Annotated in this window: 57 protein-coding genes (1 of these 57 only partly in view); 27 read left to right on the top strand and 30 right to left on the bottom strand. The window is 67.7% G+C overall.

The window, feature by feature from the left end; genetic code table 11:
- Nucleotides 1-1,141, bottom strand: a 1,141-nt coding sequence (locus ABZ004_RS14265; protein ID WP_355680259.1) for an FAD-dependent monooxygenase, incomplete at its 3' end; no start/stop codon positions are given.
- 114 nt (nucleotides 1,142-1,255) lie between these two features.
- On the opposite strand from ABZ004_RS14265, the gene ABZ004_RS14260 reads away from it, so the two are divergent.
- Nucleotides 1,256-1,939 carry a helix-turn-helix domain-containing protein gene (locus tag ABZ004_RS14260; protein WP_355680258.1) on the top strand — a complete coding sequence of 228 codons (684 nt, stop codon included), beginning with the start codon at nucleotides 1,256-1,258 and terminating at the stop codon, nucleotides 1,937-1,939.
- 60 nt (nucleotides 1,940-1,999) lie between these two features.
- Here the strand turns inward: ABZ004_RS14260 and ABZ004_RS14255 are convergent, their stop codons facing one another.
- From ABZ004_RS14255 to ABZ004_RS14240, 4 genes are read right to left on the bottom strand one after another with little or no spacing between them, the layout of a single operon-like run.
- Entirely contained in the window at nucleotides 2,000-2,746 is a 747-nt protein-coding gene (locus ABZ004_RS14255) for a phosphoglyceromutase (protein WP_355680257.1), read from the bottom strand.
- 10 nt (nucleotides 2,747-2,756) lie between these two features.
- Nucleotides 2,757-3,245 (bottom strand): YbjN domain-containing protein, encoded by a 489-nt coding sequence (locus ABZ004_RS14250; protein WP_355680256.1) that lies wholly within the window; start codon nucleotides 3,243-3,245, stop codon nucleotides 2,757-2,759.
- Entirely contained in the window at nucleotides 3,242-4,492 is a 1,251-nt protein-coding gene (gene mshA / locus ABZ004_RS14245) for a D-inositol-3-phosphate glycosyltransferase (protein WP_355680266.1), read from the bottom strand. The genes ABZ004_RS14250 and mshA overlap by 4 nt, the downstream gene beginning before the upstream one ends.
- A 46-nt stretch (nucleotides 4,493-4,538) precedes the next feature.
- Nucleotides 4,539-5,417 carry a helix-turn-helix transcriptional regulator gene (locus tag ABZ004_RS14240; RefSeq protein ID WP_355680255.1) on the bottom strand — a complete coding sequence of 293 codons (879 nt, stop codon included), beginning with the start codon at nucleotides 5,415-5,417 and terminating at the stop codon, nucleotides 4,539-4,541.
- A gap of 148 nt (nucleotides 5,418-5,565) precedes the next feature.
- On the opposite strand from ABZ004_RS14240, the gene ABZ004_RS14235 reads away from it, so the two are divergent.
- The 4 genes from ABZ004_RS14235 to ABZ004_RS14220 all read left to right on the top strand — a co-directional run bounded on the left by ABZ004_RS14235 (nucleotide 5,566) and on the right by ABZ004_RS14220 (nucleotide 9,944).
- Complete coding sequence (locus ABZ004_RS14235) at nucleotides 5,566-6,333, top strand: SDR family oxidoreductase (protein WP_355680254.1); 768 nt, start codon at nucleotides 5,566-5,568, stop codon at nucleotides 6,331-6,333.
- A gap of 70 nt (nucleotides 6,334-6,403) precedes the next feature.
- Nucleotides 6,404-7,153 carry an SDR family oxidoreductase gene (locus ABZ004_RS14230; RefSeq protein ID WP_355680253.1) on the top strand — a complete coding sequence of 250 codons (750 nt, stop codon included), beginning with the start codon at nucleotides 6,404-6,406 and terminating at the stop codon, nucleotides 7,151-7,153.
- A gap of 171 nt (nucleotides 7,154-7,324) precedes the next feature.
- On the top strand, nucleotides 7,325-9,187 hold the full coding sequence (gene typA / locus ABZ004_RS14225; protein WP_355680252.1) for a translational GTPase TypA: 1,863 nt from the start codon (nucleotides 7,325-7,327) through the stop codon (nucleotides 9,185-9,187).
- Between the two features lie 178 nt (nucleotides 9,188-9,365).
- Entirely contained in the window at nucleotides 9,366-9,944 is a 579-nt protein-coding gene (locus ABZ004_RS14220; RefSeq protein ID WP_355680251.1) for a L,D-transpeptidase, read from the top strand.
- 30 nt (nucleotides 9,945-9,974) lie between these two features.
- On the opposite strand, the gene ABZ004_RS14215 is transcribed toward ABZ004_RS14220, so the two are convergent.
- Nucleotides 9,975-10,490 (bottom strand): O-acetyl-ADP-ribose deacetylase, encoded by a 516-nt coding sequence (locus ABZ004_RS14215; protein WP_355680250.1) that lies wholly within the window; start codon nucleotides 10,488-10,490, stop codon nucleotides 9,975-9,977.
- Between the two features lie 101 nt (nucleotides 10,491-10,591).
- Here ABZ004_RS14215 and ABZ004_RS14210 point away from each other — a divergent pair, with 101 nt between their 5' ends.
- Nucleotides 10,592-11,395, top strand: coding sequence for a L,D-transpeptidase family protein (locus ABZ004_RS14210; protein ID WP_355680249.1), 804 nt, complete (start codon nucleotides 10,592-10,594; stop codon nucleotides 11,393-11,395).
- Nucleotides 11,396-11,400: 5 nt separating this feature from the next.
- Here ABZ004_RS14210 and ABZ004_RS14205 read toward each other — a convergent pair whose 3' ends face one another.
- The 3 genes from ABZ004_RS14205 to ABZ004_RS14195 are packed head-to-tail and all read right to left on the bottom strand — an operon-like array spanning nucleotide 11,401 to nucleotide 14,489.
- Nucleotides 11,401-12,327 (bottom strand): GNAT family N-acetyltransferase, encoded by a 927-nt coding sequence (locus ABZ004_RS14205; RefSeq protein ID WP_355680248.1) that lies wholly within the window; start codon nucleotides 12,325-12,327, stop codon nucleotides 11,401-11,403.
- Nucleotides 12,328-12,372: 45 nt separating this feature from the next.
- Complete coding sequence (locus ABZ004_RS14200; protein WP_355680247.1) at nucleotides 12,373-13,902, bottom strand: MFS transporter; 1,530 nt, start codon at nucleotides 13,900-13,902, stop codon at nucleotides 12,373-12,375.
- Complete coding sequence (locus ABZ004_RS14195) at nucleotides 13,899-14,489, bottom strand: class I SAM-dependent methyltransferase (protein WP_355680246.1); 591 nt, start codon at nucleotides 14,487-14,489, stop codon at nucleotides 13,899-13,901. Before ABZ004_RS14195 ends, ABZ004_RS14200 begins: the two co-directional genes overlap by 4 nt.
- Before the next feature lie 86 nt (nucleotides 14,490-14,575).
- Between ABZ004_RS14195 and ABZ004_RS14190 the strand changes: the two genes are divergently transcribed.
- On the top strand, nucleotides 14,576-15,160 hold the full coding sequence (locus tag ABZ004_RS14190) for an XRE family transcriptional regulator (RefSeq protein WP_355680245.1): 585 nt from the start codon (nucleotides 14,576-14,578) through the stop codon (nucleotides 15,158-15,160).
- A gap of 3 nt (nucleotides 15,161-15,163) precedes the next feature.
- Here ABZ004_RS14190 and ABZ004_RS14185 read toward each other — a convergent pair whose 3' ends face one another.
- From ABZ004_RS14185 to ABZ004_RS14165, 5 genes are all read right to left on the bottom strand, one after another.
- A complete protein-coding gene (locus ABZ004_RS14185; protein WP_355680244.1) occupies nucleotides 15,164-15,514 on the bottom strand; it encodes a DUF2516 family protein in 351 nt (116 codons plus the stop codon).
- Between the two features lie 103 nt (nucleotides 15,515-15,617).
- On the bottom strand, nucleotides 15,618-16,172 hold the full coding sequence (locus ABZ004_RS14180) for a hypothetical protein (RefSeq protein WP_355680243.1): 555 nt from the start codon (nucleotides 16,170-16,172) through the stop codon (nucleotides 15,618-15,620).
- Nucleotides 16,173-16,253: 81 nt separating this feature from the next.
- The gene (locus tag ABZ004_RS14175) at nucleotides 16,254-16,763 is read right to left on the bottom strand and encodes a helix-turn-helix transcriptional regulator (RefSeq protein WP_355680242.1); all 510 of its coding nucleotides are present in this window, start codon (nucleotides 16,761-16,763) and stop codon (nucleotides 16,254-16,256) included.
- Nucleotides 16,764-16,840: 77 nt separating this feature from the next.
- The gene (locus ABZ004_RS14170) at nucleotides 16,841-17,842 is read right to left on the bottom strand and encodes an asparaginase (RefSeq protein WP_355680241.1); all 1,002 of its coding nucleotides are present in this window, start codon (nucleotides 17,840-17,842) and stop codon (nucleotides 16,841-16,843) included.
- A 58-nt stretch (nucleotides 17,843-17,900) separates the two neighbouring features.
- Nucleotides 17,901-18,908 (bottom strand): glycine cleavage T C-terminal barrel domain-containing protein, encoded by a 1,008-nt coding sequence (locus tag ABZ004_RS14165; RefSeq protein WP_355680240.1) that lies wholly within the window; start codon nucleotides 18,906-18,908, stop codon nucleotides 17,901-17,903.
- Between the two features lie 109 nt (nucleotides 18,909-19,017).
- Here ABZ004_RS14165 and ABZ004_RS14160 point away from each other — a divergent pair, with 109 nt between their 5' ends.
- Nucleotides 19,018-19,842 (top strand): LLM class flavin-dependent oxidoreductase, encoded by an 825-nt coding sequence (locus ABZ004_RS14160; protein ID WP_355680239.1) that lies wholly within the window; start codon nucleotides 19,018-19,020, stop codon nucleotides 19,840-19,842.
- An 89-nt stretch (nucleotides 19,843-19,931) separates the two neighbouring features.
- On the opposite strand, the gene ABZ004_RS14155 is transcribed toward ABZ004_RS14160, so the two are convergent.
- Complete coding sequence (locus ABZ004_RS14155; RefSeq protein WP_355680238.1) at nucleotides 19,932-21,305, bottom strand: cation:dicarboxylase symporter family transporter; 1,374 nt, start codon at nucleotides 21,303-21,305, stop codon at nucleotides 19,932-19,934.
- A 182-nt stretch (nucleotides 21,306-21,487) separates the two neighbouring features.
- Here ABZ004_RS14155 and ABZ004_RS14150 point away from each other — a divergent pair, with 182 nt between their 5' ends.
- Nucleotides 21,488-22,744 carry an ATP-binding protein gene (locus tag ABZ004_RS14150; protein ID WP_355680237.1) on the top strand — a complete coding sequence of 419 codons (1,257 nt, stop codon included), beginning with the start codon at nucleotides 21,488-21,490 and terminating at the stop codon, nucleotides 22,742-22,744.
- A complete protein-coding gene (locus tag ABZ004_RS14145; RefSeq protein WP_355680236.1) occupies nucleotides 22,737-23,417 on the top strand; it encodes a response regulator in 681 nt (226 codons plus the stop codon). The genes ABZ004_RS14150 and ABZ004_RS14145 overlap by 8 nt, the downstream gene beginning before the upstream one ends.
- A gap of 18 nt (nucleotides 23,418-23,435) precedes the next feature.
- Here ABZ004_RS14145 and ABZ004_RS14140 read toward each other — a convergent pair whose 3' ends face one another.
- A complete protein-coding gene (locus tag ABZ004_RS14140; RefSeq protein ID WP_355680235.1) occupies nucleotides 23,436-23,930 on the bottom strand; it encodes an FABP family protein in 495 nt (164 codons plus the stop codon).
- 162 nt (nucleotides 23,931-24,092) lie between these two features.
- Between ABZ004_RS14140 and ABZ004_RS14135 the strand changes: the two genes are divergently transcribed.
- The 3 genes from ABZ004_RS14135 to ABZ004_RS14125 all read left to right on the top strand — a co-directional run bounded on the left by ABZ004_RS14135 (nucleotide 24,093) and on the right by ABZ004_RS14125 (nucleotide 26,216).
- The gene (locus ABZ004_RS14135; RefSeq protein ID WP_355680234.1) at nucleotides 24,093-24,455 is read left to right on the top strand and encodes a DsrE family protein; all 363 of its coding nucleotides are present in this window, start codon (nucleotides 24,093-24,095) and stop codon (nucleotides 24,453-24,455) included.
- A gap of 133 nt (nucleotides 24,456-24,588) precedes the next feature.
- Nucleotides 24,589-25,749 (top strand): molybdopterin-dependent oxidoreductase, encoded by a 1,161-nt coding sequence (locus ABZ004_RS14130; RefSeq protein WP_355680233.1) that lies wholly within the window; start codon nucleotides 24,589-24,591, stop codon nucleotides 25,747-25,749.
- Nucleotides 25,746-26,216: a hypothetical protein gene (locus ABZ004_RS14125; protein ID WP_355680232.1), complete on the top strand. Its 471-nt coding sequence runs from the start codon at nucleotides 25,746-25,748 to the stop codon at nucleotides 26,214-26,216. Before ABZ004_RS14130 ends, ABZ004_RS14125 begins: the two co-directional genes overlap by 4 nt.
- Here ABZ004_RS14125 and ABZ004_RS14120 read toward each other — a convergent pair.
- Nucleotides 26,153-26,983, bottom strand: coding sequence for a 3-keto-5-aminohexanoate cleavage protein (locus tag ABZ004_RS14120; RefSeq protein WP_355680231.1), 831 nt, complete (start codon nucleotides 26,981-26,983; stop codon nucleotides 26,153-26,155). The genes ABZ004_RS14125 and ABZ004_RS14120 overlap by 64 nt on opposite strands.
- Nucleotides 26,984-27,078: 95 nt before the next feature.
- On the opposite strand from ABZ004_RS14120, the gene dtd reads away from it, so the two are divergent.
- The gene (gene dtd / locus ABZ004_RS14115; protein WP_355680230.1) at nucleotides 27,079-27,504 is read left to right on the top strand and encodes a D-aminoacyl-tRNA deacylase; all 426 of its coding nucleotides are present in this window, start codon (nucleotides 27,079-27,081) and stop codon (nucleotides 27,502-27,504) included.
- Nucleotides 27,505-27,669: 165 nt separating this feature from the next.
- Here the strand turns inward: dtd and ABZ004_RS14110 are convergent, their stop codons facing one another.
- The 7 genes from ABZ004_RS14110 to ABZ004_RS14080 form a co-directional block, all read right to left on the bottom strand.
- Nucleotides 27,670-28,896: a choice-of-anchor P family protein gene (locus ABZ004_RS14110; protein WP_355680229.1), complete on the bottom strand. Its 1,227-nt coding sequence runs from the start codon at nucleotides 28,894-28,896 to the stop codon at nucleotides 27,670-27,672.
- Nucleotides 28,897-29,167: 271 nt separating this feature from the next.
- Nucleotides 29,168-29,464, bottom strand: a complete 297-nt coding sequence (locus tag ABZ004_RS14105) for a DUF1416 domain-containing protein (protein ID WP_132189096.1) — start codon at nucleotides 29,462-29,464, stop codon at nucleotides 29,168-29,170.
- Nucleotide 29,465: 1 nt separating this feature from the next.
- Nucleotides 29,466-30,314, bottom strand: a complete 849-nt coding sequence (locus ABZ004_RS14100; protein ID WP_355680228.1) for a sulfurtransferase — start codon at nucleotides 30,312-30,314, stop codon at nucleotides 29,466-29,468.
- Nucleotides 30,315-30,344: 30 nt separating this feature from the next.
- On the bottom strand, nucleotides 30,345-30,797 hold the full coding sequence (locus ABZ004_RS14095; RefSeq protein WP_355680227.1) for a DUF4395 domain-containing protein: 453 nt from the start codon (nucleotides 30,795-30,797) through the stop codon (nucleotides 30,345-30,347).
- A 300-nt stretch (nucleotides 30,798-31,097) separates the two neighbouring features.
- Nucleotides 31,098-31,934 carry an RDD family protein gene (locus ABZ004_RS14090; RefSeq protein WP_355680226.1) on the bottom strand — a complete coding sequence of 279 codons (837 nt, stop codon included), beginning with the start codon at nucleotides 31,932-31,934 and terminating at the stop codon, nucleotides 31,098-31,100.
- Between the two features lie 37 nt (nucleotides 31,935-31,971).
- Complete coding sequence (locus ABZ004_RS14085) at nucleotides 31,972-32,442, bottom strand: thioredoxin family protein (protein WP_355680225.1); 471 nt, start codon at nucleotides 32,440-32,442, stop codon at nucleotides 31,972-31,974.
- A 44-nt stretch (nucleotides 32,443-32,486) separates the two neighbouring features.
- Nucleotides 32,487-32,975, bottom strand: a complete 489-nt coding sequence (locus tag ABZ004_RS14080; RefSeq protein ID WP_355680224.1) for a cupin domain-containing protein — start codon at nucleotides 32,973-32,975, stop codon at nucleotides 32,487-32,489.
- 104 nt (nucleotides 32,976-33,079) lie between these two features.
- Between ABZ004_RS14080 and ABZ004_RS14075 the strand changes: the two genes are divergently transcribed.
- Nucleotides 33,080-33,685: a TetR family transcriptional regulator gene (locus ABZ004_RS14075; RefSeq protein ID WP_355680223.1), complete on the top strand. Its 606-nt coding sequence runs from the start codon at nucleotides 33,080-33,082 to the stop codon at nucleotides 33,683-33,685.
- Here the strand turns inward: ABZ004_RS14075 and ABZ004_RS14070 are convergent, their stop codons facing one another.
- The gene (locus tag ABZ004_RS14070) at nucleotides 33,686-34,795 is read right to left on the bottom strand and encodes an OmpA family protein (protein ID WP_355680222.1); all 1,110 of its coding nucleotides are present in this window, start codon (nucleotides 34,793-34,795) and stop codon (nucleotides 33,686-33,688) included.
- A gap of 224 nt (nucleotides 34,796-35,019) precedes the next feature.
- Here ABZ004_RS14070 and ABZ004_RS14065 point away from each other — a divergent pair, with 224 nt between their 5' ends.
- The 8 genes from ABZ004_RS14065 (at nucleotide 35,020) to ABZ004_RS14030 (ending at nucleotide 43,384) form a co-directional block, all read left to right on the top strand.
- Nucleotides 35,020-36,369 (top strand): glycosyltransferase, encoded by a 1,350-nt coding sequence (locus tag ABZ004_RS14065; protein WP_355680221.1) that lies wholly within the window; start codon nucleotides 35,020-35,022, stop codon nucleotides 36,367-36,369.
- Nucleotides 36,366-38,363 carry a right-handed parallel beta-helix repeat-containing protein gene (locus ABZ004_RS14060; RefSeq protein WP_355680220.1) on the top strand — a complete coding sequence of 666 codons (1,998 nt, stop codon included), beginning with the start codon at nucleotides 36,366-36,368 and terminating at the stop codon, nucleotides 38,361-38,363. Before ABZ004_RS14065 ends, ABZ004_RS14060 begins: the two co-directional genes overlap by 4 nt.
- Nucleotides 38,360-39,538 carry a hypothetical protein gene (locus ABZ004_RS14055; protein WP_355680219.1) on the top strand — a complete coding sequence of 393 codons (1,179 nt, stop codon included), beginning with the start codon at nucleotides 38,360-38,362 and terminating at the stop codon, nucleotides 39,536-39,538. Before ABZ004_RS14060 ends, ABZ004_RS14055 begins: the two co-directional genes overlap by 4 nt.
- Before the next feature lie 39 nt (nucleotides 39,539-39,577).
- Nucleotides 39,578-40,903 carry a UDP-glucose/GDP-mannose dehydrogenase family protein gene (locus ABZ004_RS14050; RefSeq protein ID WP_355680218.1) on the top strand — a complete coding sequence of 442 codons (1,326 nt, stop codon included), beginning with the start codon at nucleotides 39,578-39,580 and terminating at the stop codon, nucleotides 40,901-40,903.
- A gap of 171 nt (nucleotides 40,904-41,074) precedes the next feature.
- Entirely contained in the window at nucleotides 41,075-41,500 is a 426-nt protein-coding gene (gene arfB / locus ABZ004_RS14045) for an alternative ribosome rescue aminoacyl-tRNA hydrolase ArfB (RefSeq protein WP_355680217.1), read from the top strand.
- Between the two features lie 146 nt (nucleotides 41,501-41,646).
- Entirely contained in the window at nucleotides 41,647-42,195 is a 549-nt protein-coding gene (locus ABZ004_RS14040) for a hypothetical protein (protein WP_355680216.1), read from the top strand.
- Nucleotides 42,192-42,773 carry a hypothetical protein gene (locus tag ABZ004_RS14035; protein WP_355680215.1) on the top strand — a complete coding sequence of 194 codons (582 nt, stop codon included), beginning with the start codon at nucleotides 42,192-42,194 and terminating at the stop codon, nucleotides 42,771-42,773. Before ABZ004_RS14040 ends, ABZ004_RS14035 begins: the two co-directional genes overlap by 4 nt.
- Nucleotides 42,770-43,384, top strand: coding sequence for a hypothetical protein (locus ABZ004_RS14030; protein WP_355680214.1), 615 nt, complete (start codon nucleotides 42,770-42,772; stop codon nucleotides 43,382-43,384). Before ABZ004_RS14035 ends, ABZ004_RS14030 begins: the two co-directional genes overlap by 4 nt.
- Here the strand turns inward: ABZ004_RS14030 and ABZ004_RS14025 are convergent.
- Both ABZ004_RS14025 and ABZ004_RS14020 read right to left on the bottom strand, forming a co-directional pair.
- Nucleotides 43,347-44,726, bottom strand: a complete 1,380-nt coding sequence (locus ABZ004_RS14025) for a hypothetical protein (RefSeq protein WP_355680213.1) — start codon at nucleotides 44,724-44,726, stop codon at nucleotides 43,347-43,349. The two genes, ABZ004_RS14030 and ABZ004_RS14025, sit on opposite strands and share 38 nt — an antisense overlap.
- 116 nt (nucleotides 44,727-44,842) lie before the next feature.
- Nucleotides 44,843-45,082: a MoaD/ThiS family protein gene (locus tag ABZ004_RS14020; protein WP_355680212.1), complete on the bottom strand. Its 240-nt coding sequence runs from the start codon at nucleotides 45,080-45,082 to the stop codon at nucleotides 44,843-44,845.
- A gap of 160 nt (nucleotides 45,083-45,242) precedes the next feature.
- Here ABZ004_RS14020 and ABZ004_RS14015 point away from each other — a divergent pair, with 160 nt between their 5' ends.
- Nucleotides 45,243-45,953: a response regulator transcription factor gene (locus tag ABZ004_RS14015; RefSeq protein ID WP_355680211.1), complete on the top strand. Its 711-nt coding sequence runs from the start codon at nucleotides 45,243-45,245 to the stop codon at nucleotides 45,951-45,953.
- A 275-nt stretch (nucleotides 45,954-46,228) separates the two neighbouring features.
- On the top strand, nucleotides 46,229-46,540 hold the full coding sequence (locus tag ABZ004_RS14010; protein WP_355680210.1) for a hypothetical protein: 312 nt from the start codon (nucleotides 46,229-46,231) through the stop codon (nucleotides 46,538-46,540).
- Nucleotides 46,541-46,585: 45 nt separating this feature from the next.
- Here the strand turns inward: ABZ004_RS14010 and ABZ004_RS14005 are convergent, their stop codons facing one another.
- Both ABZ004_RS14005 and ABZ004_RS14000 read right to left on the bottom strand, forming a co-directional pair.
- On the bottom strand, nucleotides 46,586-47,008 hold the full coding sequence (locus tag ABZ004_RS14005; protein WP_355680209.1) for a hypothetical protein: 423 nt from the start codon (nucleotides 47,006-47,008) through the stop codon (nucleotides 46,586-46,588).
- 161 nt (nucleotides 47,009-47,169) lie between these two features.
- A complete protein-coding gene (locus ABZ004_RS14000; protein WP_355680208.1) occupies nucleotides 47,170-48,936 on the bottom strand; it encodes a bifunctional metallophosphatase/5'-nucleotidase in 1,767 nt (588 codons plus the stop codon).
- A 119-nt stretch (nucleotides 48,937-49,055) separates the two neighbouring features.
- Here ABZ004_RS14000 and mshD point away from each other — a divergent pair, with 119 nt between their 5' ends.
- Nucleotides 49,056-49,991 (top strand): mycothiol synthase, encoded by a 936-nt coding sequence (gene mshD / locus ABZ004_RS13995; protein WP_355680207.1) that lies wholly within the window; start codon nucleotides 49,056-49,058, stop codon nucleotides 49,989-49,991.
- 87 nt (nucleotides 49,992-50,078) lie between these two features.
- Here the strand turns inward: mshD and ABZ004_RS13990 are convergent, their stop codons facing one another.
- Nucleotides 50,079-51,137 (bottom strand): alpha/beta hydrolase, encoded by a 1,059-nt coding sequence (locus ABZ004_RS13990; RefSeq protein ID WP_355680206.1) that lies wholly within the window; start codon nucleotides 51,135-51,137, stop codon nucleotides 50,079-50,081.
- A gap of 67 nt (nucleotides 51,138-51,204) precedes the next feature.
- Here ABZ004_RS13990 and ABZ004_RS13985 point away from each other — a divergent pair, with 67 nt between their 5' ends.
- Nucleotides 51,205-52,687 carry the 5' portion of an RNA degradosome polyphosphate kinase gene (locus ABZ004_RS13985; RefSeq protein WP_355680205.1) on the top strand. 677 nt of this gene lie beyond the right edge of the window, so 1,483 of the gene's 2,160 nt are visible here — the first part of the coding sequence; it begins with the start codon at nucleotides 51,205-51,207; its stop codon lies beyond the right edge, outside the window.

Below are 52,687 nucleotides of genomic sequence, written 5' to 3'. Positions count from 1 at the left end.
GCCAGCCGCCGGCCGCGGCGGCGGGCCACAGGCGGGTCGCCAGGTTGCGGGCAGCGATCCCGCCCCGGCTCGCCGGGACCATGATCGCGGCGGCCGTCGCGACCGCTCCCTGCTTGGGATCGACCAGCTTGCGGTGCCCGGCCTCGTAGCGTGCGAAGGCGGACCGGTGATCCGCCGGCGTCGCGGCCAGCTCCTGGGCCAGAGTGGCCGCACCCGCGATGGCCAGCGTCGACCCGTCCCCGAACAAGGACACCGACGAGGCCGCGTCGCCGAGCAGCGCGACCCGGCCGTTCGCCCAGCTGTCGATCCGCACCTGGCTGACCGAATCGAGCCAGAGATCGTCGGCGGTGCGGACCTTGTCCAGCAGGTCCGGGACCCGCCAGCCGTCACCGGCGTACGCGTTCGTCACGATCTCCTTGTGCTGCGCGAGGTCGCGGTAGTCGAATCCGGCCACCTCGGGGCTGCGGAAGATGAAGGCCGCCAGGGCTCTGCCCCTCACCGGGTGAATCGAGACCATCCGGCCCGGGGTGTTGTGCATGAGGACGTCCCGCTGGTTGTCGGCCGGACCGCCCAGCTGCATCGTGGCGACGTAGAGACCCATGTGACGGACGAAGTCGGACTCCGGCCCGAACGCCAGCCGCCGGGTCATCGAGTGCAGTCCGTCGGTCCCGATCACGAGATCGAACCGGCGCGGCGGCGCGTGCTGGAAGGTGACGTCCACGCCGTCCTCGTCCTGGCTCAGCGAGGTCATCGAGTCGCCGAACAGGAACTCGGCCGACTCCCGGCCGGCGTCGTACAGGATGGCGGCCAGGTCCGTGCGGGTCACCTCGAGCTCGCGGCTTCCGGTCGCCCGCTGGACCGCGCGGAGGTTGACCCGGCCGACCTCGCGGCCGCCGCCGTTGACGAAGCTCAGCGCGGATACGTCGGTGGCCGCCTCCTTGAGCCGGCCGAGCAGGCCCATCCGCTCGACCACCTCGACGGCCGGCCCGCGGACGTCCACCGGGTTGCCGCTGGAGCGGAGACCGGCGGACCGCTCGACCACGGTGACGCGGAATCCGCGCTCGGCCAGCCAGTACGCCAGCGTGCTGCCGCCGATTCCGGCGCCGGAGATCAGCACTGTCTGGTTCGTCTTCGTCGTCATGGTTCCGCTCCTGTCATGGGGTGATCTGTGTTCAACGATATGACCAAATTTGAAATCTGGTCAACTAACTTCGTGCAATTGACCAAAACTGACATCTGGTCATATCGTGGCTCTGTGGCGACGACTGAGCGGTTGAAGAGCTCCGGGCAACGCGCAGAGCGGGCCGAGCGGATCCTCGACGTAGCGGCCGACCTACTGCTGCGGCACGGATACCGACGGGTGACCATCGACGATGTGGCGGCCGGCGCCGGGATCGGCAAGGGGACGATCTACCTGCACTGGAAGACCCGCGAGCAACTCTTCAGCGCGGTCTTCGCCCGCGAGGTGCTGTCCGCGATCGGCGAGCTGCGCGACAGCCTGGAGAAGGATCCACAGGTCTGCCTGCTGCATCGCTTCGCGCAGACCTACTTCCTGGCGATCACCGGCCGCCCGCTGCTGCGCGGATTCCTGCTGGCAGACCCCGAATTACTGGGCAAGCTGACGACTGGGCGCGACAGTGCCCGCGATGACCGGCACGCCGAGCTCGGCCGGGGCTACTTCACCCTGCTGGCGGACCACGGTCAGCTGCGTTCCGACCTGGACCTGGAAGACCTCGGGTATGCCTATCAGGCGACCTTCGAAGGCTTCCTGCGCGCTGAGGACACGGCCGGCCGGAGCTTGGAGCACCAGGCAGATCTACTTGCGCGGACCATTGAGCGGGCGTTTGAAATCGGCCAGCCCTTGGCTGAGGAAGCTCTGCAGGAGCTGGCTTCCGCGGTTGCTGCCTTACTCAGCGAGCTGATCTCCGCCGACAGCTGAACCTTGCACAAAAAAAGTGGCCCTCGGCAACAAGATGAGTTGCCGAGGGCCACTTGTTGTTCAGCGGCCCTGGTTCTTGACGGCTTCGATGGCGGCGGCGGCCGCCTCGGGGTCGAGGTACTCGCCGCCCTTGGTGACGGGCTTGAGGTTGTCGTCGAGCTCGTAGTACAGCGGGACGCCGGTCGGGATGTTGAGGCCGACGATCGTCTGCTCGTCGAGGTCGTCCAGGTGCTTCACCAGCGCGCGCAGGGAGTTGCCGTGCGCGGTGACCAGGACAGTCTTGCCCGAACGCAGGTCGGGGACGATCGCGTCGTACCAGTACGGGAGCATCCGCTCGACGACGTCCTTCAGGCATTCGGTGGCCGGCAGCAACTCGGGCGGCAGGCCGGCGTACCGGGGGTCGCCTGCCTGGTCGAACTCCGAGCCGCGCTCGATCGGCGGCGGCGGGGTGTCGTAGGAGCGGCGGAACAGCATGAACTGCTCCTCGCCGAGCTCCTCCAGGGTCTGCTTCTTGTCCTTGCCCTGCAGGCCGCCGTAGTGGCGCTCGTTCAGCCGCCAGGACCGGCGGACGTCGATCCACTGCCGGCCGGCCTCTTCGAGGGCGATGTTGGCGGTGCGGATGGCCCGGCGCAGGACCGAGGTGTGCAGGACGTCCGGGAGCAGGTCGCGCTCGAGCAGCAGCTGGCCGCCGCGGTGTGCCTCCTCGACGCCCTGGGCGTTCAGGTCGACGTCCACCCAGCCGGTGAACAGGTTCTTGGCGTTCCAGTCGCTGTGGCCGTGGCGGAGCAGGATCAGGCGATAGGTCATGTCCCTGAGCTTATCGGGGCTCCAGCCAGCCCTTGAACGCGTCCAGATTCCGGGTGGATTCGCCGCGTGAGATGCGCCAGTCGTACTCCTTGCGGATGGACGAGGCGAAGCCCAGCTCGAGGATCGTGTTGAACGACGAGTCGGCGTACTCGAGGACCGCACCCAGCAGCCGGTCCACCTCGACCGGGGTGATCGCGTGCAGCGGCACCCGGCCGTCCAGGTGGATGTCGCCGTGATGGTCCACCGCGAACGCCACGCCGTACATCTTCAGGTTCCGCTCCAGCAGCCAGCGGTAGACCACCTCGTGGTTCTCGTCCGGCCGGCGGGCCACGAACGCGTGCACCTGGACCGCCTGGCTACCTACGGTCAGCATCACCGTGGTCTTCAGCTTCCGCTCGCCGGGCAGATCCGCGGCGAACGCGCCGGGGGTCGTCTCGGTGAACTCCAGGTCGTTCTCGGTCAGCACCTGCCGGATCACGTCCGCGGCCGACACCCTCATCCAGTCACCTCCGCGGCCAGTTCCGCCGCCATCGTCTCCTGGGCCGTCCGGTACGCCGCCAGGGTCTTCTCCGCGGTCAGTTCCCAGCCGAATCCCCGGGCATGCTTCACCGCCGCCTGGCTCATGCTCTCGCGGGTGACCGGATCCGTCGCGATCCGGTGCAGCGCGTCGGCGAAGTCACCGACATCGTGCCCGGGCACCAGCAGCCCGGTCGATCCGTCGCTCACCGCGGTCGTCAGGCCACCGACGGCCGCCGCGACCACCGGCGTACCGCAGGCCTGGGCCTCCAGCGCGACCAGGCCGAAGGATTCGGAGTACGACGGTACGCAGACCACCGAGGCCGCCCGGTACCACTCGGCCAGCCCCGCTCCCGCGATCGGCTTCACGAACCGGGTGACGTCGTCGACCTTCAGTGCGCGAGCAAGTTCCGCGTGCGCCTCGGGATGCTCCATCCCGTTGCCCGACGGCCCGCCGATGATCGCGACGACCAGCCGGTCCCGCAGCGACGGGTCCTTCTCGAGCATCCGGGCCGCCGCCTTGATCAGGATGTCCGGCGCCTTGAGCGGCTGGATCCGCCCGACGAAGGCGAGCAGCAGCGCATCGTCGCGGATACCGACCGAGCGTCTCGCCTGCGCCTGGTCACCGGGGCTGAACACCTCGAGATCGACACCAGGGTTGACGACGCCGACCTTGGCCGGCTGCGCGCCGTACAGGGTGATCAGTTCGCGCGCCTCGTCCTCGGTGTTCGCGAGCAGCCGGTCGGCGGCCTCGACCACCTGCTCCTCGCCGATCAGGCGGGCCGGCGGTTCCGGTACGTCGTCCTCGGCGAGGCTGGCGTTCTTCACCTTCGCCATCGTGTGCATGGTGTGCACCAGCGGCACGGCCCAGCGGTCCCGGGCGAGCAGGCCGACCTGGCCGGACAACCAGTAGTGCGAGTGGATCACGTCGTAGTACCCGGGCTCGCGGATCGCTTCGGCCCGGAGTACCGCACGGGCGAAGGTGCACAGCTGGGCGGGGAGTTCGTTCTTGGACAGGCCTTCGTACGGTCCCGCGGCCACGTTGCGAACGGTGACGCCGGGCATCAGCTCGACCTTGGCCGGCAGCGCCGACGAGGTCGCCCGGGTGAAGACGTCGACCTCGATCCCCAGGCCCGCAAGGCGTTTCGACAACTCCACCACGTAGACGTTCATCCCGCCGGCGTCGCCGATCCCGGGCTGGTCCAGCGGGGACGTGTGCAGGCTGATCATCGCGACCCGCTTCAACTGGCGGTCGGCGGCGGGGGAAGTCACCTGGTCAGGGTAACTCCGCAGCTTGCTCCGCGATCTGGGGCTGGACGGTCGGCGCGGTCCAGCTGGCGAGCAGCTTCAGTGCGGACTCGGACGGCGTACCGGCTTCGGCCGAGTAGGTGACGAGCATCTGGTCCGGATCGCCCGGCATCACCAGCGTCTCGTACTGCAGGGTGAGCTCGCCGACGAGGGGATGCACCATCCGCTTCACCCCGAAGCTCTTGTCCCGCACGTCGTGGCGCGCCCACTGGGTGCGGAACTCCTCGCTGTGGATCGACAGCTCCCCGATCAGCTCGGCCAGCTCGGGATCGTCGGGATTGCGTCCGGCGTACATCCGCAGGTACTCGACCGTCTCGCCCGCGACTGCTTCCCACTGCGGATAGAAGTCCCTGCTGGAGTCGTCCAGGAAGACCAGCCTCGGCATGTTCCGCTCCTTGGTGGACAACGCCCCGAAGTCGACGATCAACGCCGCTGCCAACGGGTTCCAGGCCAAGACGTCCATCCGGCGGCCGAGGACGAATGCCGGTACGCCGTCCAGCGCGGCGAGCAACTGCTGCATCGCGGGCCGGACCCGTTGCACCGTACGCCGTTGCTTCGGCCGGCGAACCGGTTTCGCAAGCCGCTGCAGGTGAGCTCGTTCGTCGTCGTTCAGACCGAGTACGCCGGCGACGGCATCCAGGATCTCCTGCGAGACGTTGTCGGTCCGGCCCTGTTCGAGCCGCACGTAGTAGTCCGCGCTCACCCCGGCGGCCTGGGCCAGCTCCTCGCGCCGCAGCCCCGGCACCCGGCGCCGGCCGTTCCCGAACACCTTCAGCCCGAGGTCCTCCGGACGGATCCGGGCCCTTCTGGTCTTCAGGAATTCGGTCAGCTCCTCGCGGCGGTCCATGTCCACCAGTATTCCTGGGCGGCAGGTTTCGAGGGTGGTTCTGTCAGAACCAGGCTTGGCATACCCCAGGCTCAGGAGAGGTCTGGGTAGGCGGTTGCGATCCGACGAGGCTGAGGTCATCAACCAGATCGTCTTGCAGGAGCAAATGATGACCGTCCTTCGCAATCTCCCCCTCGCCGGCCGGAACGCCGTCGTCACCGGTGCCGCCAGCGGAATCGGTGCCGCGATCGCCGAGCGACTCGCTGCCGACGGCGCCTCGGTCGCGCTGCTGTCCCGGCGGGTCGACCGGCTCGACGACCTCGGCACCCGGATCACCGCGGCCGGCGGTACGGCGTACAGCGTCGGTCTGGATGTCACTTCGCAGGAGTCGGTGGACCGGGGCGTCAAGGTGATCGCGGAGCGGCTCGGCCGGGTCGACCTGGTCGTGAACGCGGCCGGCGTGATGCTCGCGGCGCCGATCCAGCAGGGCCGGGCCGACGACTGGACCCAGATGATCGACACCAACCTCACCGGCGTACTGCGGCTGATCCGCGCGTTCACCCCGGATCTGATCGCGGCCGCGGCCGACGGCGGGACGGCCGACCTGGTGAACATCTCCTCGATCGGCTCACACCTCGTCTTCCCGGGCTACAGCGTGTACGGCGCGACCAAGGCCGCGCTGACCCAGCTCTCGAACGCGCTCCGCGCCGACCTGTCGCCGCTGGACGTCCGGGTCACCAACATCGAGCCCGGCCTGACCGAATCGGAACTCGGCTCCCACATGCTGGAAGAGCAGCAGACGATGCTGGCCGGAATGGTCGAGACGATCGGCCCACTGACGTCGGAGGACATCGCCGACGTGGTCGCCTTCGCCGTCTCCCGGCGCCGGGAACTCAACCTGCGCCAGATCATCGCTCTCCCCACTCGCCAGGCCTGAGCCCGGCGGATCGGCGTACCGGGATGAGACGGGTGGGCAGGGCCGGGCGGGGGTTTGTCAGACTCGGGGCATGACTTCTTCGCCGCGTCCAGTCGCTGTCGTCACCGGAGCCAGTAGTGGAATCGGGGCCGCGTCGGCCCGTCGTCTCGCCCAGGAAGGGTTCGAGGTGATCTGCGCGGCCCGCCGGCTGGAGCGGATCGAGGCGCTGGCCAAGGAGATCGACGGGCGCGCGGTCCAGTGCGACGTCACCTCGGCCGCCGACGTCGCTGCGCTGACCGAGGCGGTTGGGGACCGGTTGGACCTGCTGCTGAACAACGCCGGCGGTGCGTTCGGCGCCGAGCCGGTGGCAGAGGCCGACCTGGATGCGTGGCGGCGGATGTTCGAGGTGAACGTGATCGGCGTCGCCGCCGTCACCAAGTCGTTGCTTCCGGCATTGATCGCCGCCGAGGGGCAGATCATCGTGATGGGCTCGACCGCCGGCCAGGTCGCCTACGAGGGCGGCGGCGGGTATGTCGCCGCGAAGCATGGCGCGAAGGCGGTCGTCGACACGCTGCGACTGGAGCTGTTCGACCAGCCGGTCCGGGTCTGCGAGATCGCCCCCGGGATGGTGAAGAGCGAGGGCTTCGCGCTGACCCGCTTCGAGGGCGACCAGGCCAAGGCGGACGCCGTGTACGCCGGTGTCGCCGAACCCCTCACCTCCGACGACATCGCCGACATCGTCGCCTGGGTCGCCACCCGCCCCGCCCACGTCAACATCGACCGCCTGACCGTCCGCCCCCGCGCCCAGGCCGCCCAACACAAGGTCCACCGGGTGCTGTAACTACTCGGAGTAACCGCCTGCTCCCTTCGGTTTCGTGGACACCGTCTGTCACCGGTAGGATGGGGTGGCTGCGCCCTGCCTGTCGAGTGGCACGGAGAACCCTCGTAGCCACCGCCTGACACCCATCTGGCCGACGTTCCACTGGCCGACGAATGCTTGGAGCGCTTCCGCATGCCCCTCCGTAATGATCTGCGCAACGTGGCCATCGTGGCCCACGTCGACCATGGGAAGACCACCCTCGTCGACGCGATGCTGTGGCAGTCCGGCGCGTTCGGAGCCCACCAGCACGTCGACGAGCGCGCGATGGACTCCGGCGACCTGGAGCGTGAGAAGGGCATCACGATCCTCGCCAAGAACACCGCGGTCCGGCACAAGATGGCCAACGGCGAGCAGATGACGCTGAACATCATCGACACCCCCGGCCACGCCGACTTCGGTGGTGAGGTCGAGCGCGGCCTGTCGATGGTGGACGCGATCGTCCTGCTGGTGGACGCCTCCGAGGGCCCGCTGCCGCAGACCCGGTTCGTGCTGCGCAAGGCGCTGGCCCGGAACATGCCGGTCATCCTGGTCGTGAACAAGGTGGACCGGCCGGACGCCCGGATCTCCGAGGTCGTCGACGAGACCTACGAGCTGTTCCTGGACCTGCTGGACCACGACGCCGACCAGAGCGCCCTCGACTTCCCGGTCGTCTACGCCTCGGCCCGCGCCGGTCGCGCCTCGCTGACCCAGCCGGCCGACGGCGGGATGCCGGACTCGGAGGACCTCGAGCCGCTGTTCGAGACGATCCTGGCGAACGTACCCGCCCCGTCGTACACCGAAGGCGCCCCGCTGCAGGCGCACGTCACCAACCTGGACGCGTCCCCGTTCCTCGGCCGGCTCGCGCTGGTCCGGGTGCACGAAGGCACCCTGAAGAAGGGTGCCCAGGTCGCGTGGTGCAAGCACGACGGCACCATCCAGAAGGTCAAGATCACCGAACTGCTGATTACCGAGGCGCTCGAGCGGGTGCCCGGCGAGTCGGCCGGCCCCGGTGACATCGTCGCGATCGCCGGCATCCCGGAGATCATGATCGGCGACACCCTGGCCGACCCGGAGAACCCGAAGGCACTGCCGTTCATCACCGTGGACGAGCCGGCCATCTCGATGACCATCGGGACCAACAGCTCGCCGCTGGCCGGCCGGGTCAAGGGCACCAAGGTCACCGCCCGGCTGGTCAAGGACCGCCTCGACCGCGAACTGGTCGGCAACGTGTCGCTGAAGGTGCTGCCGACCGAGCGTCCGGACACCTGGGAGGTGCAGGGCCGTGGCGAGCTGGCGCTGGCCATCCTGGTCGAGCAGATGCGCCGCGAGGGGTACGAGCTGACCGTCGGCAAGCCGCAGGTGGTCGCCAAGGAGATCAACGGCAAGCGGCACGAGCCGGTCGAGCGGCTGACCATCGACTGCCCGGAGGAGTATCTCGGGACCGTCACCCAGCTGCTCGCGGTCCGCAAGGGCCGGATGGAGCAGATGACCAACCACGGCACCGGCTGGGTCCGGATGGAGTTCCTGGTGCCGGCCCGTGGCCTGATCGGGTTCCGCACCGAGTTCCTCACCGACACCCGTGGTACCGGGATCGCGCACCACGTCTTCGAGGGTTACGAGCCGTGGTTCGGTGAGCTACGCACGCGTCCGTCCGGCTCGCTGGTGTCGGACCGCACCGGTGTCACCACGTCGTACGCGATGGTCAACCTGCAGGAGCGCGGGACGATGTTCTGCGAGCCGGGCACGGATGTCTACGAGGGCATGGTGGTCGGCGAGAACTCGCGCGCCGACGACATGGACGTGAACATCACCCGTGAGAAGAAGATGACCAACGTCCGGTCGAACGCGGACGAGTTCGAGAAGCTCGTTCCGGCCCGCAAGCTGTCGCTCGAGCAGTCGCTGGAGTTCTGCCGCGAGGACGAGTGCGTCGAGGTCACCCCGGACGCGATCCGGATCCGCAAGGTCGCGCTGACCCAGATCGAGCGCGCGAAGCTGGGCCGCAAGAGCAAGGCCTGATCGTTATCGGTGTCAGGCCGAAATTGTCCGAGGGGCTCAGTAGGCTGAGCCCCTGCGGTGGTCGATGACCTGGTTTCCGGTCCGACGGGGAGAAAGTTTCGGATCGTTACCAACCAGGCGGGCCGCCGCGTCGTCTGTCTTGTTGTAAGTCACTCAGTTGGGGGAAGGAAAAAGGGACATGGGCATTCTGCGTAAGCTCGGCGCCACGACGACGGCAGTCGCGATGATGGGTGTGGGCGTCCTCACGGCCGCCACGACGGCGGACGCCGTCGCACCGGCCGCTCAGACGGCGGTAGCGCCGAAGGTTGCGCCCAAGGCGGTTGTCGCGCCGAAGGTCGCCACGAAGTCGACGGCCGCGACCACCTTGGTACCGGGCAAGTTGCGACTCGACAAGCGCTGTATGACCGGGCGGATCCTCTGCTCGAACAAGAAGACCCGCAAGCTCGTCTTCATGGTCAACGGCAAGCTCCAGGCCGTCGTCGACGCCCGCTACGGCGCGCCGCGGACGCCGACCCGGAACGGTATGTTCAAGGTCTACCGCAAGGACAAGAACCACGTCTCGACGCTGTACCACTCGCCGATGCCTGACTCGATGTTCTTCAGCGGCGGCCAGGCTGTGCACTACTCGTCCGACTTCAAGGCGCGCGGCTACAACGGCGCCTCGCACGGTTGCCTGAACGTCCGCGACCGCAAGAAGCTGGACTGGATCTTCGCCCGCGTTCCGGTGGGCACCAAGGTCCTGATCTACAGCGCCTGATCTGTTCGACTAGCACGCGGCGGCCGGTTCTCACCGGCCGCCGCGTTCTGCTTTCTCCAGTGCTTTCCCGAACGCCTTGTACAACCGCGGTTCGACCAGACAGAAGATCGCCTCAGCCACACCTGTCGTCGTACCAAGCAACGTCCGTACTGCGATGTCGGCAGCCTCTTGCGCCGGCCAGCCGTAGATCCCCGCCGAGACGGCCGGCAATGCGATACGCCGTACGGACAATTCATCCGCAATTCTCAAGGCGTTGCGATAACCGGATTCCAGCAGGGCCGGATCTCGTTGCCCCGCTGTGTAATTCGGCCCCACCACGTGAATCACGTACTGCGCGGGTAGGTTTCCCGCTGTCGTCCAGCCGGCCTGGCCGGTCGGGATTCCGTGTGGGTAGCGCTCGATGCAGTCGGCGAGGATCGCCGGGCCGCCCGCGCGATGGATCGCGCCGTCAACGCCGCCACCGCCTCGGAGCGCGTGATGGGCCGCGTTCACGATCGCATCCACCGCGACCGTGGTGATGTCATCGGTGCTGAGCGTGATCTCCATCGGTTCTCCTGCTGTGGGGCTGGTCACGAGGTGCTCACGGGTGGTGGTCCGGTTGTGTTCTGCAACTTACGCTGGACCTTTATCCACCATGAAGGGTTCCGATGCGCATCTTCGGCAAGACGTCAGCGATCCGGAATGTGCTGGCTGCTGTCGTCGTGACCGGCGCGATCGCAGGGTTGGCGGGGGCCGGGCTGACTGCGAGCGCCGCGACCACGGACCTCAAGACGGTGCCGTTCGAGGTCTCGGGTGAGCTGCCGATCTACCCGAAAGCCCTGTGGCGCAACGGTTCCAGCGGCGCCGACGTACGCAAGGTGGAAGCGCGTCTCGTCCAGCTGAAGCTGCTCGGCAAGCAGTACCAGGACGACTCGTTCGGGACGATGACCCGCGCGGCGGTGAAGAAGTTCCAGACCGCCAACGGGATCCCGCCGATCGGGTACGTCGACGAGAACACCTGGACCAAGCTCAAGGCCGCCACCCACGAGCCGACGCAGACCGAACTGTTCCCGCCGGCACCCGTCGTCGACGGCAAGAAGCTCGACCAGCGGTGTGCGACCGGCGTCGCGTTGTGCATCGACAAGACCACCCGCAAACTCCGGTACGTCGTCGACGGCGTCGTGAAGATGCAGATGGACGTCCGCTTCGGCGCGGTCAAGACCGCCACCCGCGAAGGCAGCTTCACGGTCGGCTGGAAGAGCATCAACCACGTCTCGAAGCTCTACGACTCCAAGATGCCGTACGCGATGTTCTTCAGCGGCGGCCAGGCCGTGCACTACTCCTCCGACTTCGCCGCCCGCGGCTATGCCGGCGCCTCGCACGGCTGCGTCAACGTCCGCGACCTCGCCAAGATCAAGTCCCTCTTCGCCCAGGTCCACGTCGGCGACAAGGTCATCGTCTACCGCTCGTAGCCCGATCAGAAGTTGATGCGGACGACGGCTCGGCGGTTGCCGGGACGGTTGACCTCGGTGAAGCCGGCCTCGGTGAAGGTGGCGAGGGTGCCGACCGATCCGCCGTCGACGAGGTCCGGGTAGCCCTCGATGGCGCCGGCGCCGCGGTCCCGGGCGAAACCGACGGCTGCGCGGGCCAGTGCACGGCTGATTCCTCGGCGGCGGTAGCCGACGCGGGTGACGAAGCAGGTCACCGCCCAGACAGTGGTGTCGGTCTTGTCCTCGTTGCGCCCCAGCCAGGGAACGCGGTAGTCGCGGAGCAGCCTCGGATGGTCGACCCTTGGCGCGACGGCGCACCAGCCGACGGGCTCGCCTTCGAGATAGGCGACCAGCCCACTCGTCTGTTCTCCACAGGCGGCCTGATCCCGAAGCCGCGCGGCAAGCTCCTCCGGACCTTCGGAGGCCCAGGACTCCTTCGGCAGCATCCGGAACCGCTGACACCAGCACCTGGCCGTATCGCCCGACGGCCCGAAGATCGCCTGCAGATCCTGCCAAGCCGCCTCGTTCGCCGGAACAATCGTCAACTGCTCCGCGGTGACCGGCTCCCGCGAACCGTTCGGCCGGGGAACCTGCACCCGCTTGGCCGGCGCCTTCGTCGGACGAGGCCGCGCGTCGAAGCTGAGCCGCACCTCCACCGCGTCCCCGCCACTCAGCTTCAACGGCTTCCGCACGGCATCCTTCAACGGCAGCAGATACCCGCCGTCCTTGGGCCACAGCGAGGTCTTCCACTCAACGCTCCCGATCCGCGCCCGGATCGGCAACATCCCCCACCCGTAACTCGCCGCCAGGGCCGCAGCCCGCAGGTCGGCACCTTCCCGCTCGGGCACAGCAAGGAAGTAATACGGCGCCGGCCCACGCCACTCGAAAACCTCGCCACCGATGTCCCACTCCATCCGCCCACGCTAACCCGTGTTCCAGACGAACCCCTTCCGAATTCTCTAGTTTGGAACCGAGATCTCCTGCTGGGGTGCTGTGGAGGAAGCCTTGCGGGCCGGGCCGCGCAGGAGGACGTAGACGAACAAGAGGGCTGTGATGGCGACGCCTGCCCACATAGCCTGTTGCCAGCCGGCGACGAAGGATTCTTGGGCAGCGCGGATCAAAGGCTGAGAGCCATCGGCGGCAGCTAGAGCATTGGAGATACCTTCGCGCGCAGTACCGGCTGTTGCCGGTGGGATTCCGTCGAGGCGGGACTCGATGGCGGCGCGGTAGCCGGCGGAGAGGATTGCGCCGAGGAGGGCGACGCCCAACGCAGTACCGAATTCCCGGGTGACGTCGTTGAGCGCGGAGGCAACGCCTTGGCGTGCGGGCGGTAGGGCGCTCGTGATGGCCTCGGTGGCGGGCGTCATCGTCAGGCCCATGCCGAGTCCCATCGCGAGCATGCCCGGCAGGACGGACAGGTAGCCGCCGTCGACCGAGACGAAGGTCGCCATCAGGACCAGGCCGGCGCCCGCGAGCAGGATCCCCGACGCCATCGTCGACCGGGCTCCGATCCGTGCGGCCGCCCGCGGGGCGAGACCGGAGGCGAGCATCATCACCACCGCCATCGGCATCATCCCGAGCGTGGCCCGCAGACCCGACCAGCCCAGGACAGCTTGGAAATAGGGGAAGAGGACGACAAAGATTCCAGCCTGTACGCCGAACACCGTCAGCAGCGAAACCGAGCCGCTCGCCGGCCCCCGTTCGCGGAACAGCCGGAGATCGAGCAATGGCGCTGCTTGCCGCAATTCCCAAGTCACAAAGGCGATCGCGGCAACAACGCCGACAACCAAACTCGTCAATGTCACCCCTGCGGTCCAGCCGGCCGACGGCCCTTCGTGCAGAACGAAGATGAGCCCGACCACAGCAATCACCGACAAGAGCGCGCCGACCCCATCGAAGCGACGTTCTTCGATCGAATTCGGAATGGACCTCAGCGCAACACCCATCGCCACCACAACCAGCGCGACCGGCAGCACGAAGAGCCAACGCCAACTGGCGAAATCCACCAGTACGGCGGACAAGTACATTCCCAGCAACCCGCCGCCACCGGCGACGCCGGTCCACACCCCGATCGCCTTCGACCGTTCCTCAGCAGGGAATGTCGACGTGATAACCGCCAGAGTGACCGGCATGATCATCGCCGCGCCGACCCCGCTCAGGAACCGCGCGACCACCATTACCTCGATCGATGGCGCGAGCCCGGCCGCAGCGCTGGCAACGCCGAACACCACGAGACCGGCGAGCAGCATCGGCTTGCGACCCCACCGATCGCCGAGGGCACCGAGCGGCAACAGCAACGCAGCAAGGCTGATCGTGTAGATGTTGATGATCCACAGAACCGTGCTCTGCGAAGCACCGAACTCCAATGAGAGCTGCGGCTGGGCGACATTCAGCCCCGATACCGAGGCGATCACCGCCATCAGCGCGATACACACTCCGAGCAGAATCGCGCGCCGCTGCCGCGGATCCTGGATCGTCGCGCCAGTCATCGAACAGCCTGTACGACGACGTCGTGCAACTCGTGCCCGCCATGCATTCGAGTCTTCTCCTCAGCCCTGACGATCTCCCACGGGTCGCCCAGCACGCCCGAGATCTCGGCGACCGAAACCTCGGTCACCGAATGATGCAGATGCCCGACGATGAACAAAGTCCCGCCCGGCGCAACCCACCGGGAGATGCGTTCGTAGAAGGCCAATTGCGGAATCGACGGATGTGCGTAATGGGTCGTCACCAGCCCGTACTGCGTGCTTGGACTCCACTCGGTCAGGTCCGCCTCGACCCATGCCACCCTCTCGGCCACCCCACTCCCGGCTGCCCGCCGCGAGGCTCGCCCGAGTGCATCCGCCGAGATATCCACCCCGGTCACCTGCCACCCCTGCGAAGCAAGCCACATCGCCTCGGTTCCGGCCCCACAGCCTGCCTCCAGCGCCAGCCCGCTCTCCGTCCCGCCTCCCCTGCCCGGCGTCAGACCACTGACCGCCTCAACCAAGTAGGGGTTCACCGGGTTCCGCTCCATCGCACCGGCACCCTGCTGCCAATGCCCCTCCCAGTAGTTCTTGTCGAACTCGTGCGTCATCGAATCTCTTCTCTCGTCCACAGCTCGAGAGTGCCGACGCCTCGCCGTTCTGGCAAACCTTGTTGCCGAATGGCAAACTGGAAGGCATGAGCGAAGCCATCGACCGCACCCTCAACGCCGTCGGGCCGCGGCTGAAGCAGCTGCGGCTCCGCCGGGAGATCACCCTCGCCGACCTGTCCGAGGTCACCGGGATCTCGGTCAGCACGCTGTCCCGACTGGAGGCGGGGCTTCGCCGGCCGACGCTGGAGCAGCTACTGCCACTGGCGAGCGCGTACGGCGCGACGCTCGACGAACTCGTCGATGCGCCACCGACCGGCGACCCGCGGATCAACCTGCGACCGATCACCTGCACCGACGGGACGACCGTCCTGCCGCTCACCCGCCGGGCCGGCGGCATCCAGGCCTACAAGTTCATCCTGCCGACCGGCAAGGACGATCAGGAGCCCGACCTCCGCACCCACGAGGGCTTCGACTGGGCCTACGTCCTCAACGGCCGGCTTCGCGTAGTACTCGGCGAGCACGACATGATCCTCAACCCCGGCGAGGCGGTGGAGTTCGACACCCGTACGCCGCACTGGTTCGGCGCCACCAGCGCCGGACCAGCCGAATACCTCAGCCTGGTAGGCAAACAAGGCGAACGAGCCCACATCCGAGCCACCACCTCCGACTAACTGTTACAGCGGGCGGGGGCCTCTTCTGCGGCGGATGCCCCAGCCGCCTCGGCCTCGGCCGGCGGCGGCTCGGAGGGCGGGGCGGGCGTCGACCAGGTAGATGCCCGCGGCGGCGATGCCGATCAGGCCGAAGAAGCTGAGCCAGCTCTGGAAGATCTGGCTGAGGGTGAAGGTGACCAGGATCAGCACCCAGCCGGGCTTGGTCAGCTTGTCGGCCGCGACGAACACGGCGCGCGGCCGGAAGGCGGCATCCAGTAGCGCGACCAGCTTGAGACCGATCATCACCCACCAGATGACGTCGAGCGCGTTCGTGAACCCTGGGAACAGGGTCGGGAACGTGGCTAGTGCAAGCATGCGTACGAGCCTAACGTAGCAATGGGTGGCCCACCTCTGCTCAACCGCAGAACTGGACCACCCATGCAGGTGGTGTCACGACCTGACGGTCGCGGAACTACTCTCAGTCGCCGACCTTCTCGGCGGCGTCCGCGACGGCCTTGGTGGCGCTCTTCGCGGTCTTGCGGGCGCTGGTGGCGGTCGCCTTCACGTTGCGCTCGGCGGTCTGAGCCGTCTTGCGAACGGTGGTGCGGGTGGCCTTGGCCTTGCTCACCGTGGTCTTGGCGGCCGCCTCGAGGTCCTCGGTGGCCTTCTGGTTGCGGATCCGGCCGACGATCTCCTGGCCGCGGACGGCGAGGTCGTCGTAGACCTCTTCGGCCTGGCCGAGGACGGTGGTGAGACCGGCCTGCGCGACGGCGGGCAGCTCACGGAGCTTCGCCGGGACCGTCTTGGCGTCGGCGGCGAGCGCCTCGAAGCGCTTGGCCAGCTCGGCCTGACGCTTGGCCAGCTCGGCCTGGCGCTTGCTCAGCTCGGTCTGCAGGGTGGTCTGAACCGTCTTCTGGTCCAGCTTGGCGAAGCGGCTCGTCACGTCGCCGCTGACCGCGCGGAACTTCTCGACGGCCAGGTCGCCGGCACCGGCGATGAAGTACAGGGGCGTGACGGAGGTACGGGTTGCCATCAGGCATCTCCTCGGAGCATTGGTTGTCAGCGGGGTCTTGTACTGCGTACTGCGTGCAGCCGGATTGGTGAGGCGATTCGGCTAGCGTTTTCTTGCAGGGGTCTTCTTGGCGGCCGGCTTCTTCGCGGGCTTCGTTGCCCCGGCGGCCGGCTCGGGCGCGGCAGCAACCTGCTCGGCGGCGGCCTCGGTGGCCGCTGCCTGGGCCGGGGTCGCGACCGCGGTGTCGGGCGTGTTCTCACGGACGAAGGAGCCGTACACGTCCAGCAGGACGCGCTTCTGCCGCTCGTTCAGCGCGGGGTCCAGCAGGATGGCGTCGACCACCCCGGAGGCCCGGCGAGCACCGTCGGAGCTGTCGTCCGGATCGAGGATGCCGGCCCGGACGTACAGGGTCTCGGCGGAGATCCGCAAGGCCTTCGCGAGCTGCTGCAGCACATCGGCCGACGGTTTCCGCAGGCCACGCTCGATCTGGCTGAGGTACGGGTTCGACACACCGGCGAGGTCGGACAGCTGCCGCAACGACAGCTGCGCGTGCCGGCGCTGCTCGGCGAGGTACTCCCCCACCGAACCGACCCGATCACCCAATCTCGCCATGCCCCCAGTCTGCTAGCACCTGCTTGCAATTGCAAGCACCCTGGCCGTGAGCCGAGTCACCCCGTACCACGAGGGGTCTACTGGAAGAGCGAAGGAGACGGGTGGACCGAGCCGACCTCTACGCCGCCGCCCAGCAAGGGAAAGCGGGTCTGGGAGTCGATGACCTCGTTGTCGATGCCGAGGTGCTGCAGGACCGCTGCCATGACGACTGCGCGGGCGCGCGGCTGACCGTCTTCGACCTTGACCGCGATGCCACGACCATCGGCGAGACCAACGGCGTACACGCTCTCCGCGCCCGCCTTGCACATCAGGCCGGGCACGGCCTTCATCAGAGCGGACTCGTCGCGCCTACTCCCGCTGGCGTAGTCGGAGTGCTCCCGGAACGCGTTCGCGATGCGCCCCTCGAGCGTCTCCGGCGCCGCCGCAGCGAAGAGGCCGAAGGAGCGAGCCAGGCCGGCCAGGCTGATCGCCAGCAAGGGCGCACCACAGCCGTCGACCGCGACGTACGAGACCTTCTCGCCGGCCGAATCCTCGATCGCCGTCCGGATCGCCTGCTGGACAGGGTGTTCGGGCGACCGGTAATCGTCGCGGCCCCAGACGCCGTCGGGGCTCTTGGCACGGGCGTCGTCGTGGATCGGCCAGCCGTTCGCGACGCAGGTGGCGATCATCGCGGCGTGCTTGCCGGAGCAGTTCATCGTGATCGGCTCGACGGCGTGCCCGCTGCGCACCCACTCGTCGCGCGCCTGCTCGTCGATCGGGTACGCGGGCGGCGTACGCAGCGCCGACTCGTCCAAGCCGGCACCGGCCAGAATCCGCCGTACGCCGGCCAGGTGGAACTCCTCGCCGGAATGCGAAGCGCCGGCGAGTGCGAGCAGTTCGCCGTCGAGCTCCAGTCCGCTGCGGAGCATGCCGAGCGCCTGCATCGGCTTGTTCGACGAGCGCGGGAACATCGGCCGGTCGACGACGCCGACGGACCACTCCACGGAGCCGTCCGCGGCCGTCACCACGACGGAGCCACGGTGATGGCCCTCCACGAATCCGCTGCGGACGACGTCGGCCAGGATCACAGGTTCACTCACGGCTGCACTGTACGGCTCAACCGTCAGGAGCAAAAACCCAGATAGACAATGATCCCAGTCACAGCCGGGCGCGCACGTGCAGCCCGACCTCGGGGTCCACCAGCAACTCCTGCGTCGCCGTGACCGTCGGCTGGCCCTCGGCGACGACCTCCAGCACGGCCTCCACGTCGACCGACCGCTTGATCAGCGCGAGCGCGATCGGCCCGTACTCGTGGTGCCGGGCAGCCGACCCGACGAACCCGATCTGCTTCTCACCCACCCGTACGGCGTATCCGTGGCCCGGCAGATGATCCACCGAGCCGTCCAGGTGCAACCGCACCAGCCGGCGCGGCGGACGACCCAGGTTGTGCACCCGCGCGACTGTCTCCTGCCCGCGATAGCAGCCCTTGTCGAGGTGTACGCCGACGCCCAGCCAGCCGACCTCGTTCGGGATCGTGCGCTCGTCGGTGTCCAGCCCGAGCCGCGGCGCGCCCGCCTCGATCCGGAGCGCCTCGTAGGCCCAGACACCAGCAGGCTGCCCCGCCGACGCGACGTACGCCGCCAGCTCCGCGCGCGGCACGAAAACCTCATACCCACCGAGCGAATCGGCGCCGGAACGCACCACCAGCGCGTTGTCGGCCGCAGGCGTTCCTGGTCGCCAGACGATGGCGTAGTCCTCGGTCACGTCCTTGATCTCGACGCGGGACATGAACACCATCTTCTGCAGCCACTCGACCAGCGGCGCCGCGGCGCCCGGCTCGGTGTGCAGCCAGAACGTCTCGCCGTCGTCGAAGCCGTACATCGCGTGCTCGATGTGCCCGGTCGGCGACAACAGCAGCGCCGTCGTCGAGCTTCCCGGTCGCAAACCTTCGAAGTACTGCGTGGTCAACGCGTGCAGCCAGGTCAGCCGGTCGGGGCCGGTGATCGTCACGACGTCGCGATGCGAGAGGTCGACGAAGCCCTGCCCGGCCGCCAGCGCCCGTTGCTCGCGCAGATCCGACCCGTAATGGGCCGCGACGCCGGCATCGAGCCCGTCGGCCTCGACCGCGCCGGGCAGATCCAGCAAGGGGCTGCTCTTCGTTGACATATCACCAGAGTACGTCCCCCGGCGTACGCCGAACGCCTCCCGTCGTGGGATGTGGACAACCCCTCGCTACGCCAGGCTGGGAAGCACAAACCAGCGAGAGGAGACGACGATGACGAGCAAGCGATTCCGGTTCGGTGTGGTGGCGAGTCCCGACGGCGGCGCCGAGGCATGGCAGTCGACCGTACGCCGGGCGGCCGGCCTCGGGTACAACACGATCCTGATGCCCGACGGGTTGCAACTCTTGTCGCCGTTCCCATCGCTGGCGATCGCCGCTGCCACCGCCGACATTCGCGTCGGGACCTTCGTCGCCGCGGCACCGATGCGTCCGCCGCGAGCAGCCGCGTGGGATGCGCACACGCTGACCGTGCTGACGGATGGCCGGTTCGACTTCGGTATCGGCACCGGGCGTCCGGCGGCGGAACAGTTCGCGGCTGAGCTGGGGTTGCCTTGGGGAACGGCTCAGGAGCGTCGCGAGCAGCTCATCGAGACGCTGGACCACCTGACCAAGCTGGATGGCGAACGGCGTACGCCGATCATGCTCGCCGCTGCCGGACCCAAGTCGCTGGCGCTGGCGGCGGAGCGCGCGGACATCGTCTCGATCGCGAAGCCGGCCACGGCGCCGCGCGAAGAGGTCGCCACGCTCGCCCGGGAACTGCGGGAGCTGGCAGGGTCGCGGGCGGACGACATAGAGCTGGCGATGAACCTGTTCGCGGCCGGCAACGGCGAGTTGCCGGTCTGGACGAAGCAGGCGACCGGGATCGACGCGGAGGAGCTGGCGAAGAGCGATTCGCTGATGCTGCTGCCGGGAACGCCGCAGGAGATGGCCGACGAGCTACTGCGCCGCCGCGACGAATTCGGCGCCACCTACATCAGCGTCAACGCCACCTACCTAGAGGAACTGGCACCGGTCATCGAGTTGCTAGCAGACAAGTAGCCCGTACTACGGCCGGAAGACGCGCTACCCGCTGGCTCTCGGCGGAAGGAGAGAGCCAACGGGTAGCGCTGAGGGGTGGGACAGATGGTCTAGAGGTCGGACCTTGTTTCGCCTACGGTGACGGGTTCCGGTACGTCGCCGGCGTGCGTGTCACCGGCGGCGAAGGCTTCTTCGTCGAACGGATCGTCGCCGGCGAAGACCTGCCGGGCCTGCTCCCGGTCGAACGCGCCGACCCAGTTGCCGACCAGGACGGTCGCGACCGCGTTGCCGGCGAAGTTCGTCAGCGCGCGGGCCTCGGACATGAACCGGTCGATGCCGACGATCAGGCCGACGCCGTCGAGCAGCTCCGGCCGGTGCGACTGCAGCCCGCCGGCCAGCGTCGCCAGGCCCGCACCGGTGACCCCGGCGGCACCCTTCGAGGCGACGATCATGAACACCAGCAGGGAGATCTGCTGACCGATCGAGAACGGCTGGTCCATCGCCTCGGCGATGAACAGCGACGCCATCGTCAGGTAGATCGCGGTGCCGTCCAGGTTGAAGGAGTAGCCGGTCGGGACGGTGATCCCGACGACCTCCTTGCTGACCCCGAGGTGTTCCATCTTGCCGATCAGCCGCGGCAGCGCGGTCTCCGACGACGAGGTCGACACGATCAGCAGGAACTCGCGGCCGAGGTACTTCAGCAGCTGGAAGATCGACACCCCGGCGAACACCCGGAGAATGGTGCCGAGGACAACGACCACGAAGAGGCCACAGGTGATGTAGAACGCGATCATGATCATCGCGAGGCTGCGCAGCGCCTGACCACCGGCCGCGCCGACGACGGTCGCGATCGCACCGAAGGCGCCGACCGGGGCGGCCCACATGATCATCGACAGCACCTTGAACAGCAGCCGCTGGATGTGGCCGATGCCGTTCAGGATCGGGGTGCCCTTGCTGCCCATCGCCTGCAGCGCGAAGCCGACCAGCAGAGCGACGAAGACCGCCTGCAGGACCTCGCCCTCGGTCAGTGAGGACAGCACGGTCTTCGGGATGATGCCGAGCAGGAAGTCGGTGGTGCCCTCGTGCGCCTTGGGCGCCTGCGACTGACCGGTCTTGCGGAGCGCGTCGGTGAGGTTCAGGCCGCTGCCCGGCTTCACCAGGTTGCCGACCACCAGGCCGATGGCGAGCGCGGCGGTCGACATCACCAGGAAGTAACCGAGCGCGAGACCGCCGACCTTGCCGACACTGGCCGCCTTGCGGACCGAGCCGATGCCGAGGACGAGGGTGCAGAAGATGATCGGGCTGATCATCATCTTGATCAGGTTCACGAATCCGGTGCCGAGCGGTTTCAGCTCGACCGCGAAGTCCGGGAACAACAGGCCGACGCCGATCCCCAGGGCGACGGCGACGATGACGGCGATGTACAGGAAATGGGTCCGGTCGTTACGCACCGGTGTCGGTCGGGGTGGGGTCGGGCTCGACATAGCGACTCCTGCTCTTGCGGGGACTCAGCGGGCGGCTGGCTTGTGAGTAACTGTGACGTGACGCACAGAAAAACCCAGCATTTCGTTCATATCGTTCGCAGCCCGCTCCCCAGCCACCCTGCCGCGAGCCGACGCCGAACTGTGATGCGACCAGTTCCATCACTGGAATGCACAATGTCGGGGTGAACCGCCGACCGTCTGAACTGCGTCGCCAGGTGCTCTGGCTGCAGTCCGCCACGGTCGGAGTACTGATTGTGATGGTCTGGATCACTCTGCTCAGCCGCGCCCGCTCGCAGGCCGGCCGCGAATCCGCGGCCACCGGCAGCATCCCGCCGACCTGGTGGGACCTGATCGAGCACGAACTCCGCGCCATGCTCGGGATCGCCTGCCTGATGCTCGGCGTCGCGATCGCCGGCAACGCGCTCGTCACCTGGCGCGTCCGCCGCGCCACCCGCGGCATGGGCACCCAGTCCCTCGCCTGGATGCTCGACTTCTACGAGGGCGTCCTGCGCGCCGCCCGCGAAGGCCTCGTCCTGGTCGACGCCGAGCACAAGGTCCAGCTCGTGAACGCGGAAGCCCGTCACCTGCTCGGCCTGCGCGATGTCCCACCCGGCACCGCGATCGACGACCTCCATCTCCCGGCAGCTCTTGCCGAACTGCTGACCGCCGGCAGAACGGCGTACGACGAACTGCATCTCGGCGCGAACGGAGTCGTCGTCGTCAACCAGCAACCCGCGCGCTCCGGCCGGATCGTCACGCTGCGGGACCACACCCAGTTGCAGGCGCTCCTCGGCGAACTGGACGCCGTACGGAGTCTCGCCGAATCCCTCCAGGCCCAGAACCACGAGGCGTCGAACCGCCTGCACACCGTCGTCAGCCTGATCGAGATCGGCCGCCCGGAGCGGGCCCGTGAGTTCGCCGTCTCCGAGCTCCAGTTCGCCCAGGCGATGACCGACCGCGTGGTCGGCACGGTCGGCGACCCGGTCCTCGCGTCGCTGCTGCTTGCCAAACTCGCCCAGGCGCAGGAACGCGGCGTACTCCTCACCCTCGAGCTCGGTTCCGAAGCCCTCAACACCCGTCTCCCCGCCCAGGACGTGGTCACCGTCGTCGGCAACCTGCTCGACAACGCGATCGAGGCGGCCCGCGGCGGACCCGCCCCACGCCGCGTCGAACTGAAGGCCGGTACGACGCCCGACGCGATCGACCTCGCCGTCACGAACACCGGTGCCGAGCTCGGCGCCACCGAACTGGCCCGCATGTTCGAGCGCGGCTGGACCACGAAGGCCGAGCCGGGTCACGGGCTCGGCCTGGTGCTGGTTCGCAGTACGGTCGAGCGCTGGCAAGGAACCTTGATGGTCGACCCCGACTCCGAACTCGACGAGGTCCCCGCCCTGACCGTCCGCGTCCGGCTCCCGCGAGCGGTGAGCGCCAGTGCCTGACGTAGTCCGCGTCCTCGTCGTCGAGGACGACCCGGTCGCGGCCGAGGCCCACCGCACGTACGTCGACCGCCTGCCGGGCTTCGTGTGTCTGGGAATCGCCGGTACTGCGGCCCGCGCGCTCCAGGTCCTCAGCCGGCAACAGGTCGACCTGGTGCTCCTCGACATGAACCTGCCGGACGGCAACGGCCTGGACGTCGTACGCCGCATGCGTGCTGCGGGCAACCAAACCGACGTCGTGATGGTGACCGCGGCCCGGGAAGTCGCCGCTGTCCAGGCCGCCGCTCGAATCGGCGTCGTCCAGTATGTCCTGAAGCCGTTTGCCTTTGAAACGTTGAGAGATCGCCTCAGCGCCTACGCCCGGCAACGCCGCGCCTCGGAGTCGGGTCAGGTGGTCGCCGACCAGGACGAGGTCGACCGCTTGTTGCATCCAGCAACGGTCTCGTCGGTGCCGAAGGGCCTGGCCGGCTCCGTCCTGGATCGCGTGGTCACCCTCCTCGGCAACCGCGAAGGCTGGACCGCCGAGGAGGTCGCCACCTCCCTCGGCACTTCCCGCATCACCGCCCGCCGCTACCTCGAACACCTCGCCGACCAGGGCCAGGCACTCCGAACCCAACGCTACGACGGCCGCAGCGGCCGCCCCAAAGTCGAATACTCCTGGGTCTCCGAAAGCTGACCCGGTTCGCGGTTCGGGTCAGGCGCGGATGAGGGTGGCCCAGAGGTGGGGCTGGAGGGGCTGGCCCTCGGCGGCCATGTCGTAGGCCCACATGAGTTCGCCGTTGACCAGGCCGTAGAGGCGGTGGCCGGCGGCGACCTCCTTGGCGGTGGCGGTGCGGGCGACGACGTCGGTGCGCATCTCGATCTTGGCGCCGTCGATCTCGCCGTACCAGATCTCCGCGAAGCCGGTCGGGTGCGCCAGCACGACCTCGATCTTGCCGTCCGGCTTCGGCCGCCAGAACCCGGTCTCGACCGCGAGCGGGCGCTCCTTCGTGCCGTCCTCGCCGACCACGTAGGTCTGGCTGACGTAGTGCAGGTACGGCTTGCCGTTGTGGCTGAAGTCGATCTGCTGACCGAACTCGAACTTCTCGATCGTCGGGTAGTCGCCGTGCCCGCGCCCCTCCCACCGGCCGAGCAACCAGGCCAGCGGCATCAGATCGGGGTGCAGATCCTGCGGGATCTCGAAGGCCATCGTCGTCAGCTCGCGCTGCGGCCGCGGAGCAGCCGGTAGACGACGAAGACCGAGAACCAGCCCATGAACAGGGTGACGAGCACCAGCAGGGTGGTGAAGACGACATGCAGCACGTCCCACAGTCTAGGGGATCGACCGAGCGACCTCGGCTACCGTGGCGTGATGTCCCGCACGCTGGTGATCAAACTGACCGCAGGCGCCGAAGAACCCGAACGCGCGAACCAGGCCTTCACGGTGGCCGCGTCGTCGGTGGCGGCCGGAGCAACGGTGTCGCTCTGGCTGACCGGGGAGGCAGTCTGGTTCGCCGTACCGGGGCGGGCCGAAGCCTTCGAACTCCCGTACGCCGCTCCGCTGGCAGACCTCCTCGCCGCCGTACTCGCCGGTGGCCAGCTCACCGCCTGCACCCAATGCACCAAACGCCGCGACCTCACCTCCGAAGACCTCCTCCCCGGCACCCGCATCGCCGGCGCCCCCACCTTCACCGAAGAAATCCTCACCGACAACACCCAAGCCATCGTCTACTGACCTTCCCGGCGCGACCTTGTTTTCGAAAGGTAAGGCGGGGGAGGGTTGCCTTGCTGCCGGGGGCGACGGGCGTTCGTGAGCAGTAATCGGTGGTGGCGTCCGGCGTACCGGATCGTGCGTTGTGATGGAAACCATGAAGCTGCCGGAGCCCCCGACGGAGGAGTCGTTTCCCTCGCCGTTGCACCATCCCCGGGTCGCGACCGTGATCGGTCGCTGGCTGGCGGTCGCGGTGACGATCTGCTTCCTCACCGGTCTCTTCAGCCATTTCGAGCAGCAGACACCGAACTGGCTGACCATTCCGGCCCGCCCCGCCTCGCTCTACCGGGTGACGCAGGGGCTGCACGTGCTGACCGGGATCGTCTCGGTTCCGTTGCTGCTGGCGAAGTTGTGGACGGTCTACCCGAAGCTGTTCGCGAAGCTCCCCTGGCCGCCGAGCCGCAAGGCCGTCGCCATGATCTTCGAGCGCGCCTCGATCGCCGTTCTGGTCGCCGCGATGGCACTCGAACTCTTCATCGGCTTCCTGAACACCCTGCAGTGGTACCCCTGGCCGTTCCCCTTCAAGGAAACGCACTACGCACTCGCCTGGATCATCATCGGCGCCCTGCTGGTCCACCTCGCCGTCAAACTCCCCCTCATCACCGCCCACTGGCGCCGCACCCCAGCAGACCGTACGCCGGAAGCCGAATCAGTGCCGCCGGCAATCACTGGTATGAGCCGACGCAAACTCTTCCGCACGGTCGCAGGAGCTGCCACCTTGGTCGGGATCACCTCGGTCGGCCAATCCGTCCCCGTATTCGGACCGATCGCCGTACTCGCACCCCGCAAACCGAACATCGGGCCGCAAGGCCTTCCGGTCAACAGAACAGCTGAGGCTGCGGGTGTCACCCCGGTAGCGGACAGTTGGCAATTCACCATCAAAGGCCCGAAGCAACTCTCCTTCTCACTGGACGAATTGCGCGCTCTACCGCAGAGCAAATCAACCCTCCCGATCGCCTGCGTAGAAGGCTGGAGCCAAGGCGCCCGCTGGGAAGGCATCCGAATCAAGGATCTGCTCGAACTCTGCAATGCCCCGAAGGGTTCTAGCGTCCGAGTCCTCTCGATGGAGAGGGGCGGCTTCTACGCGACGACCGAACTCCCACCGCAGTTCGCCACCGACCCGCTCACCCTGCTCGCGCTCAAACTCAACGGCGACTACCTGGCCCTCGACCATGGCTACCCCGCCCGCATCATCGCCCCCAACCGCCCCGGGGTCCTGCAGACGAAGTGGGTCCACCGCCTGGAGATCGTCACATGATCAACAGAACAACCGTCATCCGGACCGCGATGGGCGCACTAGGAATCGGCGTCGGCCTCTGGGGATTCCGCCTGCTCCTGCAAGCCGTCACCGGCGGCGCACTCCTCAGACTCCCACTCTGGCTGGGTGGAGCTGTTCTCGCCGACGACTTCTTCCTGATCCCCTTGGCCGTCGGCGCCGGCTGGGCACTCACCCACTGGTCGACCGGCCCGGACCGCCACCGCCTGGTCACCACAGTACGAACAACGATCCTGTACGCCGGGATCACGACCCTGATCGCGATCCCGCTCCTGATCCGGCAGGGCAAGGGCGTCAACCCGACCGTCCTGCCTCGTAACTACCTGCTCGACTGGTTGTTGCTAGAGGCCACCATCATTGCCGGCGGCATCGTGGTCGCGATCGTTCAGCGCAGGCGCTTGACGTTCAAGAGGTCGCGCGCGTCGTCCGGGCTCATCGGCGGCCGCTGAGCAAGGTTCGCCAGCGCGGCAGCGCGCTCGACGAGCTCTGCGTTGTGAGTCACCGGCTGTCCCTTTGCCAGGGTCAGGGTGTCCTCCATGCCGACCCGGAGGTGTCCACCCTTGGAGAGCGCCGCCATCGCGACCGGCAACGTACTCCGGCCGACGCCGGTCGCCGACCACGACGTCACCGCCGCGGGAAGACCGTTGACCGCGGCAACCAGCGCGTCCGTCGTACCGGGCATGCCGCCGGGCACACCCATCACCAGGTCGCAGTGCACCTTGCCGCCGTACGGCAGGCCGAACTTGTCCAGCAGCCGGTGCAGCGCAGCCACGTGCCCGAGATCGAACAGCTCGAACTCCGGCACGATCTCGCGCTCCTGAGTGAGCTGGTAGAGCTCGGTGACGAACGGCCACGGGTTCATGAAGACGTCGTCGCCGAAGTTCACCGTGCCCATCGTCAGCGAGCACGAGTCCGGGGCCGCGTCGAGCACCCGCAGCCGGTGCTCGAACGGGTCGGTGACCGCGCCGCCGGTGGAGAGCTGGACGATCAGCGCGGTGTTCTCGCGGACGGCCGTCACGGTCTCCCGCAGCCGGCCGAGGTCGAGCGTCGGGCGGTGCTCGCCGTCGCGGATGTGGATGTGGATCATCGCCGCGCCGGCGGCCTCGCAGCGTTTGGCGGTCTCGACCAGCTCCTCGAGCGTGGTCGGCAGCGCCGGGCAGTCGGCCTTCGCGGTCTCGGCACCGGTGGGGGCAACGGTCAGCAACGTCGACGTCATGGAACGAATCGTGCCAGATCAGCCCTCGAAACGAGATATTCGCCGGTCCGGAGCCGCGAATACCGGACATTCTCCGGCCTGACAGACTGCTTCCCATGAGAGCTGTGGTGCAGCGGGTGACAAGGGCCTCGGTCGTCGTCGAGGGCGAGGTGGTGGGTGCGATCGACGAGCCGGGGCTGATGGTGCTGCTCGGCGTCACCCATGACGACACCGCCGAGAAGGCGGCCGTGCTGGCGGCGAAGATCTGGACGCTGCGGATCCTGCGCGACGAGCGGTCCTGCTCCGACGAGAACGCCCCGATCCTGGCGATCAGTCAGTTCACCCTGTACGCCGATACGCGGAAGGGCCGGCGTCCTTCGTGGAGCGCGGCCGCCCCGGGTCCCGTCTCGGAGCCCTTGTACGACGCGTTCTGCGCCGCCCTGGAGAACCTCGGCGCCAAGGTCGAGCGGGGCTGGTTCGGCGCCCAGATGGACGTCTCCCTCGTCAACGACGGCCCGGTCACCCTGATCCTCGACGCCTGACCAGACGGCCGGGTCAGCCGGGAGACCTCGGAGCGCCGGCGAATCGTCGTACGGGAAAAGACCGGACCCCCGGGTCAGCCGGTGAAGGCTGGACCGGGGGTCCGGATTACTACTGCCCGTCTGAATCGGTGAGGTTCGACTCAGTGAGGGGTGGTGGCGGCTGGATCAGCCGACGACACCGGCGGCCGAGTGGCCAACGACAACCTTGGTCTTCAGGCTGGGGACCTCGACGACCAGGGCGTTCACTGCGATGTAGCGGCTGCCACGGATGACCTGGTTGAAGGTCAGCTTGGCGATCCCCGGGATGACCAGGGTGCTGTTCGGCGCGGTCGGTACGTCGTAGACCTTGTTGCCGACGCGGATCGAGGCGATGTCCGAGCTGGACGCCAGACCGATCTTGCCGTCCTTGGTCTTCCACGCCGACGCCGACGACTCGATGGCGCCGATGGACAGGTTCGCCACCTTGATGCTCGCCGTCTTGGCGGTGAAGGTGATGGCCGACTTGTCCTTGCCGATGTAGCCGTTCTTCGTGGTCGTTCCCGCACCGACGAAGGCGACCTTCGGGATGTTCACCTCGCCGACGGAGACGCGGATCGTCTTGCCGCCGGTGCCCTGGCAGGACGCCTGGTACGAGGTCGGGTCGGAGGTGACCAGGGTGCCGACGTTCGCCTTGGTGGAGTACACGTCGCCGATCACCAGCGCGGTGGTCGGGTTGGTGATCTCGGCGCGCGTCTTCAGGACCGCGATGTCGATACCTTCGGGGATGTACTGGTTCTTCACCGTCGCGTGCAGGACGACAGCCTGCGCGTACGAGTAGATGCCCGACGTCGTCTTGTAGTAACCGACGCGGTTCAGCACGACGTAGCCCAGGCCCGGGATCGCGACCTTCGTGTTCGGCTTCGGCGCCAGCAGGGTCGGCACTGACAGGTTGCCGATCTTGATGGAGGCGAAGGTGGTCTCACCCGAGTAGTCGAGCTTGCCGTCCTTGGCCCACGAGGTGGTCGTGGTGCGCGCGCCGACGACGTGCAGCAGGTTGCCGACCCGGATGTCGGCGGCGGTCGCGGTGCTGGTCACACCGTTGCCGCGCTTGTCGTTGAATGCGTTGACGGTGGTGTTCACCGTCTTGGCGACGGCGGCCTTACCGGCCGCGGCGGTCGCGATGTCGTTCTTGGACGCGGCCTTCGGGTCCGTGGTGCAGTCGATGTGGCTGAGCACCTGCGGGCCGCTGGCGGCGATGCCGGCGTGGGCGTCGGTGCCCATCGAGTAACCGCTGTATCCGTAAACCTCGGCGGCGGACGCCGAGCCTGAGGTCAACGCGATCGTGGAAACCACGCCGACGGCGGCTGCGACACCGACCACGGCGAGCTTCTTGTATCCGATGCGGGGTCTCATGACCCCTCCTCCCTGAGTGATGACGTGACCCTAACGAGCGGGCCAGGACACAGACACAACTCAGGTGGTCGCAGTAGGTAACGAGAGAACCCCGCTCCGAGACCAAACCGTTACATAGCTTCGACAGCTGAGAAGAACGAGATCTTGCGCCCAAAACCGTTTGTGCATAAGAGAAATAGGAAGCAGTTAAAGGCAGAAAGAACAGCCGAAAGGGCCCGGACGCGCAAGGTCCGAGCCCTTTCGGGGTCTGCAAACTACTACCTGGGGTTGGTCAGACGGCGACGGCCACCTCGGCGACCTCGCCGTACTGCGCCACGACCTGCCGGTCCACCGGCTCGGCCTTCGGGGCCAGCGTGCGCAGGGTCCACGACCCCGGCGCCGCGAAGAACCGGAAGTGCCCGGTCGCCGAGGTCGGCACCTCGGCCGTGAACTCACCAGTGGAGTCGAGCAGCCGCACGTAGGCGCCGCCGACCGGCTCCTCGCCGCGCAGTACCTGACCCTGGATCACGGCTTCCTTGTCGATGTCGACGCCCTTGAGGTCAAGGCCGCCTTTCTTCGCTCCGCACATGTCAGGCCTTCCCGGGTTCGTCGCCAAGGGCAACCGGTACGCCGACCAGCGAGCCCCATTCGGTCCACGAACCGTCGTAGTTCTTCACGTTCTCCTGGCCGAGAATCTCGTGCAGCACGAACCAGGTGTGCGCCGAGCGCTCGCCGATCCGGCAGTAGGCGATGGTGTCCTTGCCGAAGTCGACGCCCGCGTCGGCGTACAGGGTCTTCAGCTCGTCGTCGGAGCGGAAGGTGCCGTCGTCGTTGGCCGCCTTGCTCCACGGGATGCTGGCCGCGGTCGGGATGTGGCCCGCGCGCTGCGCCTGCTCCTGCGGCAGGTGGGCCGGGGCGAGCAGCCGGCCGGCGTACTCGTCGGGGCTGCGCACGTCGACCAGGTTCTTCACGCCGATGGCGTCCTTGACCTCGTCGCGGAAGGCGCGGATCTCGAGGTTCTGCGGCTGCGCCTTGTACTGGGTGGCTTCGCGCTTCACGACCTCGTCGGTCAGCTCGCGGCTGTCCAGCTCCCAGCGCTTGCGGCCGCCGTCGAGCAGCCGGACGTCACCGTGGCCGTAGAGCTTGAAGTACCAGAACGCGTATGCCGCGAACCAGTTGTTGTTGCCGCCGTAGAGCACGACGGTGTCCTCGTTCTTGACGCCACGCGACGACAGCAGCGCCTCGAACTGCTCCTGGTTGACGAAGTCGCGACGGACCGGGTCCTGGAGATCGTCCTGCCAGTCGATCTTGATCGCACCGGCGATGTGACCGGCGTCGTACGCCGAGACGTCCTCGTCGACCTCGATCAGTACGACGTTCTCGTCGGACTTGTGCTCCTCGACCCAGTCGGCCGAGACGAGCGCGGATTCCCTGCTCATGTGTGCTGCTCCTCAGGTGGTAGTAGCGGTTCAGGTAGTAGTTGCGGTGCTGGGCGTACGGATGCGCTGGATCAGGAGGTAGGCCTCGCAGCCGAGGCAGAGGCCGACCGCCGCGTTCACGAAGGCGGCGACGAGGGCGAAGCCGGTGGCGACCACACCGAGCACCTCGACGCCGGCGAAGTAGCCGATCAGGCCGATGACGGCGAAGACCAGCCCGACCAGTTGGGCGAACCGGGGCGGCGCGGCGTCTTCCAGCTCCTTCGGCGGACCCAGCCGGGGCCGGATCACCCGCTTGAAGAACTGCCCGTACGGCGAGGCCTGGATGCCGAACGCGACCGAGATCGCGAACACCACGGCCTGGACCGCCAGCGGCCACGGGTTGTTCAGCACCAGGGTCAGGGCGAGAACAACGGTCGTGACGCCGGCCGCGAAACGCAGTCCGCGCGGGTCGACCTGGGGGTTTGCTGCCGTCCGACTGGACATGACGACTCTCCGGTGGGAGCTGGAACGAGCCGGAATCCGCCCGAAGACGCGGAAGGCGACGTACCGGGAACCGTGCTCAGCGACCGGTTCCGGAGCGTTCGAGACGCCGCCTGGTCAGCAGGGACGACACAGGGACGAGCGCATGCGGCAGTTGTCCACTGCCCTGCGCTTGGTCAGCCATGTCGTGTACTCCACGGCACCGAGAGTACGGAAACCCGGCAGCCCGGATTCCTTTTGTCCCACTCTTTGAGACAACTGATCACCATGCGAACACGCGCACGCTCAGTGAGCGGGCATGCGTCACCGGTGCTTGGGCTGCTCTCCCAGCACGACGTTGGTGGCCGCGACCTTGTCGTGCAACGCCTGCTTCTTGTCGTCCCACAGCGGCCAGAGCACGTTGAGCAGCGAACCCAGACTGAAGAGCGTGCCGACGAACGGGATCGCACCGAGCAGGCCGAGCCCGGCGTACACGCCGTAGCGCTTGAGGACGGCGGCGACCGGCGGCGGGCCGGCGACATCGCGCAGCCGGACCGTGATGCCGACTGCCTTCTTGCCCGGCGTCGCTCCCGACCGGCTGAGGAAGAAGACCTCGTAGATGGAGGCCACCACCGCCGAGATCAGGCTGATGTAGAGCATCCACTTGTAGACCTCGGGCGGCAGCGAGAAGTCGAAGGTCGGCCTCGTACTGGACTGCGCCTTGTCGATCTGGTCGCGCTCCCAGTCGAGGACCACGTGGGTGTACTGGATCCAGAAGTAGAGCGTGAACGGGAGGCTGATGAAGAACACGATGATGCCGTCCAGCACCCGCGCCCCGACCCGCTTCCACCAGCCCGCCAACGGCACCCCGTCCGGCGTCGCCGGCACCCGCGGCCCGTAGCCGAACCCCTGCTGCCCGTACTGCGGTTGTCCGTACTGCGGCGCCTGCTGCGGCTGACCGAACTGCTGCGGCTGGCTGAGCTGGGCCTGCCCAGCCTGCTGCGCCTGGCCCAGCTGGTCCTGCTGCGGCTGGCCGAACTCGCCCTGGTACGGGGCCGGTCCCCGACGGGGGCGACGGTGCTCGGTCCAGGCCTCGCCGTCCCAGTACCGCTGCCCGGCCGGATCTTTCGGATCGTCGTACCACCCATGCGGAAAGCTCACCGGCACAGCATCCCGCACGGCGAGGTCGTCTGAACAATCAGGCGACCCGGTCGACTGCCATCCCCAGCGCCGCGATGACGTCGGGCTTGCGCGGCTGACCCGAAGCCCGGGTCACGATGGCCCCGGTCGCATCGAGCACCAGCACGGTCGGCGTACGAAGGATGTCCAGCCGCCGGACCAGGTCGAGATGCGATTCGGCGTCCAGCTCGAGATGCCGGACCCCGTCGACCATCGACTCGATCTCGGCCAGCGTCCGCCGGGTCGCCCGGCACGGAGCGCAGAACGCGGACGAGAACTGCAGCAAGGTCGCCCGCTCACCGAGCCCGGCGCCGAGATCCGCTTCCGTCAGCCGGACCTTGTCCTCCGCCTCCACGGCATCCTGCTCGCGCACCGCTGCCTTCCTGACCGGGTGGGTCCCCCGGAAACGCCCGTCGAACCGGGATTTGAACACGCTGAGCGCGACGCCGGCGGCGACCGCGACGATCAGCACGATGATCCCAGGACTCACAGCAATCCACAGTACGCCGGTGCTCTTTCAGCTCAAGGCGGCGTTCATCCCTCGGACGCGAACGGCGGCGGCCCGAGGATCTCGATCCCGCCGTTGTCCTGCGCGGAGGCGAAGATCCGGCCGAAGTCGACCACCCCGGGCTGCTCCGGATCGAACGGCTCGCTCGCACCGTAGTAGAAGTCCTGACCGATGCCGGGCGTCAGCAGGACCAGCGCCCGGCAGCTCGGCGAGGTGACGAGGAAGGCGTGCGGCATCCCGCGCGGGACCATCACCAGCCCACCAGGACCGACCTCGCGCCGCTCTCCGTCCAGATACATCAGCACCCGGCCGTCCAGCAGATACAGGGACTCGTCGACCTCCGGATGCAGATGCAGCGGGGTGGTCTTCCCCTGCTCCATCTCATCCTCGAACATCAGGAAGGCCCCGTCGGTCTCCGCCGCGGTCGCCATCCAGCGATGGACCCCACCGCCGTAGAACCAGCGCTTGTCCCCCTCGTCGGCCGCCCTGACGATCGCAGCCCTTACGTTGCTCACGGCCATTATTCTCCCCGCCTCCCAGTTTCCTGAGACTGAAGTCTCACCACGAGACTCTTCCTGAGACTGAAGTCTTATGACGAGACTGCGGTATCATGACCATTGTGTCAACACCCTATGAGGCCCGCGGGCGCACCCAGCAGAAACAACGGACCCGCGACGCCCTGGTCGAGGCGGCGAAAACCCTGGTCGCCGCCGGCCTGACACCGACCATCGAGGAATCGGCCGCGGCAGCCGGGGTCTCCCGCCCGACGGCGTACCGCTACTTCCCCAACCAGCGCGCACTTCTCGCTGCCGCCCACCCGGAGACCGTGGCGACCTCGCTGCTCCCCGCCGATCCCCCGGCGGACGTCACGGAGCGGCTGGCGCTGGTCGTCCAGGCATTCGTGGATCTGCTCCTCGAGACCGAGGCTCAGCAACGCACCATGCTCCGGCTTTCCCTCGAGGCCGATCCGGCCGAGCGGGCGGCGCTGCCGCTGCGACAGGGCCGCGGCATCGGCTGGTTCGAAGAGGCGTTGGCCCCGCTGCAGCTTCCGGCCGGCGCGACCCATCGGCTTGCGATGGCGATCCGCTCAGCGGTCGGTATCGAAGCCCTGATCTGGCTCACCGATGTCGCCCACCTGTCCCACGCGGACGCCGTCCGGACGATGAACTGGTCGGCCCAGGCAATGCTGCAATCCGCTCTGGCCGGAAACCTTCCGCCCGACTGACTACCGGGTGCTGACCGTGATCACGACCCGGCGGTTCTTCTGCCGGTTGGCATCGGAAGTATTCGGTACTGCGGGCGCCGTCTCCCCGAACCCCTTAGTCGTGATGAGCGCCTTACTGAAGTGCTCGGTGCGGATCAGCCAGGCCGCGACGGCCGCTGCCCGTCGCTCGGACAATCGCATCCCGTACGCCGCGTCGCCGCGATCGTCGGTATGCCCTTCGACCCGCAGTCGCGCGTTCGGGTGGGCCGCCTTGATCTTCGCCGCGATCGCGTGCAACGCCTTCGCCGCGTCCGGCCGGATCGTCGCCTGGTCGGTGTCGAACAGCACGTCGCCCGGGGCGACATAGGACACCTTGTCGTCGCCGGTGAACACGTCGACGTTCTCGCCGGGCAGCTTTCGCGACTCCAGTCGGACAGGATCCACATCGACGTCGGGCAACCGCACTGCGGGGAGCTTCACCGACTCCACCCGGAACTCGGGCCGGTCCCCGTCCGCCTTGACCCGTCCACCCGGTCGGGCCGTCCCGTTCCGCGCGACCCCACGCCGTACGACGCCCTTGCGGGTGACTGTCGGGAGGACTCCGGCGTTCTCGACCTGGCAGACCAGCGGCGAGCTGACCGCCGGAGCGGTCACCCCGGGAACGGTGACGGCGGCGAACGACTTGCCGGAGCCCGCGACGGTGCTCTCCGGGATCGTCACCGGGGGAACGACCGCGGCGGAGATCTTGATCGCACCCAGGCAGCCGCCGGGAGCGTCGTACCGGACCACACAGCCCGCATCGATCGACTGCGCGGGGATGGTGAAGCCCTCGACGGCGGTCTGCTGCTGACCGGACTTGTCGGTGTAGGTGACCGGCGGGACGGCGACCGCGGGCACCTGGATCGCGGCCAGCTTCTGCACGGTCCGGCCCGGTCCGGCGACGCAGTCGGGATCGACGGCCGGGGTCGCCGACGGCGTCGGCGATGGCGTCGGCGATGGCGTGGAAGGCTGGGTCGGCGTCGTCGCCGGGGGCGCGGTGGCGGGCTTTTCCGGATCCGAACAACCGGTCAGGATTACCGCGAACACAATCACCGGTAATGCCCGGTGCACGAATAGTGACGGCGCCTTCATTCGGTCAGTCTCGCACGCCGCGGCAGTCTTCAGGAAACGTCACCGGAACATGTATTGCGCACCGATTAATGTTGGATGAACGATGACGCCGCAGGCAGCGAAGGCCCACCCCGGCCAGCTAGCTTCAGGAGTGTTCGCACCTCGGGGGAACGTTGGTGCGGACGACAGACTGAATTCGACCGCGTTTCGCGGTGGGGGGAAGAATGACCGTGTCTGCTATTGCCATGCCCGCATCGAGTTTCTCCGATGTGGCCGGCTGGATGGCGAAATTCGCGTTTTCCACCGACGACCTGTCGCAGTGGCGGAGTCTGGTGCCGATCGCCCTGGCCGGACTGGTGGTCTGGGCGTTGTGGATCTACCGGTTCGTGCTGTCCCGGCTGGCCAAGCCGATCGAGAACAACTTCAGCACCACCACTTCGGTGGTGGTTCCTTCGTTCCATGAGGATCCGGACATCCTGATGCGTTGCCTGGAGAGCTGGCGGGCGCAGAACCCGGACGAGATCCTGATCGTCCTCGACGTCGCCGACACCGAGGCCTACGAGCGGCTGGTCGCGCTGGACGATCCGCGGATCACCGCGATCCTGTTCAAGCACGCCGGCAAGCGATCCGCGCTCGGCGTCGGGATCCGGGCGGCCGGCTCGGAGATCCTGGTGCTGACCGACTCCGACACCAGTTGGCAGCCGGGCTTGCTCAAGGCGGTCCAGCGGCCGTTCGTTGATCCAGAGGTCGGGGCGGTGAGCACCCAGCAGAACGTGCACGAGCGGACCACCAGCGTCTGGCGGCGGATCGCCGACTGGCTGGTCAACCTCCGGTACTACGACTATGTCCCCGCGATGGGCCGGGCCGGTGCGGTCGCCTGCGTCTCCGGCCGGACCGGCGCATACCGCCGCGAGGTGGTGTTGCCGCTGCTGGACAACCTGGAGAACGAGTTCTTCCTCGGCCGCCGTTGCGTTTCCGGCGACGACGGCCGGCTGACCTGGTTGGTGCTGGCCTCCGGGTACAAAACTGTGCACCAGTCATCCGCCCGGGCGCTGTCGATGTTCCCGGCAACCTTTCGCGCGTTCGCGAAACAGCGGATCCGCTGGAGCCGCAACTCATACCGCTGCTATCTGACCGCGGTCTGGAAGGGCTGGCTGTGGCGGGTGCCGCTGGTCACCAAGGTCACCGTGCTGCAGATCCTGCTCACTCCGGTGACGATGGGCATCACGATCGGCTACATGGTCTTCAGCCGAGTCGACCTGACCTGGCAGAGCCTGTCTCTGGCCGCCGCCTGGCTGATGATTGCCCGAGGCATCCGCGGCATCTCGCACCTGCGCCGCCATCCGCTGGAGATCTTGCTGCTGCCGCTCGTCACGCTGACGGTCATCCTGATCGCCCTGCCGATCAAGCTGTACGCGTTCGTGACCATGAACAAGCAGGGCTGGCTGACCCGCTCCGAGAACACCATTGGCGGCGAAGGCCAGAACGCCGCCTCCCTGATCCGCCAGCCCGCCAAGACCCTCCAGACGGCGCTGCAGAGCGAGGCCAGCCAACCGAAGCACTCCGCCGACGTTCTGCAGACGGAACCGGCATGAAGAGGCCTGCAAACCTAGTTGCCTTAGGCATTGTCTTGACCGCCGTCCTCGGACTGCCTGTATCGAGCGCCCTGGCCGCGAGCCCGACCCCGACGCCGTCGACCATGCCGGGCAAGAAGGCGACCCCGCAACCGCCGGACGCGACCCAGCCGACCGTGCCGGGTGCCACGCCCGAGTCCGACGACAAGGCGATCGACCGATTGCCGTACCCGGGTGACCCGGAGGCCGAAGCGGCGTACGTCGCCGACGAGGATCACCGGCTGGTCGAGGTCCGGACGGTCGACTCGCTGGCCCGGTGGAGCAAGACCAGCCTGAACTCGCCGTACCGGATCGCCACCGGGTCGGCGTACACGCTGGTTCTGACCGCGCGCAAAGAGGTCTACACGATCAAGGACCTGCTCGGGCTGGCGCCGCAGACGTTCATCCGGCAGCCGGACGGCGGCTATCTGCTGTCCGAGCACATCGTGGTCCAGTCGGGGGCGACGCTGAACCTCAACTCGTCGGGCGGCCTGAAACTGCGGCTGGCCAGCGATCCGGACGGCTTCGTCTCGATCGTGAACTACGGCGGCGTACTCAACGTCCAGGGCGCGGAAGGCAAACCGGTCGAGATCACCAGCTGGAACCGCGACACCTCCAGCCCGGACAAACTCACCAACGACGGCCGTGCCTACATCCGCTCGCTCGGCGGAACAGTCCGCTTCCGGTACGCCGAACTCTCGGATCTCGGCTTCTGGAGCGGCCGGACCGGCGGGCTGTCGCTGACCGGAACGGACCGCCCGAACAGCGGCGAGCTCGACACCCTCGGCAAGACGATGCGGGTCGGCAAGCGGGCCGCCAAGGAACGGGCGGCCGACAAGTCCACGGACAAGAAGAAGACCGCTGGAGTCGGACTGGACGGCGCCGGCAAGTCGACGCTCAGCCAGGTGCTCCCGGCCGGGAAGCTCCCGCTGCCGGAGGTCGACATCACGGATCCGGCGTACAGCTATGTTTCCGCGTTGATCCAGAACACGACGATCAAGCGGAACGCCTTCGGTCTGTTCGCGGCCAGCGCCAACGGTCTGGACATCCGGGACAGCCGGTTCGACGACAGCCTGGTCGACGGCGTCGTGATGCACCGCTACGTGACGAACGCGGTGATCGACTCCAGCGTCGCGGACGGCAACGCGGGTGACGGCTTCGTGCTCTCCCGGGCGACGACCGGCATCGTGCTGTCGCAGATCGAGGCGAGCCACAACCACCGCAACGGGCTGACGATGTCCGGCCTGCCGCTCGCCGACGGCCCGAGCGCGACCGGTTCGAGCCTCGGCAGCTACGGCAACAACACCGTGTCGAACAGCAAACTCCTCGACAACGCCCGGTACGGCGTGGAGGTGATCGGCGGCACCAACGTCGGGGTGAACGCCAACGACTTCCACGGCAACGACATGGGCATCGTCGTCCGTGGCGGCGCCGGCGACGTGTCGGTGGTCGGCAACCGGGTGACCGATCCGGCCCGGCAGGGCATCGCGATCCGCGACGGCGTGCACTCCTCGACGGTCTCCGGCAACATCATCACCGGCGGCAGTACGAGCGTGTACGTCCGCAACTCGGGCGCTGCGATCCAGCGGAACACGATGACCGACGCGGACGCGCACGCAGTTTCGCTGGTCGGCGCGGTCAGCCAGACCAAGGTCACCGAGAACACCATCGCCGGCCGCGGTCCGAGTGCCATCGACGCCAAGCGGGCCTCGGACGTGAACATGCACCGCTGGAAGAACGACGACGGCAACTGGCACGACACCACCCCGTTCCTGATCACCTTGAAACGGTTCCTGCAGCCGCTGACCGCGATGTGGATCCTGCTGGCCGCGCTGCTGATCTTCACCGCGGCGCGCGGCAGCCGGCGGATCCGGAAGGTCGTCCACCCGTACGCTGACAAGGCGCCGGTGACCGATGGCATGCCGGTGCCGGCGTCAGCTGTTCCGGTGTCCCCCGACCAGCAGGGAGTCCGATGACCCGGCGGGAACTGATCATCGCCGCAGTGGCCGCCGCCGCGGTCCTCCTGGTCGGCGGCGGAATCGTGGCGGTCGCCTGGCCGGACGACTCGCCGTCGTCATCGCCGACGACCGGCGCTTCGGTCCCGACCGTGCCGCCGGAGCCCTCGATCCCGACACTCACGGATGGGCCGACGAACACCTCGCCGACCCCCGAGGACGACGAGGGCGACAACAAGGGGAAGAAGCCCGCGGACGCCCCGGTGCTGCCCAACGCGCCCGCTCCTGGTCAAGGTCCACTCCCCAACTCCTCCCCGGTGACCTGTCCGGGGGCGACCGTGAACGTGACGGATGCGAATTCGCTGGCGCAGGCGTTGAAGGATGCGCAGCCTGGCACCAGCATCGCGCTGGCCGACGGCAAGTACGTCGGGAAGTTCGTCGCCGAGACCTCCGGCACCGCGGCGCAACCGATCTGGCTGTGCGGCGGGGCGGGCGCCGTATTGGACGGTGACAATGTCCGCGGCGGTTACGTTTTCCACCTGAACAAGGCGAAGTACTGGCGACTCGTCGGGTTCACCGTCACCAACGGCCAGAAGGGCGTGATGGCCGACACCACGGTCGGATCCGTCATCCAGGGGCTGACCGTGCACGACATCGGCGACGAGGCGATTCATCTGCGCGCCGAGAGCACCGACAACGTCGTACTGCGCAACACGATCAGCAAGACCGGCCTGCGCCGGGACAAGTTCGGCGAAGGCGTCTACATCGGCACGGCAGTGAGCAACTGGTGCACCACCAACAACTGCCAGCCGGATCGCAGCGACCGCAACGTGGTGAAGGAGAACAAGATCTCCCAGACCACCTCCGAGGCGGTCGACATCAAGGAAGGCACCACCGGAGGTGTGCTGGAGGGGAACACCTTCGACGGCTCCTCGCTCAGCGGGGCCGACTCCTGGGTGGATGTCAAAGGCAACAACTGGTTGATCAAGGACAACAGCGGCACCAAGTCCACCCTCGACGGCTTCCAGACCCATCAGATCCTGAAGGGTTGGGGCGACAACAACCTGTTCACCGGCAACACCGCCGTCGTGGACGCGTCCGGACTCGGCTTCGCACTGCGACCACCCGACTCCAACAAGGTTGCCTGCAACAACAAAGTCAGCGGTGCCCAGCTGAGCAACGTCGCCTGCAGCTGACGGCACTCGTTCCACTGAACCCATTTGGGGGGTTTCACCATGTCCGAAAAGCCACGTCTCACCGTGCTCGGCACCGGGTATCTCGGCGCCACACATGCCATCTGCATGGCAGTTCTCGGGTACGACGTACTCGGGATCGACACCGACGCGCAGAAGATCGCCGCACTTGCCGACGGCAAGGTTCCGTTCTACGAACCCGGCCTGCCGGAGATGCTCCGTAAGGCGCTCGACTCCGGCCGGCTGCGGTTCAGCACCGACATCGCCGAGGCCGCTGCCTTCGGTGACGTGCACTTCGTCTGCGTCGGAACGCCACAGATGAAGGGATCCCCGGCCGCCGACCTCACCTATGTCGACCAGGTCGTCACCGATCTCGCCCGCAACCTCACCCGGCAATGCCTGGTGGTCGGCAAATCCACCGTCCCGGTCGGTACTGCGGACCGGCTGACCCAGCTGCTCCAGTCGGTCGCACCGGCTGGTTCGGCGGTCGAGCTCGCGTGGAACCCGGAGTTCCTGCGGGAAGGGTTCGCCGTCGAGGACACGATGCGGCCGGACCGGCTGGTCTTCGGGGTCGGGTCGGGCTGGGCGCTCGGGCAATTGGAGGCGGCGTTCGCTCCGCTGCTGGAGTCCGGCGTACCGCTGGTGGTGACGGATCTGCCGACAGCCGAGCTGGTCAAGGTCTCCGCGAACTCCTTCCTGGCCACGAAGATCTCGTTCATCAACGCGATGGCTGAGGTCTGCGAGACGACCGGGGCCGACGTACAGCAGCTCGCGAAGGCGCTCTCCTACGACTCGCGGATCGGCGGGCGGTTCCTGCGGCCCGGACTCGGGTTCGGTGGCGGGTGTCTGCCGAAGGACATTCGCGCGTTCATCCACCGGACCGAGGAGCTCGGGGTCGGTCAGGCGGTGTCGTTCCTGCGGGAGGTGGACGCGATCAACCAGCGTCGCCGGCAGCGGACGGTCGACCTGATCCGGTCGCAGGCGGGTGGTTCGCTGGAGGGGGTGACGGTGTGCGCGCTGGGGGCGGCATTCAAGCCGGACTCGGACGACGTCCGCGATGCGCCGGCTCTGGACGTCGCCCGGCTGCTCGGCGACGAGGGTGCCGTCGTACGGGTGTATGACCCGCAGGCGATGGACAACGCCCGGCGCGCCTATCCCGAGCTGGTCTATGCGACCAGCGTCGCGGATGCGGCGGCCGGCGCCCGGGTGGTCGCGCTGCTGACCGAGTGGGACCAGTTCCGCGAGATCGACCCCACCTGGCTGGGCGACATCGTCGAGTCCAAGGCGATCGTCGACGGCCGGCACGCCCTCGACCCCGTCACCTGGCGCGCCGCCGGCTGGGACTACCGAGCCCTCGGCCGAGCCTGACTCTTCCGCGGACCGCCAACACTGTCCAACCTGCCATCCGGCGCCTTTCTGGTGCTCGGCTGAGCGTGAGCGAGCCCCTCGGGGGCTGGTTGATGAGTGTTGGCGGTCCGCCCCACCGCGACGGCTGGTTATTGAGTGCTGGTGGTGGGGGATTTCCGGTTGAATGGGGGTATGAACGACGGGCTGGTGGTGCGGGCGGGGGTGGTGATCCCCGAGGCGGAGCTGGAATGGCGGTTCTCGCGTTCCAGCGGGCCTGGCGGGCAGTCCGTGAACACCACCGACAGCCGGGTCGAGCTCAGCTTCGATGTGGCGTCGACCACAGCCCTGAACGACATCCTGCGCGAACGCGCCCTCGAGCGGCTCGCCACCCGCCTCGTCGACGGCGTCATCACCATCGCCGCCTCGGAACAGCGCTCCCAGTGGCGCAACCGCGAAGCCGCCCGGATCCGGCTGGCGAACCTGCTCCGCGAGGCGATCGCCGCCCCACCCCGCCCCCGCCGCCCGACCCGGCCGAGCAAGAACGCGATCCGCCGCCGCGCCGAGGACAAACGCCGCCGCAGCGAGACCAAACGCCTCCGCGGCCGCCCCGCCGACTAACGCCGCCGAGCCGGGCCAGGTGGCTTCCCCGGCGGCGGTCTGCCGAGAACCCTTCGATCGTTAGGCTTGGGTCTGTGCAGGACACGGGGAACACGGATCCGGAGGAACTACCGGATCTGAAAGATGTGCGCGTTCGCGGACGATCGGTGCGAACGTGGGTGATCGGGGCAGCCGCCGTTCTGCTGGCGATCTCCGCGGCGTTCGGCGGCCTGAAGAAGGCAGCCGACGACACTCCACAGGTAGCAGCCGGTACGCCGATCGACGCCGGCTGGTACGAGGTGACGGTCGACCGGGTCGTGGTCGTCCCCGATCTCAAGCCGCTGTACACGCCCGACGACGGCGGCACCCTGATCGCGGTGGTGACGAAGCTCAAGCTCACCGACAAGACCGGAGTGACCCCGGACAGTAGCCTCATCCGGCTGATCGGCGTACCGGGGATCAAAGACACCGACGCGCCGATCGGTACGACGAATCTGCGCGACCAGACGCCGAACCCGGTCCTGACCCCGGAGTACGGCGACGACGTCGCCTTCGTCTGGAAGTTGCCCAAGGCCACCAAGCTGCCGACCGAGGCGAAGCTCACCGTGCAGCACTACGAGCACATTGAGGACTCCGCGCTCGACCACCACGAGAAGTGGAATCCGGACAAAGCGGCTGCCGTGAGCACCCTCAAGGTGAAGGACAACACGAAGTGAAGGCGCGGAAGGCCGTCAATATCGGCCTCACTCTCGTCGTACTGGTGGCGATCATCGCGCTCTATCGCTGGACGCCGACCCAGCAGGACATTCAGCAGCCGGTCGCCGTCAACGGTGAAGTCGGCAAGCCTTTGCACACGCCCCGGTTCGACCTGACCGTCACCGGCGTCCGGACCAGCAAGAAGCTGCGCGTCCCCCGGACGACGCCCGACCGCGAGACCCTGTCGGACTTCGTCGTGATCGACGCCACGGTCAAGGCGACCAGGGAACCGATCCATATCAGCAAGGTGCAGATCCGGACCTCGGACGGGTACACCTATCTCGGCTCGAACCGCAGTGGGCTGCAGGACATCGACCTGACCGGGTTCCAGCTCGCACCGGACATCCCGGCGCATGGGTCGTTCGTGGTGGAGATGCCGGCCGACAAGCTGCCCGGCGCGATCCTGCTGGTGACCGAGAAGCAGTTCTTCACCGATTTGGAGCCACAGGCAACGATCCCGCTGGACGTCGGCAAGGATCAACTGGCCGGGTTGCAGCAGGACGTGGCGATCCTGAAGACCACGACGGACCTCTCATGAACAGCGCTCGAAGGGCCCGGCGCGGGTGGTTGCGCGCGAATACGGCCGCCCTGCTGTCGCTGGTCCTCACGATTCCCTTGTCCGGTTGGTGGTTCACGCGCAGCGACTACAAGTCCTGGCGGGACTCGGAGCCGCGTGACCCCGTCGTCGTGGCGGCCGGCGGTACGGCGTACCAGGGTGCTGTCTGGTATGCCGCGACCACGGAGGTCGATCCGCAGCAGGTGAGAGAGCGAGACACTCCGGCGCAACTGCCGGCCGGGACGGTTCGGGTGCGGGTGTATTTCCGGCTGAAGGTGGATGACCTGTCCCAGCTGGACAAGGGGCTTGGTGGTTGCCAGATCCACCTCCGCGCGCCCGACGGTCGTGTTTGGGACGAGTCGGTGCTGGAGGACGCGTTCCAGGATCGGCCGACCGGATGCACGGGCGGCTATGACGAGAAGCTGCAGAGCTTCCGGCCGCCGGCGATCGCGCAGTACTACCTGAAGCCGAAAGCCGGGAAGCCGTTCGAGACGGTGGCGGTGTTCGTCGTACCGGCTGATGCCGCGGCCACTGTGCAGCCGACGATCACCTGGGCTACGACGCTCCCTCACTATCTGGCATTCCCGAGGTAGCAGCGGTGAGGTCGGTGACGCCGTGGTCCTCGGCCGGCTCGACCAGCGGCTTCGTCCGCGTCCGGAGGTAACCCGCGAGGCCGCCGATCATCCGGTCGTACGCCGCCGCCAGCAAGCTGATCTGCAGCATGATCTTCAGACCGTCGGTGACCAGGCTCAACGGTTCGTCGATGACTCTCCAGAACTCCAGCGAGTGCGGCCCCAGCACGTAGTCGCGCATGATGATCCAGACCTCGCTGGCCAGGTACGTGACGACCGCCCAGGCCAGGAAGTAGCCGAGCATCGGGCGGATGCCGGAGCGGGCGACCAGCCGGAACGCGGACACCACGGGCGTCCAGCGGTCCTTCCAGTCCGACACCACCGAGTTCCCGGCCGCGCGGACGATCTGGGGCGTGCGCTGCCAGCGATGGGTGATCCGGTCGAACCGCCAGCGCACCTGCTGCGGTTTCTCGGCCTTGTGCACGGCCCGGCCGTAGATCACCGCGGTCATCGTGATCCACATCAGCGGCAGCACGGCCGCGCTCCACAGATCACCGATGCCGGCGGCAACGAATCCGGTGACCGAATCCCAGACCTCACGGACCTTCTCGACGCCGAGCAGGTGATCCAGCACCCAGATGTAGGCGTCGTGCGCCCACAGCCAGACCTGCCGCTCCTTCAGCCACGTCTTCGGCGACGGGATGAACGACGTGGCCTGGTACGCGACCACGAAGATCCACAATGCTTCGAGATAGGTGACGAACAGCTTCCGGACCGGGCCTGCGTCGGCTTTGCCCTTCTTCCTCTTGAAGAAGAACCTGAGCACGTACGCCGTGACGCCGAGCCCGATGAACAACCAGGTCGACAAGGCATGCAACCCGGTCGGCTGCTGCGCCACCGTCCCGCCGGTCATCACCGTGGCGGCGATGTCGTTCGCGCGGTGCACGGCCAGGTTGTACTCGTAGTCCAGCGCTTCGGTCTGGAGGAACTTGTACGCCGCGTAGAACGCCAGGAACGGCAGGAGCGCCGCCGCGACAGCATCCAGCGGGCTGTGTTCCTTGCCGGGCTCGACACCATCTGGTGCCAGGACGCCCTCGGCGACCGCCCGGCGATGGAAGGGCAGCTCGCCGCGGAGTACGAGGAACATCGAGACGTACATCGCCAGCGAGATCAGCACCACCAGCGCCAGCACCGCGATCCCGGCCGCCTGCGCCTTGGCGCCTGCCTGAACCGCAACCCACTGAGCTCCGCGATGCGCCAGTTGCGCCGCCAGAAAAACCGCCAGCAACCGCGGCCAGGCCCGGCCGAAGAGGGCCCCTGCCCGCCCGACCGTACTCAGCAAATCCCCCGACTCCTGCGCCACACGGGGAAACCTACCTCCCCGAAGGTCCGTCGATGAGCTACCTGATGTGGATAACTCTGCTCACCGGCGCACGTCCACGGATAAACTCAACAAGGAAGGACAGGGGCGGCGGTCGGTCAGCCGCCGGCGAAGGGTGGGAGGGCGTCTACGAGGGCGCCATCGGTGAGGTGCGTGTCGAGGTCGACGCGTTCGCCGTCGACCATGAAGGTGCAGATGCCCAGCACCCGGGCCAGCTCGGGGCGGTCAGCCGACACCGTACCGACGAGTTCCTTCAGGGAATCCGCCTGCGCCGTGGCCGTGGACTCGCCCGCGGCGGCCCGTGCGGCGGCAAAGTACCTGATGGTCACTTCCGGCATGTGGGAGGAGCCTCACTAATCGGTTAAGTCTTCCGGTATTATGTCAGCTTGCTGTTCCATCAGTGTGTCTCGGGCCCCCGGCAATGACGCCGCTGGGGCCTGACGTGCAAAAGGACAGGATCGCTCACCAGGGATCCGACGACCCGCACAAGGAGACAGCGTGAGCACGTTGCTTCTGCTGACGAACGCGCTGCAGGCCTCTACCGAGGTGCTGCCCTCGCTCGCCCTGCTGCCCCACCAGATCCGGATCCTGCCGTCGGAGGTCGCCGCCCTCGTTGACGCGCCCGACGCCGACGCCGTCCTGCTGGACGCCCGCCGTGACCTGGTCACCGTGCGCGGAGTCTCCCGGCTGATCCGCACCACCGGCATCGACGTACCGCTGTTCCTGGTCGTCACCGAAGGTGGGCTGACCGCGGTGAACGCCGACTGGGGAGCCGACGACGTCCTGCTCGACACCGCCGGCCCGGCCGAGATCGAGGCCCGCTTGCGCCTGGTGATCGGCCGCCTGGCCGCCGCCCGGAACGAGGACCCTGACACCTCGCTGATCCGCAGCGGGGATGTGGTGATCGACGAAGCCTCGTACACGGCGAAGCTGAACGGCCGCGCGCTCGACCTCACCTACAAGGAGTTCGAGCTCTTCAAGTTCCTCGCGCAGCACCCGGGCCGGGTCTTCACCCGCGAACAGCTGCTCCAGGAAGTCTGGGGCTACGACTACTTCGGCGGTACGCGCACAGTCGACGTGCACGTCCGCCGCCTGCGCGCCAAGCTCGGCCCCGAGCACGAAGCGCTGATCGGCACCGTCCGCAACGTCGGCTACCGCTTCGTCATCCCGCCCAGCACCCAGCGCGAAACAGCCGACGCCACCGCCTGACCTCCACCGCCAGGGATCCGAGCGATCGCCCGCGATCGGGAGGGACCACCGCCTGACGTCCACCGCCGGGGATCCGAGCGATCGGGAGGAGGCTGCCAGGGCTGCATAAGTTCACCTGGCAGTGCGGCCTGTTGCCGATGGCATGGAAATCGGTTGCTCCTGCGTGCCGGCGGGAGCGCGGCAGGCTGCGCCGGAACGGGTGAAAAACTCACCTTGGACCAAGGCGTGTTTTTGCTGCTACCGTGCGTATTCGGTCTTTTCACGGAAGGTGACCGATGGCGCACGTTGCTCCGACTTCGCACCGCCGCGCGACCCGCGCATCGCATCGCGGCGACCGCACCGCCGACGGGCCGATCCAGACCACGACCTGGCTCGGGCTCACGTTCGCGCTGATCTTCGGCCTGGTCCTGATCGGCCGGTCCCACCCGGGCGTTCACGCCGCGGGCGTCACCCTGCTGATCATGCTGGTCCCGCTGACCTTCGCCGTCTTCGGCGCGGCCCTGTTCCGCCGCGGTATCGGCTCCGGCAAGGCGGCCCTCTCCACCGCCCTCGCCCTGACCTTCGTCGTCCTCCGCTTCCTGCTTTAGCGCGTAAGCCGAGTCGTCAGTTCCAGTAGCGCGTAAGCCGGGCCGTCAGTTCCGGTAGTAGGAGTGCTCGGCGCTGCAGCGGGTGTACGAGCTGCAGATCTTGATCTTCACGATGTTGACGCCGCCGACCAGGTTGGGGTCCCCGACCGCCGTAGCGGGGAACTTCGTGGTCGTGTAGGAGGCCGACTTGACGACCATCCCGTCGATCGAATTCTCTCCGGCGAACACCCCGAAGTCGGCCATCGCGGTCCCCGAGACGCGGTTGATCACCTCGCCTGAGATGCTGGCCATCCTGTTGGTCCAGGTGATCGTTCCGTTGGTCTCCATCGTGCAGGACTGGTCGACACAGATGTGAAAGGTGTCGGGGGAATACTGCGTGCTGGCTGAGGCGGTCGTGAGGCCGCCGGCTGCTGCGATGGCCGCGGCGGCGGCCCCGGTTGCGAGCGCCCTGCGAACAGTGTGGTTCATGGTGGAATCCCGTCGTCGAACTCATCAGATCTGAACGTTGCGGCTCAAGTCTGTGGTTCAGCCGGGACAGGACTCCACCAAGTTGCAGCTAGTGGCAAACGCCGGCCGTCCGGTTGCTCGGTGTCGAGCGAACCGGGCGGCCGGCGTACCGGCGTGCTGGGTCAGGAGATGTTGATGCGGTCGGTCGGGGCCGGGATGTACGGGTCGTGGGCGGTCAGGTAGTTGGCGAAGGCGTCGATGTCGAGGCCGCCGAAGAACTTGTCCGTCGCCGTGGTGAAGGCTGGGAAGCCGTCACCGCCGTCGGACAGGAAGTTGTTCGTGACGATCCGGTACGTCGTGGCGTCGACCAGCGGCTGACCGGCGATCTTGATCGAGTCCGCGACCACCTTGGCGCCCGGCGTACCGGCCGGGTTGTAGGTGTAGGTGATGCCGGCGATCTGCAGCACCTTGTTCGAGGCCTGGTTGACGCCGGAGAACTGTTGCTCGAGCAGCGCCTTGATCTGCGTCCCGGTCATGTCCATCGAGACCAGGAAGTTGTTGAACGGCTGCACCGTGAACGCAGCGCCGAAGGTGACGGCACCGCCGTCCGAGACGAGATCGGCCCGGATCCCGCCCGGGTTCATGAAGGCCACCACGGGCGTCTTGCCATTGGTGACGGTCGACGGATCGGCCAGCTGCGCGTCGGCGATCAGGTTGCCCAGCGGAGACTCCTGAGAATCGTCCGGCGTCTTCGTGATCAGCGGGGTGGTGATGTGACCGATCACCTTGTTCTGGATCGGGGCGACCAGCGTCTGGTACGTCGTGATCAGCTTGGTCAGCTCCCGGTCCTTCGGCACGTCCTGGGTGACGATGTGGTTGTTCGCCATCGTGTTCAGCCGGTCCACGTCGTGGGTGGCGTTGTCGATGCTCAGCCGCACCTCGGTGACGATCTTGCCGAACGAGGACGCGCTGGTGACGAGCCGCGGCTTACCGGCCGGGTCGGGGAACGAGCAGTTGTACGACTGGTGGGTGTGACCGGACAGGATCGCGTCGATCGCCGGGTCGAGGTTCTTGGCGATGTCGACGATCGGGCCGGAGACGCCCGGGCAGCTGTTGTACGCCTTCGGATCGGCCGGCAGGCCACCCTCGTGCAGCAGCACCACGATCGCCTCGACGCCCTGCTGCTTCAGCTTCGGCACCAGCGCGTTCGCGGTCTCCACCTCGTCCTTGAAGCTCAGCCCCTGGACGCCCGACTTGGTGACGATGTTCGGGGTGTTCTCCAGCGTCATGCCGATGAAGGCGACCTTCTGGCCGTCCCGGAACTTCTTGATCGTGTACGGCGCGAACAGCGTCTTGTCGGTGTTCACGTAGAACACGTTCGCCGACAGGTACTTGAAGTCGGCGCCCTTGAACCTGTGGTCCGGGCACGAGTTCTGGTTGTTCTGCCCGTCGCCGTCGTCGATGCAACCGCCCTTCTGCATCCGCAGCAGTTCCTTGTAGCCCTCGTCGAACTCGTGGTTGCCGACCGAGGTGGCATCCAGGCCCATCTCGTTCATCGCCTCGATGGTCGGCTCGTCGTGGAACGCGGCCGACAGCAGCGGCGAGGCGCCGATCAGGTCACCCGCGGCGACCGTGGCGGTGTCCTGCCCCTGCGCCCTCGCCGACGCGCGCAGCAGCTCCAGCTGGGTCGCCAGGTACTCCGCGCCGCCGGCCGGGGTGCCGTTGACATTGCCACTGGAACTCGTCGGCGGGTTGACCGCCAGGTTGCCGTGGAAGTCGTTGATCGAGAGCAGCTGAATCTGGGTGTGCGTCGGCTTCGGTTTCGCCGGCGCAGCCTGGGTCACGGTTCCCCCCGTGGCCAGCCCGAGCACCACAGCGGCTCCTGCGGCCACCAGACCGATGGCCCGGGGTCCCCTCAGCCACTTCTTGTCTCGTCCTGTGAAGGCCATGTCTTCTCCGTCGTCGTTGCGATCACCGCTGGTGCGCGGTTCCGGGAAAATTACCTTGTCGGCGCGTGCCCGGGCTACGCCTCGACGATGAACTCAGCAGGACCTTTTACGGTATCCAGGTGACCCTCGAAGCCGTACCTTCCCCGTTGCCCCCGGCCACCGCCGCCGTCGTCACCGAACTCGCCCGCTCCGCTGCACACAGCGACGGCGTCAACCCGCTCTCCGAACACACGCTCCTCCACCTGGACGGCGAACACTCCGGAGACGTCCACGTCCTCGCGTACGCCGGGCAGCCCGGTGCGGGTGAGCTCGCGGGATACGGCGCGCTCGGGCCGGACGGATCGGCCGAACTCGTGGTCTCCCCGTCGTACCGGCGCCAGGGCTTCGGTACGGCGTTGCTCCGGATGCTCCTGGATCACGGCGGTTCCCGGCTCCGCGTCTGGGCCCACGGGCGCCTGCCCGGGTCGAACGAACTGGCCGCTCGGCTGGGGCTGGAGGTCGCTCGGGAGCTGTATTTTCTCCGGCGGCCGAGCGCTCCGCTTCCGGCGGCGACCTGGCCGGAAGGGATTTCGGTCCGAACCTTCGTACCGGGTCAGGACGATGCAGCCTGGCTTGCCGTGAACGCAGCGGCCTTCGCTCACCATCCGGAGCAGGGCGGCTGGGATCAGGCGGACCTGGCCGACCGGCTACAGCAACCGTGGTTCGACCCGGCAGGCTTCTTCCTCGCTGTGGACGACGCCTCGGGTGAACTGGCCGGTTTCCACTGGACGAAGGTGCCGACGGACGAGGGCGACGACCCCGCAGGTGAGGTCTACGTGGTGGGCGTCTCCCCCAACTACCAGGACACCGGCCTAGGCAAGGCCCTGACGCTAGAAGGCCTCCACCACCTCCAAGAGACCCGCGGGCTCTCGAACGTCGTCCTCTACGTGGACGGCACGAACACCGCAGCCCGCGCCCTCTACACAAAACTCGGCTTCACCACAGCTGCCCTGGACGTCCAGTTCGCGCCTGTGAACGGTGTCACACCGGATTCATCTGCTCACATCGCGTCATAACCGGCCCGCCCACCCGTCCCACCATCAACCAGGAGCCGTCCGAGCCTCTTACCCCCCAGCCGGGCGGCTCCTGGCCCCAACAGCCCGCTAGTTGGGGTTGAGGGCCTCTCGGACTCGGCTGGCGATGCGGAGTTGAGCGGCTCGGGTCTCGCCGCCCAGGGCGAGGATGCTGGCGAAGCCGTGGACCATGCCGGGTTCGCAGATGTGGGTGACCGGGACGCCTGCGGCTTCGAGAGCGGCGGCGTACTCGTTGCCCTCGTCGCGGAGGGGATCGAAGCCCGCCGTGACGATGTGGGCGGGAGCGAGGCCGGTCAGATCCTTGGCGAGCAGGGGCGAGACCAGCGGATCGGGGCGGACAGCCGGGTCGGGGGTGTAGTGCTCGCGGTACCAGAGGATGTCCTCCTCGGTCAGGAAGAAGCCCTCTCCGAACAGATCCCTGCTCGGCCGGCGACCGACGAGGTCGACCGCTGGGTAGAGCAGCAACTGGAGCGCAGGCGACGGCAGGCCGCGTACTACGCACTGCTGGGCGACCACTGCGGAAAGGTTGCCTCCGGCACTGTCTCCGCCGACGCCGACCAGCGACGGGTCCGCACCCAGGTCCTCGGCGTGCTCGACGGCCCAGCTGAAGGCGGCGATGGCGTCCTCGGCCGCGACCGGCGCCTCCGCCTCGGGAGCGAGCCGGTAGTCCACCGACAGCACCCGGATCCCCGCCTCCTCAGCCAGGTCACGGCAGTAGGCGTCGTGGCTGTCCAGATCGCCGACCACCCAGCCGCCGCCGTGGAAGAAGACGAGCAGCCCGCGTCCGGCGTACCGGGGTGCGTAGAGCCGCGCGCCGAGCTGGCCGTCGGCACCGCGGACGGTGAGTTCGGTCACGCGGTGTAGCTCCCGGGGGTGTCCGGCGACCAGTTTGGACATCGTCAGCAGGTTGGCCCGGGCGCTGGCGACCGATTTACGCGCCGAGGGCAACCAGTTGTCGAGCCGCATCAGCAGCTGCAGATCGGGGTCCAGGACGTTGCCGTCGATCTGGATCGGGGCGCCGGCCAGGCGGTGCCGGACCGCCTGGGGCAGGACGGTCACCGGCTTCAGCGCGCTGCCCTGCACCGTGCTCAGCGCGGATCGCAGCAGGGTGTCCACTCGTCGGTTCACAAGGAGTGACGCTAGCAACAACCACCGGCTCGCCGCCTAGGCAACCTGCTGTTCACCCAGGGATGGGATGCTGGACGACGTGGCAGGAGACTTGTTGGCGTCGCACAACCGGGAGTACGACGTCGAGCCCCCGTACGACATCGCGGCGGCCGGCGATCTTCCCCCCGACCGCTTCTCGGACCGGGAGCTGAGCTGGCTCGCGTTCAACCAGCGGGTGCTCGAACTGGCCGAGGACGAGCGCGTCCCGCTGCTCGAGCGGGCCAAGTTCCTGGCCATCTTCGCCAGCAACCTGGACGAGTTCTACATGGTCCGGATCGCCGGCCTGAAGCGCCGGATCGCGGCCGGCGTCGCGGTCCGGGCGGCCAGTGGGTTGCTGCCGCGCGAGGTGCTCGACCGCAGCCTGACCCGGAGCCGGGAGCTGATGGACCGGCAGGCCGAGACCTGGCGCAAGACCGTGCAGCCGGCGCTGACCGAGCAGGGCATCGAGATCCTCCGCTGGGACGAGCTGGACACCGCCGAGCGGGAGGGGATGACGAAGTTCTTCAAGGACCGGGTCTTCCCGGTGCTGACCCCGCTGGCCGTCGACCCGTCGCACCCGTTCCCCTACATCTCCGGCCTGTCGCTCAACCTGGCCGTCGTGGTCCGCAATCCCGATTCCGGTGGCGAGCACTTCGCCCGGGTCAAGGTCCCGCCGCTGCTGCCGCGGTTCGTCCGGGTCGCCGACGACCGGTTCGTGCCGCTCGAGGACGTCATCGCCACCCACCTCGGCCAGCTGTTCCCGGGGATGGAGGTGACCCAGGTGCACACCTTCCGGGTCACCCGGAACGAGGACCTCGAGGTCGAGGAGGACGACGCCGAGAACCTGCTCGCCGCGCTCGAGAAGGAGCTGCTGCGGCGCAAGTTCGGGCCACCGGTCCGGCTCGAGGTCGAGGAGTCGATCGAGCCGCAAGTCCTCAGCTTGCTGGTCTCCGAGCTCGGCGTCACCGAGGCCGAGGTGTTCAAGCTGCCCGGCCCGCTGGATCTGCGCGGGCTGTTCGCGATCGCGAACCTGGATCGCGCCGAGCTGAAGTACCCGGCGTTCATCCCGTCGACGCACCCGCACCTGGCCGAGGTGGAGACCTCCAACCCGGCCGACCTCTTCCACGCGCTCAAGCAGCGCGACGTCCTCGTGCACCATCCGTACGACTCGTTCTCGACAAGCGTGCAGCGGTTCATCGAGCAGGCCGCGGCCGACCCGCATGTGCTCGCGATCAAGCAGACGCTCTACCGGACGAGCGGTGACTCCCCGATCGTGGACGCGCTGATCGACGCCGCGGAGGCCGGCAAGCAGGTGCTGGTCCTGGTTGAGATCCAGGCGCGATTCGACGAGCAGGCGAACATCAAATGGGCCCGCCAGCTCGAGCACGCCGGCTGTCATGTCGTGTACGGCGTGATCGGGCTCAAGACGCACTGCAAGCTCTCGCTGGTGGTCCGCGAGGAACCGGACGGCCTGCGGCGCTACGCCCACATCGGCACCGGCAACTACCACCCGAAGACCGCGCGGCTCTACG

The organism is Kribbella sp. NPDC006257, from assembly GCF_040613535.1.
In the GTDB taxonomy this organism is placed as follows: domain Bacteria; phylum Actinomycetota; class Actinomycetes; order Propionibacteriales; family Kribbellaceae; genus Kribbella.
The sequence above is the reverse complement of the archived record's forward strand: the minus strand, read 5'-3'. Positions and strand labels throughout refer to the sequence as shown.

What these genes read in the sequence shown, in the direction of transcription:
- ABZ004_RS14255 (WP_355680257.1), bottom strand. Translation starts at nt 2,746, where the DNA reads ATGACCTATCGCCTGATCCTGCTCCGCCACGGCCACAGCGACTGGAAC.
- ABZ004_RS14250 (WP_355680256.1), bottom strand. Translation starts at nt 3,245, where the DNA reads ATGAGGGTGTCGGCCGCGGACGTGATCCGGCAGGTGCTGACCGAGAAC.
- mshA (WP_355680266.1), bottom strand. Translation starts at nt 4,492, where the DNA reads ATGATCAGCCTGCACACGTCCCCGCTGGACCAGCCCGGGATCGGCGAC.
- ABZ004_RS14240 (WP_355680255.1), bottom strand. Translation starts at nt 5,417, where the DNA reads ATGGACCGCCGCGAGGAGCTGACCGAATTCCTGAAGACCAGAAGGGCC.
- ABZ004_RS14235 (WP_355680254.1), top strand. Translation starts at nt 5,566, where the DNA reads ATGACCGTCCTTCGCAATCTCCCCCTCGCCGGCCGGAACGCCGTCGTC.
- ABZ004_RS14230 (WP_355680253.1), top strand. Translation starts at nt 6,404, where the DNA reads ATGACTTCTTCGCCGCGTCCAGTCGCTGTCGTCACCGGAGCCAGTAGT.
- typA (WP_355680252.1), top strand. Translation starts at nt 7,325, where the DNA reads ATGCCCCTCCGTAATGATCTGCGCAACGTGGCCATCGTGGCCCACGTC.
- ABZ004_RS14220 (WP_355680251.1), top strand. Translation starts at nt 9,366, where the DNA reads ATGGGCATTCTGCGTAAGCTCGGCGCCACGACGACGGCAGTCGCGATG.
- ABZ004_RS14215 (WP_355680250.1), bottom strand. Translation starts at nt 10,490, where the DNA reads ATGGAGATCACGCTCAGCACCGATGACATCACCACGGTCGCGGTGGAT.
- ABZ004_RS14210 (WP_355680249.1), top strand. Translation starts at nt 10,592, where the DNA reads ATGCGCATCTTCGGCAAGACGTCAGCGATCCGGAATGTGCTGGCTGCT.
- ABZ004_RS14205 (WP_355680248.1), bottom strand. Translation starts at nt 12,327, where the DNA reads ATGGAGTGGGACATCGGTGGCGAGGTTTTCGAGTGGCGTGGGCCGGCG.
- ABZ004_RS14200 (WP_355680247.1), bottom strand. Translation starts at nt 13,902, where the DNA reads ATGACTGGCGCGACGATCCAGGATCCGCGGCAGCGGCGCGCGATTCTG.
- ABZ004_RS14195 (WP_355680246.1), bottom strand. Translation starts at nt 14,489, where the DNA reads ATGACGCACGAGTTCGACAAGAACTACTGGGAGGGGCATTGGCAGCAG.
- ABZ004_RS14190 (WP_355680245.1), top strand. Translation starts at nt 14,576, where the DNA reads ATGAGCGAAGCCATCGACCGCACCCTCAACGCCGTCGGGCCGCGGCTG.
- ABZ004_RS14185 (WP_355680244.1), bottom strand. Translation starts at nt 15,514, where the DNA reads ATGCTTGCACTAGCCACGTTCCCGACCCTGTTCCCAGGGTTCACGAAC.
- ABZ004_RS14180 (WP_355680243.1), bottom strand. Translation starts at nt 16,172, where the DNA reads ATGGCAACCCGTACCTCCGTCACGCCCCTGTACTTCATCGCCGGTGCC.
- ABZ004_RS14175 (WP_355680242.1), bottom strand. Translation starts at nt 16,763, where the DNA reads ATGGCGAGATTGGGTGATCGGGTCGGTTCGGTGGGGGAGTACCTCGCC.
- ABZ004_RS14165 (WP_355680240.1), bottom strand. Translation starts at nt 18,908, where the DNA reads ATGTCAACGAAGAGCAGCCCCTTGCTGGATCTGCCCGGCGCGGTCGAG.
- ABZ004_RS14160 (WP_355680239.1), top strand. Translation starts at nt 19,018, where the DNA reads ATGACGAGCAAGCGATTCCGGTTCGGTGTGGTGGCGAGTCCCGACGGC.
- ABZ004_RS14155 (WP_355680238.1), bottom strand. Translation starts at nt 21,305, where the DNA reads ATGTCGAGCCCGACCCCACCCCGACCGACACCGGTGCGTAACGACCGG.
- ABZ004_RS14140 (WP_355680235.1), bottom strand. Translation starts at nt 23,930, where the DNA reads ATGGCCTTCGAGATCCCGCAGGATCTGCACCCCGATCTGATGCCGCTG.
- ABZ004_RS14135 (WP_355680234.1), top strand. Translation starts at nt 24,093, where the DNA reads ATGTCCCGCACGCTGGTGATCAAACTGACCGCAGGCGCCGAAGAACCC.
- ABZ004_RS14130 (WP_355680233.1), top strand. Translation starts at nt 24,589, where the DNA reads ATGAAGCTGCCGGAGCCCCCGACGGAGGAGTCGTTTCCCTCGCCGTTG.
- ABZ004_RS14125 (WP_355680232.1), top strand. Translation starts at nt 25,746, where the DNA reads ATGATCAACAGAACAACCGTCATCCGGACCGCGATGGGCGCACTAGGA.
- ABZ004_RS14120 (WP_355680231.1), bottom strand. Translation starts at nt 26,983, where the DNA reads ATGACGTCGACGTTGCTGACCGTTGCCCCCACCGGTGCCGAGACCGCG.
- dtd (WP_355680230.1), top strand. Translation starts at nt 27,079, where the DNA reads ATGAGAGCTGTGGTGCAGCGGGTGACAAGGGCCTCGGTCGTCGTCGAG.
- ABZ004_RS14110 (WP_355680229.1), bottom strand. Translation starts at nt 28,896, where the DNA reads ATGAGACCCCGCATCGGATACAAGAAGCTCGCCGTGGTCGGTGTCGCA.
- ABZ004_RS14105 (WP_132189096.1), bottom strand. Translation starts at nt 29,464, where the DNA reads ATGTGCGGAGCGAAGAAAGGCGGCCTTGACCTCAAGGGCGTCGACATC.
- ABZ004_RS14100 (WP_355680228.1), bottom strand. Translation starts at nt 30,314, where the DNA reads ATGAGCAGGGAATCCGCGCTCGTCTCGGCCGACTGGGTCGAGGAGCAC.
- ABZ004_RS14095 (WP_355680227.1), bottom strand. Translation starts at nt 30,797, where the DNA reads ATGTCCAGTCGGACGGCAGCAAACCCCCAGGTCGACCCGCGCGGACTG.
- ABZ004_RS14070 (WP_355680222.1), bottom strand. Translation starts at nt 34,795, where the DNA reads ATGAAGGCGCCGTCACTATTCGTGCACCGGGCATTACCGGTGATTGTG.
- ABZ004_RS14065 (WP_355680221.1), top strand. Translation starts at nt 35,020, where the DNA reads ATGCCCGCATCGAGTTTCTCCGATGTGGCCGGCTGGATGGCGAAATTC.
- ABZ004_RS14060 (WP_355680220.1), top strand. Translation starts at nt 36,366, where the DNA reads ATGAAGAGGCCTGCAAACCTAGTTGCCTTAGGCATTGTCTTGACCGCC.
- ABZ004_RS14055 (WP_355680219.1), top strand. Translation starts at nt 38,360, where the DNA reads ATGACCCGGCGGGAACTGATCATCGCCGCAGTGGCCGCCGCCGCGGTC.
- ABZ004_RS14050 (WP_355680218.1), top strand. Translation starts at nt 39,578, where the DNA reads ATGTCCGAAAAGCCACGTCTCACCGTGCTCGGCACCGGGTATCTCGGC.
- arfB (WP_355680217.1), top strand. Translation starts at nt 41,075, where the DNA reads ATGAACGACGGGCTGGTGGTGCGGGCGGGGGTGGTGATCCCCGAGGCG.
- ABZ004_RS14030 (WP_355680214.1), top strand. Translation starts at nt 42,770, where the DNA reads ATGAACAGCGCTCGAAGGGCCCGGCGCGGGTGGTTGCGCGCGAATACG.
- ABZ004_RS14020 (WP_355680212.1), bottom strand. Translation starts at nt 45,082, where the DNA reads ATGCCGGAAGTGACCATCAGGTACTTTGCCGCCGCACGGGCCGCCGCG.
- ABZ004_RS14010 (WP_355680210.1), top strand. Translation starts at nt 46,229, where the DNA reads ATGGCGCACGTTGCTCCGACTTCGCACCGCCGCGCGACCCGCGCATCG.
- ABZ004_RS14005 (WP_355680209.1), bottom strand. Translation starts at nt 47,008, where the DNA reads ATGAACCACACTGTTCGCAGGGCGCTCGCAACCGGGGCCGCCGCCGCG.
- ABZ004_RS14000 (WP_355680208.1), bottom strand. Translation starts at nt 48,936, where the DNA reads ATGGCCTTCACAGGACGAGACAAGAAGTGGCTGAGGGGACCCCGGGCC.